Genomic DNA, 57,671 nt, shown 5'->3' on the forward strand with positions numbered 1-57,671 from the left:
AAGCTGCCAAAGGACATAGAGGCGCCAATTTTGATTGTGCAGCATATGCCGGCAGGATTTACGGCATCACTTGCTACGAGGTTAGACCATTTATCACAAATTGCGATTAAAGAAGCACAAGATGGAGATATCGCTAAAAATGGAGTGGCTTACATAGCTCCTGGTGGAATGAATATGTCACTTCATGAACAAGGGGCGTCTTTAGTGATCAGGCTGTCCCTAGAAGATACTGACAGCCGGCACAAACCTTCTGTTAACTATTTATTTGAATCTATCAGCAACATAAAAGGTTACGAGAAAATTGCTGTCATTATGACAGGGATGGGTAGCGACGGCACAGAAGGTGTCAAAAAAATGGTCGCAAGCGGTCATACAAAAGTCATTGCAGAAAAAGAAGAATCATGTGTTGTTTTCGGAATGCCTAAATCAGTCATTAAAGCAGGCCTTGCACATGAAACAAGGCATGTGGATGACATCGCACATGCAATTATAAGCTCCATGAAAAAAGAGAGGGCGTGAACACGTTGGATGTAAACCAATACTTAGATATCTTTTTAGATGAAAGCAGAGAACACTTACAAGCTTGTAATGAAAAACTTCTCGAATTAGAAAAGAACCCAACCGACTTGCAGCTAGTGAATGATATTTTCAGAGCGGCCCATACATTGAAAGGCATGAGTGCAACGATGGGCTATGCTGATATGGCTCAGCTGACGCATCACTTAGAAAACATGTTTGATGCCATCCGGAATGAACAAATGATTGTCACTCCTGAGTCAATGGATACGATGTTTGAAGCACTCGACCACCTTGAAGCAATGGTTCAATCGATTGCAGAAGGCGGGGACGGGAAACGTGATGTCACAGAGATTAGTAAAAAGCTAGACGTGACAGGAAGCCATGCGGAGGCAGCTTCTAGCGTTGAGACAGCTGATGCATCAGCTCCTGCCGCTAACGACTTAGACTATAATGAATTTGAACGAACAGTTCTTGATGAAGCGAGAGAACAAGGCTTTAAATGCTATGAGCTGACCGTGACATTAAGCGACGCATGCTTATTAAAAGCAGTTCGTGTCTATATGATTTTTGAAAGACTCAATGAAGCAGGCGAGGTCGTCAAAACGGTTCCGAATGCAGAACTTTTAGAATCAGAAGATTTCGAATCTGAATTCAGTATTTCTTATCTATCTAAACAGCCGATGGACGAAGTGAAGAAAATCGTGACGGCGATCTCAGAGGTTGAACATGTTGAGATCTCTGAAGTCCCCGCATTTGAAGAAACTGCCTCGGCTGAAAAACTAGAAGCAAAACCTGAACAGAAAAAAGAAAAAGTATCCGTGCCTGCTGCTAAAGCGCCAGCAAACGAAGCGCCAAAAGCAAATGGCAATAACGGTGCAGCTGCCGGCGGTACGAAAACAATTCGTGTCAACATCGATCGTCTAGATTCTCTTATGAATCTGTTTGAAGAACTTGTTATTGATAGAGGACGTTTAGAACAGATTGCAAAAGAGCTTGAAAACAACGAACTCACTGATACGGTCGAAAGAATGACACGTATATCAGGCGACCTGCAATCGATCATCCTGAACATGAGAATGGTACCTGTAGAAACTGTGTTTAACAGGTTCCCGCGTATGATTCGTCAATTGACGAAAGAGCTTAATAAGAAAATTGAACTCATCATTGAAGGCGCTGAGACAGAGCTTGATCGAACAGTGATCGACGAGATTGGAGATCCGCTCTTACACTTACTCAGAAACAGTCTAGATCACGGGATTGAATCGCCAGAAGAACGTGTGAAAAAAGGCAAGCCAGAAAAAGGAACCGTTCTATTAAAGGCTTATCATAGTGGAAACCACGTCTTCATTGAAGTAGAAGATGACGGTGGCGGGATTAACCGTAAAAAGGTGCTTGAAAAAGCACTAGAGCGCGGGGTTATTACAGAAAGAGAAGCGGAAACCATTGAAGATCATCAAATTGATTCATTGATCTTTGCAGCAGGATTCTCTACAGCTGATACGATTTCTGACATCTCAGGCCGCGGTGTAGGTCTTGACGTTGTGAAAAACAAGCTGGAATCATTAGGCGGTTCTGTGAGCATCAACTCCACAGAAGGCCAGGGCTCATTGTTCTCTATCCAGCTCCCGCTTACATTGTCAATTATTTCCGTTCTTCTTGTGAAACTGGAAGAGGAAACATTTGCGATTCCGATTTCTTCTATTATTGAAACGGCTGTGATTAAGAAAAGCGACATCCTTCAAACGCATGATCGTGAAGTGATTGATTTCCGCGGATTTATCGTACCGGTCGTGTACCTGAAGAAACAATTCCACGTACCAAATGCGAATGAATTAGAGGAAGAACTGCACATCATCGTTGTTCGTAAAGGGGACAAGCTGACAGCATTTGTGGTCGATTCATTTATTGGTCAGCAAGAGGTTGTATTGAAATCACTAGGAGATTACCTGCCAAACGTGTTTGCAATATCGGGCGCAACAATCCTAGGTGACGGTCAGGTTGCACTCATCGTTGACTGTAATGCACTGATCAAGTAAAAAACAATAGAGGAGCGGTCTGAAATGAGTACAGATATCAAAACTGGCGAAAAGATGATTGTGTTTATCGTAAACAAAAAAGAATACGCCATTTCAGTATCAGAAGTAAAGTCCATTGAAAAATGGCAGCAGCCGACAAGAATTCCTGGCGTTGCCCCTTATATATGCGGCGTCATTAATCTGCGCGGTGTGGTGACACCTGTCATCGACCTTAGAGTTAGACTTGGATCAACTGACAACGAGATTACAGATGAAACTAGAATGATTATTGTACAATTTGGTGACATTGAAGTCGGCTGGGTTGTTGATGAAGCAAATGATGTCATTACAGTCCATAAGGAAGAAGTAGAATCTTCTCCTGATTCAGCTGAAAAAGAAGGACAAGCATGGGTGATAGGTATCATTAAGCATGATCAGCGTCTATTTAATATCATTCATGCTGGTGCTGTCCTCGACAATAGCGTTCAAGATGCGCCTGTTCATTAAGGGGGATGTGAAATGAACATTTTCAGTGAAATGAAAGATGCACAGTTAGATGTATTAAGAGAGGTAGGGAATATCGGAGCAGGCCACGCAGCGTCTGCTCTTGCCAACCTATTAGATCGCAAAATAGATATGGCTGTTCCTTTTGTCAAGGTTCTCTCGTTTGAAGATTTAATGGATTTCTTTGGCGGTGCAGATCTTCCAGTTGCAAGCATTTTCCTGCGAATGGAAGGGGATTTATCCGGTTCCATCTTTTTCATTATGCCGTTTGAGCAAGCAGAGCAATTTGTAAGAGAGCTTGTACAGGACCCAGCGTTTGATATTGATACCATTCATGAACACGTGCTAGGGACGTCAGCATTGCATGAGCTAGGAAATATTTTAGCAGGCTCTTATTTATCAGCCCTTGCCGATCTAACAAAATTGAAGCTTTACCCAAGTGTTCCAGATGTCACTCTCGATATGTTCGGTGCTGTCATTAGTGAAGGGTTAATGCAGTTCAGTCCTCTCGGTGATCAGGCAATTGTGATTGATACATCCATTTTTGATGATCAAAATAAGCAAGAGCTGAAAGGAAATATGTTTCTATTACCAGACTTTGAATCGTTTGACAAACTGTTCAAAGCATTAGGTAACCTATAATGAACGTGCAGATTCCGGCAGTTGTAAAGGTTGGTATAGCGGATGTTCAGCTTGTAAAAACACCGGACCGCATTCGGACATCCGGTCTTGGTTCTTGCGTAGGGCTTGTCCTGTTTGATCAAGAGAAAAAGCTGGCAGGTCTTGTCCATGTCATGCTTCCAGACTCATCCCTTGCAAAAGGGGCGGTGGAGAACTTGGCTAAATATGCAGATACAGGTGTCAAGCATACAATTGATCTGCTCCTAAAAGAAGGAGCACGCAAACATGCGCTAAAGGCGAAACTTGCTGGTGGCGCGGAAATGTTTAAGTTTAAGTCAACCAATGATCTGATGAGAATTGGACCTAGAAACGTATCAGCTGTTAAAGAACATCTGTCTCTTCATCATATCCCGATCATCAGTGAGGACACGGGCGGGAATAATGGACGTACGATTGAATTCGATCCGCTTACGACAGAGCTTGAGATCCGCACTGTGAAGCATGGCATTATGAAGATATAACTAAGGAAGTATAGGGGGAGAAAGATGCAATCCTTAAATTACGAAGATCAGGCGCTATGGGCTAGATGGAAAGAGTGGAAGGACCCAGCTGCTGGAGATGATCTTATGCGCCGCTATATGCCGCTCGTCACATATCATGTTGGAAGAATTTCCATCGGTCTCCCGAAGTCAGTGCATAAAGAAGACTTGATCAGTCTAGGGATGCTCGGTTTATATGATGCCCTTGAAAAATTTGACCCCGGAAGAGATCTGAAGTTTGATACATATGCATCCTTCAGAATCCGCGGGGCCATCATCGACGGTCTTCGTAAAGAGGACTGGCTACCTCGTACATCAAGAGAAAAAACAAAAAAAGTAGAAGCGACTATTGAAAAACTTGAACAGCGTTATTTGCGAAATGTGACGGCGACAGAGGTTGCCGAGGAACTCGGCATGAGTGAACAGGATGTTGTCACAACGATGAATGAAGGTTTCTTTGCGAATTTGCTCTCAATCGACGAGAAGCTGCATGATCAAGAAGACGGAGAAAACATCCAAGTCATGATTCGCGACGAAAAGTCTGTGACACCTGAGGAGAAAATGCTGAAAGATGAATTAATTGAACAGCTTGCTGAAAAGATTACAGAGCTTTCGGAAAAAGAAAAGCTTGTGATCAGTCTTTTCTATAAAGAAGAACTGACATTAACGGAAATCGGTCAAGTGCTCAATTTATCCACCTCGCGCATTTCACAAATTCATTCGAAGGCATTGTTCAAGCTTAAGCATCTGCTTGATAAAGCCATTCAATCTTAAAGAGTTAGTGAGTGAAAAAATATGTTATGGCTGATTAGCTTTATGCTTCATGCTGCACTTATTTATTTTGTGATTATTTTATACACGAGAATGAATTCGCTGAAGGCAACTGAACAAAAGCAACGAGAGCTTTTAGAAGAAACGGAAAATACCCTGGCTGCATTTTTGATGGAAGTCAAAGAAGAGAATGACAAACTATCAAAAGCTGCAGCCGCTTCCCCTGATTTTTTTGCTGAAGAGCTGAAATCGGATATTCAGACACCAAAGCAACCACAACCACCAACTGAATCCCAGCAATCGGTAGAAAGTGAAGATCCAGTACCAGAGCACCTGTCGGCTCTCCTTAGCGAGGTTGAGGTGCAGGAAGAGAAGGTAAACGAACCCGTTCCAAATCTTGAAACAGAAGCTCCTGAGCCTTCTGAAAATGAAATAGAAGAAACATTCCAAGATCAAGTGAAGGCCTTATATGATCAAGGGCGGTCACTAGAAGAAATAGCGAAAGAATTGAAAACTGGTAAGACAGAAATCGAGCTTTTATTAAAATTTAGCGGAAAGCTGTAAAGGATTCTTGATTGTCAGTCCATCATGTGTTATATTATTTCTTGGTGTTAAATACACACGCTTGATGATTCATATGAAGGTGCTGCGTGGCGCAGTTTTATGTGAACATGACTTAAGCGGAGGAAAAAAAACCATTATATTAGGAGGCAACAAAATGTCAGTTATTTCTATGAAGCAATTGCTAGAAGCTGGTGTTCACTTCGGTCACCAAACTCGCCGTTGGAACCCAAAAATGAAGCGTTACATCTTTACAGAGCGTAACGGTATCTACATCATCGATCTTCAAAAAACAGTGAAAAAAGTAGAGGAAGCTTACAACTTCACGAAAAACCTTGCTGCTGATGGAGGAAAAATCCTTTTCGTTGGTACGAAAAAACAAGCGCAAGATTCAGTGAAAGAAGAAGCAATCCGTTCTGGTATGTTCTATGTAAACCAACGCTGGCTTGGTGGAACGTTAACAAACTTTGAAACAATCCAAAAACGTATCAAGCGTTTGAAAGATATTGAAAAAATGCAAGAAAACGGTACTTTCGAAGTTCTTCCTAAGAAAGAAGTCGTTCAACTGAAAAAAGAATTAGAGCGTCTTGAAAAATTCTTAGGCGGAATCAAAGACATGAAGAGTCTTCCGGATGCACTTTTCATTATCGATCCTCGTAAAGAGCGTATTGCAGTTGCAGAAGCTCGCAAACTGAATATCCCAATCATCGGTATCGTTGACACAAACTGTGACCCAGACGAAATTGATGTTGTGATCCCTGCAAACGATGATGCAATCCGTGCTGTAAAACTTCTAACTGCTAAAATGGCAGATGCGATTCTTGAGTCTAAACAAGGCGAAGAAGAAGCTGTTGTAGAAGAAACGACAGAATCTGAAACAACAACTGCGTAACCTATTCAAAAGGTGATAAGAGGGAAATGCCTTTTATCACCTTTTTTTCACCTAGTAATCCGTGTTTTAACATAGAAGGAGGAAATGTAAAATGGCAATTACTGCTCAATTAGTAAAAGAACTGCGTCAAAAAACGGGTGCAGGTATGATGGACTGTAAAAAAGCGTTAACAGAAACTGATGGTGACATCGACAAAGCAATCGATCTTCTAAGAGAAAAAGGAATCGCAAAAGCTGCGAAAAAAGCAGACCGTATTGCGGCAGAAGGATTAACTCTTATCAAAACTGACGGCAACACAGGCGTGATCCTAGAAGTGAACTCTGAGACTGATTTCGTTGCGAAAAACGAAGGATTCCAAACACTTCTTAACGAACTTGCTGATCATTTACTTGCTGCTAAACCTGCAACAATTGAAGAAGCTCTTGCTTCTAAAATGGAAAACGGTTCAACAGTTGAAGAGCATATCACATCTGCAATTGCGAAAATCGGAGAGAAAATCACTCTACGTCGTTTCTCTGTCATCACGAAAGAAGATAACGCAGCATTCGGTTCTTACTTGCACATGGGCGGACGCATCGGTGTATTAGCGGTTCTTAACGGAACAACTGATGAAGAGCTTGCAAGAGACATTGCAATGCACGTTGCTGCTGTAAATCCTAAATATATTTCTCGTGACCAAGTGTCAGAAGAAGAAGCAAACCGTGAGCGTGAAGTATTAACGCAGCAAGCACTTCAAGAAGGAAAGCCTGAAAACATCGTAGCTAAAATGGTAGAAGGCCGTCTAAACAAATTCTTCGAAGAAATTTGCTTACTTGACCAAGCGTTCGTTAAAAACCCAGATGAAAAAGTGAAACAAGTTGTAGGTGCGAAAAACGCAACTGTTCAAACTTATGTTCGCTATGAAGTGGGCGAAGGTATCGAAAAGCGTCAAGACAACTTTGCTGAAGAAGTTATGAGCCAAGTGAAAAAATAATGTTTGAAAAGCTCTCTGGGGCTTTTTTAGGGAGCACAAGTACTGTGTTCCCTATTTTTTAGAGGATATTGATTTACAAAAGGCAGTTTCTTACGCATAATAAGAGACGGTATAGTTTACACTTGGAGGTTATCATGAGCAAACCGAAATATAATCGCATTGTACTGAAGCTAAGTGGCGAAGCACTAGCAGGTGATGCTGGAAATGGAATTAACCCAACTGTCATTCAATCAATTGCAAAGCAAGTAAAAGAAATTGCAGAACTTGATGTTGAAGTTGCAGTCGTTGTAGGCGGAGGAAACCTTTGGCGCGGTAAGACAGGCAGTGACTTAGGAATGGACCGGGCAACAGCAGACTACATGGGCATGCTTGCAACAGTGATGAATTCACTGGCGTTACAGGACAGCCTAGAAACGCTTGGCATTCAGTCTAGAGTACAAACCTCTATCGAAATGAGACAGGTTGCAGAGCCATACATAAGAAGAAAAGCGATCCGTCATCTTGAGAAGAAACGTGTCGTGATTTTTGCTGCAGGTACTGGTAACCCTTATTTCTCTACAGATACAACTGCAGCACTTCGTGCAGCAGAAATTGAAGCAGATGTCATTTTAATGGCGAAAAATAATGTAGATGGTGTCTACAGTGCTGATCCTCGTACAGATGCGGATGCAGTAAAATATGATAAGCTTTCATATCTTGATGTACTAAAAGAAGGGCTTGCTGTAATGGATTCTACTGCGTCCTCATTATGTATGGACAATGACATTCCATTAATCGTATTCTCCATTATGGAAGAAGGAAATATTAAACGTGCCGTAAATGGCGAATCAATCGGAACGATCGTGAGGGGGAAATAACGTGTCAAAAGAAGTGTTGAACCAAACAAAAGAAAAAATGGAAAAAGCCGTTCAAGCATACGGACGTGAACTAGCAACTGTTCGCGCTGGTAGAGCAAATGCTTCACTACTAGATAAAGTGACAGTTGATTATTACGGTGCACAAACACCACTCAACCAAATTGCGTCAATTACAGTGCCAGAAGCACGTATGCTTATTATCACACCTTACGATAAAACAGCGATCGGTGATATCGAAAAAGCGATCCAAAAGTCTGATCTTGGCATCACGCCAACAAGTGACGGAAATGTGATCCGCATTGCGATCCCTGCGCTAACAGAAGAAAGACGTAAAGAGCTTGTGAAAGTTGTGAAAAAATACTCAGAAGAAGCAAAAGTAGCTGTTCGTAACGTTCGTCGTGATGCAAACGATGATTTGAAAAAGCTTGAGAAAAATGGGGAGATCACTGAAGATGAATTAAGATCATCTACAGAGGATGTTCAAAAATTGACAGATGAATATGTCGCTAAAATTGATGACGTGACGAAAGATAAAGAAAAAGAAATCATGGAAGTTTAAGAAAAAACTATGTACAATAGATAATAGTGAAAAGACCCTCTTCATGTTTACAGGGGGTTTTTTTGTTAATACTGTTGATGACTATATTATTAGCGGGAACGCAACCTTTTTGGGTGATGGAGGAATCTCATGCTCAATATACTCAAAAATTGGAAGAATCAGCAAACAGCAGCTTCCAACTTAGAAAGCCTGACAAAAGAAGACATATTAAATGGAGAAATTCCTGAACATATCGCCATTATCATGGATGGGAACGGAAGATGGGCGAAAAAACGCGCTCTTCCACGGGTAGCAGGACATCATGAAGGAATGAAAGTCGTCAAGCGCATGACAAAGCTTGCAAATGAGCTGAATGTCAAAGTGCTGACTTTGTATGCTTTCTCTACGGAAAATTGGAAACGTCCAAAACTAGAAGTAGACTTTTTAATGAAGCTTCCTGAAGAATTTTTAAACATCTATCTGCCTGAACTCATCGAGGAAAATGTTCGTGTGCGCTTAACAGGTGATCCAGACGGCCTCCCGCAGCATACAAAAAGAGCGGTAGAGAACGCAGTGAAGAATACGGCGAATAATGACGGACTCGTTTTAAACTTTGCGCTCAATTATGGAGGGCGAACAGAAATCGTCTCAGCATGCAGACAAATTTCTGAAAAAGTCAAAGAAGGTAAGCTTAGAGCAGAAGACATCACAGAAGAGATGTTTTCAGCTTATTTAATGACAGAATCTCTTCAAGATCCGGATTTGCTTATTCGCACGAGTGGAGAAATTAGATTAAGCAACTTTATGCTTTGGCAAATTGCGTACAGCGAGTTTGTCTTTACGGATGTGCTTTGGCCTGACTTTTCTGATGAGCACCTTATAAGTGCTATCGGAGAGTACCAGCGCCGCGGCCGGAGGTTCGGTGGAATTTAGAGGGTGGTGCAGATGAAACAAAGAATTTTGACGGGTGTTTTGGCAGCTGCAGTCTTTTTGCTTGCAGTTATATATGGACAGATGCCATTTACCCTGCTGATTTATTTAATGGGAAGTGTCGCTCTCTTTGAGCTTTTAAGAATGAAAAAGATCTCGATTTTCAGCTTTCCTGGTATTGTCAGCTTAATATTGCTTTGGCTTTTAATGGGCGGAGAGAACAGTTTCTTCCTGAACGCAGACGAATTAAAATTGCAAATTACTTTATTTGCTGTCTTAATCCTTTTAACTTATACAGTGTTGAGCAAAAACTCTTTCACATTCGATGAGGTTGCTTTTGTCGTATTGGCGACAATATATATTGGCGTCAGTTTCTATTATTTTATCCAAATTAGAGGCCTATATGGGATGACCGGGATATTCTTTGCAGCAGTGATTATTTGGTCCACTGACTCAGGTGCCTATTTTGTTGGGAAATCTATGGGGAAACGAAAGCTCTGGCCAGAGATCAGCCCAAACAAAACAGTAGAAGGATTTATCGGCGGAATCGTCACAGCGGTCGTGTTGTCACTTGTGTTTCAGGCGGTTACAGGATTTTTGCCATCATATCTGCTTGTTATGTTTATTACCCTTTTGCTAAGTATTTTTGGACAGCTTGGCGACCTTGTGGAATCTGCTTTAAAGCGTCATTATCACGTGAAGGATTCAGGGACAATACTCCCTGGCCATGGCGGGATTTTGGACAGGTTTGACAGCTTTTTATTCGTTCTGCCGTTTTTATATTTACTGCTGGACACGTTTGTCAGCTAACCTCATAGAAACTTATTGAACGAGAGAAGGAGTGGCAATTTGAAATATATTTCGCTATTAGGCGCAACAGGATCAATTGGAGAACAAACGTTAGATGTGATCAGGCAGCACCAAGACAAATTTAAGCTGAAAGCCATGACGTTTGGCAGAAATGTAGACAAGGCAATTCCCATTATTGAGCGTTTTCAGCCTGAATTCGTCGGGTGTTTAGACGAAGAGACCTATCGCACGCTAAAAAGTCATTCATTTGCATACGATGTCAAGATGGCAGCAGGTGATGAAGCCAACACCCAGGCAGCGACCTATGAGGCAGTGGACGTTGTGGTCAATGCACTTGTAGGAAGTGTTGGGCTTGTTCCAACATTAAAGGCCATTGAACAAAAAAAGACGATTGCACTCGCAAATAAGGAAACACTTGTGACAGCTGGTCATATAGTAAAAGAGTACGCCAAAAAGTTTGATGTACCTTTACTTCCTGTCGATAGTGAGCACTCCGCTATTTTCCAATGCCTGCAAGGTGAACAAGCTAAAAACATTGAACGCTTAATCGTGACAGCTTCAGGTGGTAGTTTCCGAGATAAAAAACGAACTGAACTTGAAGGTGTTACGGTTGAAGAAGCGCTGAATCATCCGAACTGGTCAATGGGAGCAAAAATTACAATCGATTCAGCGACCATGATGAATAAAGGGCTCGAGGTGATCGAGGCGCATTGGTTGTTTGACATACCATATGATCAAATTGATGTGCTGTTACATAAAGAGAGCATTGTCCATTCGATGGTGGAATTTCACGACAAAAGCGTCATGGCTCAATTAGGTACACCTGACATGAGAGTGCCCATTCAATATGCACTCACTTATCCTGACAGGGCGCCATTAAAAGAAGCGAAATCATTGAACCTTTGGGAGATTGGACAACTAAATTTCCAAAAAACGGATTTTGACAGGTATCGCTGCTTACATTTTGCTTATGAATCAGGTAAAATAGGAGGGACAATGCCTGCTGTGCTAAATGCAGCAAATGAAATTGCAGTGGATGCATTTCTAAAAGGCAAAGTGACGTTCCTGCAAATTGAAGAATTGATTGAAAAGGCACTAATTAGACATCATGTGATTTCAAAGCCTAGTTTGCAAGATATCCATGAAGTGGACAAAGATACACGAAACTTTGTTCAATCAATCCTCACATAAGGTGGTATGTTCGTGAATACAGTGATTGCGTTTATTATTATTTTTGGAACGCTCGTTTTTTTCCACGAGCTTGGCCATTTAATTATGGCGCAGCGCGCGGGTATTTTATGCCGCGAGTTCGCAATTGGTTTTGGGCCAAAGGTTTTCTCCTTTAAACGAAAAGAAACGGTTTATACCATTAGACTTCTACCAATCGGTGGATTTGTCAAAATGGCGGGAGAGGACCCTGAAGTCATTGAAATTAAACCAGGTCATACAGTGGGGCTCTTATTCAATGAGCAAAATGAAGTAGAAAAAATCATTTTAAATGATAAAGAGAAATATCCTGATGCACTTGTCATCGAGGTCGAGCAGATTGATTTAGATCATGCCATGAGAATCTCAGGATATGAAGCTGGAAATGAAGATATTCTGACTGGCTACAATGTGAGTCAAACAAGCTTCTATATCGCAGATGGTGAAGAAATTCAAATCGCACCATACAATCGTCAATTTGGCTCAAAAACGGTATGGCAGCGTATTAAAGCCATCGCAGCTGGACCGATTATGAACTTTATCCTGGCATATGTGATTTTAGTCGCTTTAGGTTTTATTCAAGGTGTAACCGTAGATGATCCTGTGCTCGGTAAGCTCACGAAAGATGGCCGAGCGGCGCAAGCTGGTCTCATGCAGGGGGATGAAATCGTTTCGATTAACGGGGATAAAATGAATTCTTGGACAGACGTGGTTCAAACGGTTCAAAAAAACCCTGAGAAAAAAATGAATGTCGTCATTGACCGAGACGGCAAAGAAAGCACTGTGCAGGTTGTACCAGAAGCTGTGAAAGCAGACGGGAAAAACATTGGCCGTTTTGGATCATACCCGCCAACGGAAAATGGATTTCTAAAAGTCATTTCATCTTCAGGAACGACTGTGATATCAACGGCAGGTCTTATCTTAACGAACTTGCAAAAAATTGTCACAGGACAATTTTCACTAGATATGCTGGCAGGTCCTGTCGGGATCTACGACATGACAGGAGAAGTAGCCAAACAAGGTGTGTTAACATTAATGCAGTTTGCAGCGTTCCTCAGCATCAACTTAGGAATCGTGAATTTATTACCGATTCCTGCATTAGACGGAGGACGTTTACTTTTCTTATTTGTTGAAGCCATTCGCGGTAAACCAATTAATCGTGAGAAAGAAGCACTTGTTGTCTTCATCGGTGTTGCTTTCCTCATGCTGCTAATGCTAGTGGTTACGTGGAACGACATCCAGCGATTATTTTTATAAAAACCAATGTCTCTTGTTTCTCATCATGGGAAACAAGAGTTTTTGTGAGAAGTCCTATTTCATAAATGAGGTGTAACGACATGAGACAATCCCTGACTTTCATTCCAACTCTTCGAGAGGTGCCGGCAGATGCTGAGGCAAAAAGTCATCAGTTATTAGTAAGAGCTGGATTCATTAGACAAAATACAAGTGGAATCTATCACTACCTGCCGCTGGCTCATAAAGTCATCCAGCATATTCAATCCATTGTTCGGAAGGAAATGGAAAAGGCAGGAGCAGCTGAGCTGTTAATGCCAGTGCTGCAGCAAGCAGAAATGTGGCAAGAGTCAGGAAGATGGTATACATACGGTCCAGAACTCATGCGTATGAAAGATCGTCATGGCCGCGAGTTCGCGCTTGGCCCAACGCACGAAGAAGTGATCACATCACTAGTACGCAGTGAAGTGAAATCGTATAAGAAGCTTCCTTTGACACTTTATCAAATTCAATCAAAATTCCGCGATGAACAAAGACCTCGCTTTGGGTTACTGCGCGGACGTGAATTTATTATGAAGGATGCTTACTCATTCCATTCTTCACCAGAAAGCCTTGATGAGACATACAACAAAATGTTTACGGCTTACTCTAATGTGTTCTCCAAAGTGGGTCTTAATTTTAGACCAGTCATTGCAGATTCTGGTGCAATGGGAGGAAAAGATACGCATGAGTTCATGGCGCTGTCAGAAGTAGGAGAAGATACAATCGCTTATTCTGATACTTCTTCTTATGCAGCGAACATTGAAATGGCTGAGGCTGTGTATCACGGAGAAGAAGCAAATCCTGCGGACTTTAAAGAACTTGAAAAAGTACACACGCCGCAAGTAAAAACGATTCAAGACGTTGCTGCATTCTTAGAAGTAGCTCCATCGGCATGTATCAAGTCTGTTTTGTTTAAAGCAGATGATGCGTATGTTCTTGTCCTCACAAGAGGTGATCACGAAGTAAATGATGTGAAAGTAAAGAACTTGGTAGGAGCACAGCTTGTAGAGCTTGCTTCACGCGAAGAAGTGCTAAAAGTCATTGGAACAGAGCCGGGATTTGTTGGACCTGTAAAGCTAGAAGCAGAAGTAGCTATTTATGCAGACCTCGCTGTAAAAGGAATGACAAATGCAGTTGCAGGTGCAAACGAATCTGATTATCACTATGTCAATGTCAACCCTGCACGTGATGTGTCAGTGAAAGAGTTTACAGATCTTCGCTTGATTCAAGAAGGAGACGCCTCTCCAGATGGAGAAGGCACGATCCAGTTTGCAAAAGGAATTGAAGTAGGACAAGTCTTTAAGCTGGGCACACGTTATTCTGAGGCCATGGATGCAACGTACCTCGATGAAAATGGACGCGCGCAGCCAATGATCATGGGTTGCTATGGCATCGGTATCTCTAGAACCCTTTCAGCTATTGTTGAACAGCATCATGATGATAAAGGCATTATCTGGCCGGAAACAGTTGCGCCATATGACCTTCATCTCCTTGCATTAAACATGAAAAATGATGCACAAAAAGAACTGGCTGAAACGTTATACGAGCGCTTAGAAGATGAGGGCTTTGACGTACTTTTTGATGACCGTCAAGAGCGTGCAGGTGTGAAATTTGCAGACAGTGACTTAATTGGCCTGCCAGTTCGCATTAGCTGCGGGAAACGTTCAGAAGAAGGTATTGTAGAAGTGAAGTTTAGAAAATCAGGTGAATCACATGAAGTATCTGTTGATGAACTGATTTCATTTATACGCCAAGCATAAAACGAACAAAAAAATGAAGGTACCTCCTGTAGAAAAGAGGTACCTTTCTGATTTACAAAAGGAGGGTCCTGTCTTGGATGAACAATTACCGATCACCCGGCGGCAATTTCATATATTACTCAATCAGATTCAAATGACAGATGATGACCTCAGTCGTTACTTTGAAGAAGGTGAAATCGTCAAATTGACGGTGCATAAGGCGACGAAAACGTGGCATTTCCTTTTTAAATTTAAGGCACTTCTGCCTTACAAGGTATATGCAATGTTTCTGAGCAGGCTGACAAATGCATTTTCTCATATTGCACAAGTCACTTGTACGATTGAAGTCAATGATCCGCACATATCTGAGGAGCTTGTGCAATCGTATTGGTCACATTGTGTGGAAGAGCTTCAAGGAATTTCTCCCCCAATCATCAGCTTGCTTCAGCAGCAAAAACCGGCGCTGTCTGGGCATAAAATCATCATCAAAACGAAAAGCGAAACAGAGGCTTTGGCGATCAAAAAGAAGTACAGCCCAATGCTCCAGGCTGCATTGAAACAAGTTGGTTTTCCTGAGCTGCAATTTGATACAGAAATTTTCGTATCAGATCAAGAGATTCAGAAGTTCAGAGAACAAAAGCTCGCTGAAGATCAAGAAAGAGCCATGCAAGCCCTCACTGAGATGGAGAAGAAAGAAAGTGAGGATCAGGAGGAAGTGCCATCAGGCCCTCTGATGATTGGATATCAAATCAAAGACAATGAAGAAATTCGTACGCTAGATAGTATTATGGACGAGGAAAGAAGAATCACCGTCCAAGGCTACGTGTTTGATGCAGAAACGCGCGAGCTGAAAAGCGGCAGAACGCTTTGTATCTTTAAGATCACGGATTATACAAACAGTATTTTGATCAAAATGTTTGCGAGAGAAAAAGAAGATGCCCAGCTCATGAAATCCTTGAAAAAAGGCATGTGGGTGAAAGCAAGAGGAAGCATTCAAAACGATACGTTTGTCAGAGATCTTGTCATGATCGCCAATGATGTCAATGAAATGAAACCTCAGCTCAAAGAAGATACAGCACCTAAGGGTGAAAAGCGTGTTGAGCTTCATTTGCATTCCCCAATGAGTCAAATGGATGCTGTCACTGGCATCGGCAGGCTTGTTGAACAAGCAAAGAAATGGGGGCATGAAGCGATTGCTCTTACAGATCATGCCGTTGTGCAATCCTTTCCAGATGCATATGCAGCAAGTAAAAAGCATGGCATCAAAATGATGTACGGTGTGGAAATCAACTTAGTCGATGATGGGGTGCCGATTGCATATAACCCAGAGCACCGCTTGTTAGAGGATGCGACGTTTGTCGTATTTGACGTAGAGACAACCGGGCTTTCTGCTGTTTATGATACGATCATTGAGCTTGCAGCAGTGAAAATAAAAGACGGGGAAATCATTGACCGCTTTGAGGCATTTGCAAATCCTCATCACCCGTTATCAGCGACGACCATTGAGTTAACCGGTATTACCGATGATATGGTCAGAGATGCACCAGATGTCGTTGATGTTGTTCGGGATTTCAAAGAGTGGATTGGACAAGACATCCTTGTTGCGCACAATGCGAGCTTTGATATGGGCTTTTTAAATGCAGCGTATAAACGTCTGTTAAAAACAGATAAAGCATCAAATCCTGTCATTGATACACTTGAACTCGGTCGATTCCTTTACCCGGAATTTAAAAATCACCGGCTGAACACACTTTGTAAAAAGTTTGATATTGAACTCACGCAGCATCACCGCGCCATTTATGATGCAGAAGCGACAGGCTACTTGATGCTGAAGATGCTAAAAGATGCGGCTGAAAAAGAGATTGCCTACCATGACCAACTGAATGAAAACATGGGTCAGTCCAATGCTTACCAGCGCTCACGTCCTTACCATGCGACAGTGATTGCGAAAAATGAGACGGGACTCAAGAATTTATTCAAGCTTGTTTCACTTTCTCATATTCATTATTTCTACCGTGTGCCTCGCATTCCGCGTTCACAGCTTGAGAAATATCGAGAAGGTTTGATTGTTGGGTCGGCTTGTGATAAGGGTGAGGTTTTTGAAGGAATGATGCAAAAGTCACCTGATGAGGTGGAAGACATTGCAGCATTTTATGACTATTTAGAGGTTCATCCGCCAGAAGTGTATCAGCACCTGCTACAGCTAGAGCTTGTTCGAGATGAACGTGCATTAAAAGAAATTATCACAAATATTGTGAAGCTTGGTGAAAAGCTGAATAAACCTGTCGTGGCGACTGGGAATGTGCACTACCTGCATCCTGAAGACAAAATTTATCGTAAAATCTTAATTTCATCACAGGGTGGTGCAAATCCGCTTAACCGTCATGAACTGCCAAAAGTTCATTTTAGAACGACAGATGAAATGCTAGAAGCGTTCTCTTTCCTAGGAGAGGAGAAAGCAAAAGAGATCGTCGTGACGAATACGATAAAAGTATCTGAGATGGTCGAAAGCATTAAACCAATCAAAGAGGATCTTTATACACCAAAAATTGAAGGTGCAGATGAAGAAATACGGGAAATGAGCTATCAAATGGCACGCAGCATCTACGGAGATGAATTACCGAAAATCGTAGAAGACCGTATTGAGAAGGAATTAAAAAGTATTATTGGTCATGGCTTCGCCGTCATTTATTTAATCTCTCATAAGCTCGTTAAGAAATCACTAGATGATGGATATCTTGTTGGTTCAAGGGGATCTGTCGGATCATCCCTTGTTGCGACATTAACAGAGATTACAGAAGTGAACCCACTTGCACCGCATTATGTATGCCCAAGCTGTAAGCACTCTGAGTTCTTTAATGACGGATCTGTTGGTTCAGGTTTTGACCTTCCTGATAAAGACTGTCCAGAATGTGGTGCGCCGTATAAAAAAGACGGACATGATATTCCGTTTGAAACGTTCTTAGGTTTTAAAGGAGATAAAGTCCCTGATATCGACTTGAACTTCTCAGGGGAATATCAGCCGCACGCACATAACTATACAAAAGAGCTGTTCGGTGAAGAATATGTATACCGTGCAGGCACAATCGGTACCGTTGCAGAAAAAACGGCATATGGATACGTGAAAGGCTATGCAGGAGATCATAATCTTCATATGAGAGGCGCAGAAATCGACCGGCTCGTGCAAGGATGTACAGGGGTAAAACGGACAACGGGCCAGCATCCAGGTGGTATTATCGTTGTGCCGGATTATATGGACATTTACGATTTCACCCCAATTCAATATCCAGCTGATGCGACAGGAGCCGATTGGAAAACGACGCATTTTGATTTCCATTCGATCCATGATAACTTGCTGAAGCTGGATATACTTGGGCACGATGATCCAACGGTCATTCGTATGCTTCAGGACTTAAGCGGAATCGATCCTAAAACCATTCCGACAGATGACCCTGAAGTCATGAAAATCTTCCAAGGGACGGAGCCTCTTGGTGTAACAGAAGAGCAAATTGGCTGTAAAACAGGAACACTCGGAATCCCAGAGTTTGGGACAAGATTTGTTCGGCAAATGCTTGAGGACACGAAACCAACAACCTTCTCAGAGCTCGTTCAGATCTCTGGTCTATCACACGGTACAGATGTATGGCTCGGAAACGCGCAAGAGCTCATACACAATAAAACGTGTGAACTAAGCGAAGTGATTGGCTGCCGTGACGATATTATGGTCTATCTCATCTATCAAGGCTTAGAACCATCACTTGCCTTTAAAATCATGGAATCTGTTCGTAAAGGGAAGGGACTTCCTCCTGAATGGGAAGAGGAAATGAAGAATAATCATGTACCGAACTGGTATATTGATTCTTGTAAAAAGATCAAATACATGTTCCCTAAAGCCCACGCGGCTGCTTATGTATTAATGGCTGTTCGGATAGCTTACTTCAAGGTGCATCATGCACTTCTGTATTACGCGGCATACTTTACCGTTCGTGCGGATGACTTTGATATCGAAACCATGACAAAAGGATCGAATGCGATTCGAGCTGTCATGGACGATATTAACTCAAAAGGTCTAGATGCATCACCGAAAGAGAAAAACCTATTAACTGTACTAGAGCTTGCACTTGAAATGTGCGAAAGAGGCTACCATTTCAAAAAAGTCGACCTATACCGCTCAAGTGCAACAGAATTTATCATAGATGGAGATGGATTAATTCCGCCATTCAACTCGATCCCTGGGCTCGGAACAAACGTTGCGCTCAATATTGTACGCGCACGTCAAGATGGTGAATTCCTATCAAAAGAAGATCTACAAAAACGCGGGAAAGTCTCTAAGACTATTCTTGAATATTTGGATCGTCAAGGCTGCTTAGAAGCACTGCCTGATCAAAACCAGCTTTCTTTGTTTTAATGTGATAAATGAAGAGCGCCCTCAAAGGGGCGTTCTTTTTATTATAGACAATCATTTTATTATGTTAACTAAAAACATTTTTCACCAATTGGAATTATTTTCTTAATCGTTCATATATCTTGATTTAACGTGATGTTTTAAGAGAAGCGATTGTGTGTCATTCTTTCTACCCAAATAGAGCAAAAAAGAGAATTTTGCCGTCTGAAATGTTCTCATCTGACATATGATCATTCTGGGTACAGTCACAAGGAGAATCAGAGAAAACCTTCGATGAGCGTAAAGCTGATTGCTGTTTACTATGCTTATTTTTGAAACATGTTTGATTCTTTTCAAAACTGTACAGATCACGCACCAAATAAAAAGGAGGTGGTTCGTCTATTGATCAATGTTTCACGTTGCACGAAAAAGAAGGGGTGAACAATAGGGAAATGTCATCTTATAACTATGTAGAGGTTCTTCAAAAATCAATTTTGTTCTACGAGGCGCAGAGGTCTGGAAGGCTCCCTAATAACAACCGTCTCAACTGGCGGGGTGATTCTGGACTAGAGGATGGGAAGGATGTGGGCCATGACTTAACAGGCGGCTGGTATGACGCAGGTGATCATGTGAAATTTGGACTTCCGATGGCTTACTCTGCAGCCGTGCTTGCATGGACAGTATATGAATACCGAGAAGCTTATGAAGAGGCAGACTTGCTTGATGATATGTTAGCTCAAATCAAGTGGGCAACCGATTATTTTTTGAAAGCACATACAGGTCCGAACGAATTTTGGGCGCAAGTAGGTGATGGGAACGCTGATCATGGCTGGTGGGGACCAGCAGAAGTGATGCCAATGAGCCGGCCAGCTTTTAAAATTGATGAACATTGTCCAGGGACAGAAGTAGCCGCACAAACTGCGGCAGCTTTAGCAGCAGGTTCTATCATTTTTAAAGAGACAGATGCGTCATATGCAGCAAAGCTTCTCACACATGCAAAACAGCTTTATGCATTTGCTGATCAATATCGCGGAGAGTATACAGATTGTGTCACCAATGCTCAGCCGTTTTACAACTCATGGAGCGGCTATATTGACGAGCTCATTTGGGGAGGAATATGGCTGTACTTGGCGACAAATGAACAGTCATATTTAGATCAAGCGTTAAAGGCGGTAGAAGAATGGCCGAAAGATTGGGATTATACGTTTACCATGTCGTGGGACAATACTTTTTTTGCTTCACAAATCTTACTCGCAAGAATCACGAAGGAGAAAAGATTTATAGAATCGACAGAGCGTAATCTCGATTACTGGACCACAGGTCTTGTTCAAAATGGAAAAGTAGAAAGAATCACTTATACGCCTGGCGGTTTGGCGTGGCTGGATCAATGGGGGTCACTTCGTTATACAGCAAATGCAGCATTTTTAGCCTTTGTATACGCTGATTGGGTTTCTGATCAAGAAAAAAAGAATCGATACCAAACGTTTGCTATCAAGCAAACACACTATATGCTAGGTGATAATCCGCTAAATAGAAGCTATGTCGTTGGGTTTGGTCAAAACCCGCCGATGCATCCACATCACCGAACTGCACATGGCTCATGGTCTAACCAACTGACAAATCCTCCATATCATCGGCACACTCTTTATGGAGCGCTTGTTGGGGGCCCTAATGCACAAGATCAATATGTCGATGACATCTCTGATTATGTATCAAACGAGGTAGCGACTGACTATAATGCCGCCTTTACTGGAAATATAGCCAAACTGGTGCAGCTGTTTGGTAAGGGACAATCCAAGCTACCAAATTTTCCGCCTAAAGAAAAGGTGGAGGATGAGTTTTTTGTAGAGGCAGCTGTGATGAATAACGATACAACATCTACTCAGGTAAAAGCGATTTTATACAATCGATCAGGCTGGCCGGCAAGAAGCAGTCAAACACTTTCTTTTAGATATTACGTCAATCTTAGCGAGGTTTTTACAAAGGGATTCACTGAAAAAGATATTCAAGTGACGTCAGCCTACAATGAAGGCGCTTCCCTATCTCCGTTAACGGTATATGACGCATCATCCCATGTATATTTTACAGAAATCGATTTTACTGGCGTAGCTATTTTTCCTGGAGGAGAATCACTGCATAAGAAGGAAATACAATTTCGATTATCTGCGCCAAATGGTGCGAATATATGGGATGCCTCAAATGATTATTCCTTTCAAGGGTTAACATCCAGTATGCAAAAAACAGCGAGGATTCCTGTCTTTGACAATGGTGCTTTAGTATTTGGCACGCTTCCAGACAAATAAAAATCAACTATATCAATTTAAAGGGTGAGGGACATGACAAACAAAGAACGGTTTTTAACGCTTTATCATCAGTTGAAAAATGATGCGAATGGATATTTTTCACCAGAGGGTATTCCGTATCACTCAATTGAGACGCTCATTTGTGAGGCACCTGATTATGGGCATATGACGACTTCAGAGGCATATAGCTACTGGCTATGGCTTGAAGTTTTATATGGACATTACACCGGAGATTGGAGCAAGCTAGAAGCTGCTTGGGACAATATGGAGAAATTCATCATCCCAGTAAAGGAAGACGGAAATGACGAACAGCCACATATGAGCTCTTACAATCCGTCAAGTCCAGCGACATATGCTTCAGAAAAGCCATATCCAGATCAATATCCAAGCCAGCTGAGCGGCGCTCGTCCTGCTGGTCAAGATCCGCTTGATAGCGAACTGAAATCAACGTATGGGACAAATGAAACGTATTTAATGCACTGGCTCCTTGATGTAGACAACTGGTATGGGTATGGGAATTTACTCAATCCATCACATACAGCCGCATATGTAAACACATTTCAGCGTGGTCCGCAGGAATCAGTATGGGAGGCCATCCCTCATCCATCACAAGATGATAAAACATTGGGAAAGCCGAATGAAGGTTTCATGAGCTTGTTCACAAAAGAAAATCAAGCGCCAGCTGCCCAGTGGCGCTATACAAATGCGACGGACGCTGATGCGCGTGCTGTCCAGGCGATGTATTGGGCAAAGGAACTTGGCTATAATCAGCCAACCTACCTTGATAAAGCAAAAAAAATGGGTGATTTTCTCCGTTACGGTATGTACGATAAATATTTTCAAACAATTGGAAGTGGAAAGCAGGGCAATCCGTCTCCTGGGAATGGAAAGAGTGCCTGTCATCACTTAATGGCATGGTATACCTCTTGGGGCGGGGGACTTGGAGATTATGCAAATTGGTCATGGCGTATTGGTGCGAGCCATTGTCACCAAGGGTATCAAAACCCCGTCGCTGCTTATGCTTTATCCTCAGATAAAGGAGGCTTAAAGCCAACGTCAGCTACTGGTGCAAGCGATTGGGAGAAAACGTTAAAGAGACAGCTTGAATTTTACGTATGGCTTCAATCAAAAGAGGGAGCGATTGCAGGAGGCGCAACCAACAGCTGGAATGGAGACTATAGTGCTTATCCTGCAGGAAGAAGCACATTTTACGATATGGCATATGAAGATGCGCCTGTTTACCATGATCCTCCGTCTAATAACTGGTTTGGGATGCAGGCATGGCCGATCGAGCGCGTAGCAGAGCTTTATTACATTTTTGCGAAAGATGGAGACAAAACATCTGAAAATTTCCAAATGGCCAAATCTGTCATGACAAAATGGATCAACTATTCATTAGATTACATTTTTATTGGCACACGTCCTGTGACGGACCAAGAAGGGTATTTTTTAGATGGTCAAGGACAAAGAATTCTAGGGGGAACGGATGTTGCTGTTGCGACAACGAGTGCACCTGGAGAGTTTTGGCTTCCTGGAAATATAGCTTGGAGCGGACAGCCTGATACTTGGAATGGGTTCCAGTCTGCAACAGGAAATCCAAACTTAACAGCTGTAACAAAAGATCCAACTCAAGATACTGGCGTCCTAGGGAGTCTGGTCAAAGCCTTAACATTCTTTGCGGCTGCCACAAAGAAAGAGACAGGAAGCTATACAGCCCTTGGCATAAGAGCAAAAGATATAGCTGCACAGCTCCTTGATGTTGCATGGAATTACAATGATGGCATTGGAATTGTCACAGAGGAAGAAAGAGAAGACTACTATCGCTTCTTTAAAAAAGAAGTATATTTCCCAAATGGGTGGAACGGAACATTTGGTCAAGGGAATCAAATCCCTGGTGCCAACACCACCCCGTCTGATCCACAGCGGGGAGGTAATGGAGTCTATACGAGTTTTGCAGATCTTCGTCCGAAAATAAAACAAGATCCAGCATGGTCTGCACTTGAGAGTAAGTATCAAGCATCGTTTAATGAAGCAACAGGCAAATGGGAAGATGGAGCGCCTGTTTTCACTTATCACCGCTTCTGGTCGCAAGTTGATATGGCTACTGCCTATGCTGAATATCATCGTCTCATCAACTAGTAGGTCAAAATCAAGCTGCCGGCTTCTATTGGCCGGCAGTCTGAATAGGAAATAATAAATCCAGTGAAAGTAAGGGTGATTACAACATGGTCAAAGAAAGAAGCTTTATTCATCATTCATTAAACAGGGGTGAAAATGGGCAAAAAAATCAAATATGGAAAAAAGAGGCGAATGATCGAATCTCAGAGCATAGACAAAGAGAGCTTGTTATAAACGTCACAAATGGTGAAAAAAAGCCAGTAGCAGGTATAGAGGTTGAAGTGAAACAAATTAGGCATGAATTCGCATTTGGTTCAGCAATGAATGACCAAGTGCTATTTAATCAACAATATGCTGATTTTTTCGTGAAGCATTTTAATTGGGCTGTTTTTGAAAATGAGGCAAAGTGGTATGCGAATGAGCCAGAAAGAGGGAAAATCACCTACGAAAAAGCAGATGCAATGCTGAACTTTGCAGATAGACATCAACTTCCAGTGAGAGGGCATGCTTTGTTTTGGGAAGTAGAGGATGCGAATCCAAGCTGGCTGAGGTCACTGCCGAATCATGAGGTGTATGATGCCATGAAAAGGCGGCTTGAGCATGCGGGCAATCATTTTAAGGGAAGATTCCGTCATTGGGATGTAAACAATGAAATGATGCATGGTTCATTTTTTAAAGACCGCTTTGGGAAAAATATTTGGAAGTGGATGTATGAAGAAACGAAAAAAATTGACCCTCAAGCGCTGCTGTTTGTGAATGATTATAATGTGATCTCATATGGCGAGCATCATGCTTATAAAGCGCATATCAATGAACTTCGTCAGTTAGGGGCGCCAGTTGAGGCAATTGGTGTGCAAGGACACTTTGAAGATCGGGTGGATCCAGTCATTGTAAAAGAAAGACTCGATGTACTAGCTGAGCTTGGTCTCCCCATTTGGGTCACAGAGTACGACTCTGTTCACCCAGATCCTAATAGAAGAGCGGATAACTTAGAGGCTTTATATCGCGTTGCTTTCAGTCATCCGGCGGTAAAAGGTGTGCTGATGTGGGGATTTTGGGCAGGTGCCCACTGGCGAGGTGAGCACGCAGCCATCGTTAATTATGATTGGTCTTTAAATGAAGCAGGAAAACGTTATGAAAAGCTTCTAAAGGAGTGGACGACACAAAGAGTTGAAAAAACAGATGCTAGCGGGAAAGTGACATGTCCAGCGTTTCACGGAACATATGAGGTTCGAATTGGCCAAAAAAGTAAGATGTTAAAGCAGCAGACGATTGAACTTGATTCAAATGAACAAACACCGCTTCAACTAGATTTCATCGTTCCTGCAGAATGATAATTGTGAGGAGAATTTGAATGAAAAAATGGGCTCAAATGGTGCCTTGTTTCATATTCGTGATAGCTGTATGGGCAGGTTGGTTCTCTCTTACCGTAAAGGCCGCTTCTTTTGTGCAAACGTCTGGTACACAATTTTTGTTGAACAATCAACCATTTTACTTTGCTGGCACAAACAACTATTATTTTCATTACAAATCAAAAAAGATGGTAGATGCTGTTTTTGACGATATGAAAGCAATGAATCTAAAGGTCATTCGTATTTGGGGATTTCACGATGGAGCTCCTCAAGAGAACTCAGTTTTGCAATCTAGTCCAGGGGTTTATGAAGAATCGGGTTTTCGAAAATTAGATTATGCGATTCATAAAGCAGGGCAAGAAGGCATAAAGCTAGTCATCCCACTAGTCAACAATTGGGATGATTTTGGCGGAATGAATCAATACGTTAAGTGGTTTCAGGCAGGCTCACACGATGCCTTTTATACTGATTCTCATATCAAAAATGCTTACAAAAATTATGTGCGCTATGTATTAGAGAGAACCAATACGTATACAGGTGTTCAATATAAAGACGATCCTGTTATTATGACATGGGAGCTTGCCAATGAGCCGCGTGTGCAGTCCGATCCTACAGGTAATATACTAGTAAACTGGGCAAATGAAATGAGTACATGGATCAAATCGATGGACCGGCATCATCTTGTCGCAGTAGGAGACGAAGGGTTCTTTCGCATAACTGGTCATGACGATTGGCTGTACGGGGGCGGAGAAGGCGTGGATTGGGACCGTTTGACCGCTCTGCCCAATATCGATTATGGAACCTATCATCTATACCCAGATCACTGGAACAAGTCAGCCGCTTGGGGAGTGAAATGGATTGAAGACCATATCACCCGCGGGGAGGCGATAGGAAAACCTGTCGTGTTAGAAGAGTTTGGCTATCAAAATCAATCGGCGCGCCCAGAGGTCTACTGAAGCTGGCTGTTAGCGATTGAGCGGCTCGGAGGGGCTGGTAGTCAATTTTGGATTTTAACAAGCACTCAAGACGATGATTCGCTCTATCCTGATTATGACGGTTTCCGAATCATAAAGGAGAGCAGGGAAGCATCACTCATCAGTGAACATGCAAAAAGAATGAATGAAAAGAACTGATGACGAATGCCCGTTTATAAGGAACTTCATTTGCATAAAAAAATTGGATATGGTATAGTTTTTATGGAAATGCTAACGATTACCGAGACAAGAGTGGGGAAACCCGCTCTTTTGTATTGAACAGGCAATTTTTGTCTCGACATTATTCATCCGTTTTCTGCTCCCCCTGCTCACATAAAGCAGGGTTTTTATGCAGAATGATTGATAAGAGCGTTTATCGAAAGCACAAGGAGGAAGAGAATGAGCAAAAAAGTAGTGGATGTCGTAAGCGAAATGGTGCAGCCAATTTTAGATGGCTTACAGCTTGAACTCGTTGATGTTGAATTTGTCAAAGAGGGTCAAAACTGGTTCCTTCGCGTGTTTATTGACTCTGATAAAGGCGTCGATATCGAAGAGTGTGCCAAAGTGAGCGAAGCCTTGAGCGAAAAGCTTGATGAGGCAGATCCGATTAGCCAAAACTACTTTCTTGAAGTGTCCTCTCCTGGAGCGGAGCGCCCATTAAAGAAAAAAGCTGATTTTGAAAAAGCACTTGGAAAAAATGTTTTCATGAAAACATATGAACCAATTGATGGTGAAAAAGCGTTTGAAGGTGAGCTTACAAGCTTTGATGGTGAGATTGCAACAGTGACAGTGAAGATCAAGACAAGAAAGAAAGAGATCAATATCCCATATGAAAAAATAGCGAACGCAAGATTAGCAGTTTCGTTCAATTAACCTTTCCATTGATATAAGGGGGAACCATAAAAATGAGTAGTGAGTTGTTAGATGCCCTGACTGTTCTTGAGAAAGAGAAGGGTATTAGTAAAGAAATTATTATTGAAGCGATAGAAGCTGCACTCATTTCTGCATATAAGCGTAATTTTAATCAAGCGCAAAATGTTCGTGTTGATTTAAACCGCGAAACGGGAACAATTCGCGTATTTGCAAGAAAAGATGTTGTAGATGAAGTGTATGATTCTCGCCTTGAAATCTCTGTAGGTGATGCAGTCAGCATCAACCCGAATTACGTGGTAGGTGACGTGGTTGAGATTGAAGTCACTCCAAAAGATTTCGGACGCATTGCAGCTCAGACAGCGAAACAAGTTGTAACGCAGCGAGTGAGAGAAGCAGAGCGAGGTGTGATCTACACTGAGTTCATCGATCGCGAGGAAGACATTATGACGGGAATCGTTCAGCGGATTGACAGTAAATTCATTTACGTGTCACTTGGCAAAATCGAAGCCCTTCTTCCGGTCAACGAACAAATGCCAAATGAGGAATACAAACCACATGACCGCATTAAAGTGTTCATTACAAAGGTAGAAAAAACAACAAAAGGACCACAAATTTATGTCTCTAGAACACATCCAGGTCTTTTAAAGCGTTTATTTGAAATTGAAGTCCCAGAAATTTATGATGGTACTGTAGAGCTTAAATCGGTTGCTAGAGAAGCTGGGGACCGTTCTAAAATATCTGTTCGTACAGATGACCCTGATGTTGATCCAGTTGGTTCTTGTGTTGGGCCAAAAGGTCAGCGTGTACAAGCAATTGTCAACGAGCTAAAAGGCGAAAAAATTGACATTGTCCATTGGTCTAATGATCCGGTTGAATTTGTTGCCAATGCGTTGAGCCCATCAAAAGTGCTTGATGTCATTGTTAATGAAGAAGATAAGGCGACAACAGTGATTGTCCCTGATTATCAGCTGTCATTAGCCATTGGTAAAAGAGGTCAAAATGCGCGCCTTGCAGCGAAGCTGACTAGCTGGAAAATTGACATTAAAAGCGAAACAGATGCAAGGGAACTCGGTATTTTCCCAAGAACTGAAGACTCTGAATCTCTTTTCTTAGAGGCTGAACCAGTAGCTGAGGAATCTGACGAATAAGAGGTGATATAAAAGGTGAAAAGCCGAAAGAAAATCCCGCTTAGAAAATGCGTCGTGACGGGAGAAATGAAACCAAAGAAAGAGCTAATCCGTGTGGTTCGTTCTAAAGAAGGTGAAGTGTCTGTTGACGCAACCGGAAAAATGAACGGGCGCGGAGCTTACCTTTCTCTCGATAAAGAAACCATTCTTGCGGCAAAGAACAAACGCAGTTTACAGCAGCAATTTCAGACACAGATTGACGAACACATATTTGAAGAATTACTAGAACTAGCTGAAAAGGTGAAAAAACCAAATGACTGAATCTAAGTGGTATCCTTTGCTTGGTCTAGCAAATCGAGCTCGTAAAGTCGTGTCAGGAGAAGATCTGGTGATCAAAGAAATTAGACATGCGCGTGCTAAGCTGGTTCTTCTTGCAGCAGATGCCTCACCGAACACAGAGAAAAAGGTATCTGACAAATGCAAATTTTATAATGTTCCGGTTAGAAAAATTGAAGACCGTTCCGTTCTCGGACGTTCTATTGGGAAAGAAGCTCGCGTAGTTGTCGCTGTCACTGACCAAGGCTTCGCTAAGAAGCTCATAAGCTTGCTCGATTAATTTATTTGGGGGTGAACGAATGGCTAAAGTGAGAGTATATGAATATGCAAAAGCCATAGATGTTTCAAGTAAAGATATTATAGCAGCGCTTAAGGATATGAACGTGGAAGTGAACAACCACATGGCGACGCTTGAAGACGACACTGTGAAAAAGCTAGACGCTATATATAAAAAAGCCAAAGCAAAAGAGACAGCTAACGAGAAACCCGCAGAACAAAAAAAACAATCATCTAACAAAATCAATGATAGAAAGAAGAATGACGTGCAGAATAATCAATTTAATAAAAACAAAAAAAACAACAACCAAAACAAAAACAAAAACAAACGCGGTGGCAACAAGTCACAGCATCAGCAAGCTAGACCTGTGAAGCCTAAAAAAGAGCTTCCTGAAAAAATTGAATTTACAAATTCAATGACAGTTGGCCAGCTTGCCGAAGAGCTTGGAAAAGAATCAGCTGAAATCATCAAAAAGCTCATGATGCTTGGTGTGATGGCAACCATTAACCAAGAGCTTGATAAAGATACAGTTGAATTAATCGCTTCTGAATATGGTGTTCCAGTAGAGGAAGTCATCATTTTAGAAGAAACTGAACTTGAAAAGTATGAAGTTGAAGATAAAGAAGAAGATATGCAAGTACGCCCTCCAGTTGTGACGATCATGGGACACGTTGACCACGGGAAAACAACCCTTCTTGACAGTATTCGTAAAACGAAAGTCGTTGAAGGCGAAGCTGGTGGAATCACGCAGCATATCGGTGCATACCAAATTGAAGAAAACGGCAAGAAAATCACGTTCCTTGATACACCTGGACACGCAGCATTCACAACGATGCGTGCACGTGGTGCCGAGGTAACTGATACAACAATCCTAGTCGTTGCAGCAGATGATGGCGTGATGCCGCAAACAATTGAAGCCATTAACCATGCGAAAGCGGCAGAGGTGCCAATCATTGTCGCTGTCAATAAAATTGACAAACCAACAGCTAACCCTGACCGTGTGATGCAAGAATTAACTGAACATGGTCTTGTACCAGAAGCTTGGGGCGGCGAAACGATTTTCGTTCCTCTATCTGCGAAAACAGGTGAAGGCATCGATGAATTAATCGAAATGATCCTTCTTGTCAGCGAAGTAGGAGAACTGAAAGCCAACCCACATCGTGCGGCTAAAGGAACTGTCATTGAGGCTGAGCTTGATAAAGGAAGAGGGTCTGTTGCAACCCTTCTAGTTCAAACTGGTACACTTCAAGTAGGTGACCCAATCGTTGTTGGAAATACATTTGGCCGTGTACGTGCAATGGTCAATGACATCGGACGCCGCGTGAAAACAGCAGGACCATCTACACCTGTTGAAATCACTGGTTTAAATGATGTACCAAATGCGGGCGATCAGTTCCTCGTATTCAAAGACGAAAAAACAGCTCGTCAAGTGGGTGAGGCGCGTGCTTCAAAACAGCTTGATGAACAGCGTTCAGACAAAGCAAAATTATCTCTAGATGACCTGTTTGAGCAAATCAAACAAGGCGAAGTGAAAGATATCAACCTGATCGTGAAAGCAGACGTACAAGGTTCTGCTGAAGCACTGACGGCAGCTCTTCAAAAAATTGAAGTAGAAGGCGTAAAAGTGAAAATCATCCATACGGGTGTTGGAGCGATTACAGAATCTGATATCATTTTAGCAAGTGCTTCTAATGCGATCGTGATCGGATTTAACGTACGTCCTGATGGAAATGCGAAGAGCACAGCTGAAACAGAAAACGTAGATATCCGCTTGCACCGCATTATCTATAAAGTCATCGATGAAATTGAAGCTGCGATGAAAGGAATGCTTGACCCTGAATATGAAGAAAAAGTCATTGGTCAAGTTGAAGTTCGTCAAACGTTCAAAGTATCTAAAATCGGTACAATTGCTGGCGGCTATGTCACTGAAGGAACGATTACAAGAGATAGTGGTATCCGATTAATCCGTGATGGCGTCGTTATTTTTGAAGGCGAAGTCGACGTATTAAAACGATTCAAAGATGACGTGAAAGAAGTTTCACAAGGCTATGAATGTGGTATTACCATTAAGAAATACAATGATATCCGTGAAGGTGATGTTCTGGAATCATTCGTTATGCAAGAAATCGAAAGAAAATGATCGGTTATACCGAATGTGAGTGCATCATTTATGATGCATCCTCACTGAAGGAAAAACGTGCGGTTCTTCAGCGTATATTGACAAGAACGCGCCATAAATTCAATGTGACCATTGCTGAAATGGATTATCAGGATACATGGCAGCGTACATCAATTGGAATCGCCGTGATTTCCTCATCTCGGGTTCAAGTGGAAAAGGAACTTCAGCGAGTATTAAGCTTTATTGATTCTTTTCCTGAAATTGAACGGACGATCACGAAAACTGAGTGGTTTTAATTAGAGGTGATAAGATCATGAGTATGAGAGCAACCCGTGTGGGTGAGCAAATGAAAAAAGAATTGGGCGATATCCTTGGCAGAAAGCTGAAAGATCCAAGAATCGGCTTTTTGACTGTAACCGATGTCGAAGTATCCGGTGATTTACAAATTGCCAAAGTCTACATTTCTGTTCTTGGAGACGAGAAAAAAAGAGAGGAAACCTTAAAAGGCCTAGCAAAGGCGAAAGGGTATATCCGCTCTGAAATTGGCAATCGAATTAGACTTCGCAAAACGCCAGAACTACACTTTGAATTTGATGAATCCGTTGATTACGGTAACCGAATTGAAAGCCTGATTGCTGAACTAAACACAAAAGATCACGAATAAGATGTTGAAATAAGGATAGGCGATGATCGTCTGTCCTTTTTCATCGTTTATGAAAGGAGAGAACGCGCAGATGATAAATGGTGTTCTTTTATTACATAAAGAAAGAGGAATGACCTCTCACGACTGTGTGTTCAAAGTGAGAAAGATATTGCACACAAAAAAAGTCGGACATACAGGAACACTCGACCCAGAAGTATCAGGTGTTCTGCCCATTTGTATTGGAAGAGCGACGAAAATCGTTGAGTACCTAACAGATAAATCGAAAACGTATGATGCAGAAATCACGATTGGCTTTTCTACGACGACAGAAGACCAAACAGGTGAAGTGGTTGAAGAAAAAAAGGTGCAAAAGCCGATTGCAGAAGAAGAAATTGATGCTGCGCTGAAACAGTTTGAAGGAACCATTGAACAAGTTCCTCCAATGTTTTCTGCTGTGAAAATTGGCGGGAAAAAGCTCTATGAATATGCGAGAGAAGGAATTGAAATCGAGCGGCCAAGCCGTGAAATTACCATCCACCGCATCGAGCGGACTACACCTGTCACATTTGAAGATGGAAACGTGTCATTCAGATTCACTGTTCTGTGCTCAAAAGGTACGTATGTCAGAACCTTAGCGGTTGATATCGGAAAAAAACTAGGGTTTCCGGCTCATATGTCACACCTCATTCGCACTGGGTCAGGCGACTTTACACTAGATGAATGTATCACCCTTGATGAGCTTCGTGATATGAGTGAGGAAGGAACGATAGGTGAGCACCTTGTGCCGATCGAGCGCGCGCTCAATCATTTGCCGAAATGGGAGATAAATGATACATTAGCAAGTAAAGTGGAAAACGGTGCAGTCCTGCCAATGCCTGATGAATTCGCTCATTTTGCAGAGGAGGATCGTGTCGCTGTTTTTGCTCCTTCAGGTCATTGTATGGCGATTTATATGAAGCATCCGACCAAACAGAACCTGATGAAGCCGGCGAAGATCTTATCTCAGGACAAGCAATCTTAAAGAAAAGGTGACCATCTCGTGAAGACTATACATATTTCACACCCACATACATTGAATCAAAAGGATCAAGCCCCGTCTGTGATGGCTTTAGGGTATTTTGACGGTGTTCACCTCGGACATCAGAAGGTGATTGACGCAGCGAAAAGCATTGCGGAAAAAGAAGGATTGGCGTTAGCTGTCATGACCTTTCATCCGCATCCATCACATGTTCTGCAAAAAGCACGTGAACCAAAAGATTTAATTACTCCGCTTGAGGATAAAATTGATTTCATTGAAAAGCTAGGCGCTGACTATTTATACATTGTGCAATTCAGCGAAAGCTTTGCAGCGCTGTCCCCTCAGGAGTTTGTAGATCAATATTTGGACGAACTGAATGTGAAGCACGCAGTAGCTGGTTTTGATTTTACGTTTGGCCGGTTTGGTGCAGGCACAATGGAAACGTTCGATGAATACGGGAAAGGGCGTATATCGGCAACCATCGTGCCTAAGTTGTCCAATCAAGACCGGAAAGTCAGCTCTACCCTCATCCGCTCCGCATTAAAAAATGGGGACGTTGAGTATGTGAGTGAGCTTTTAGGAAAACCTTATCAGCTGCGCGGCATTGTCATCCATGGAGACAAACGCGGACGAACGATCGGCTTTCCAACAGCCAATGTCGGTTTATCTGCTGAATACATTATTCCGCCAACCGGCGTATATGCAGTGAGAGCAGAAGTGAAAGGCAAAGTGTATGACGGCGTTTGTAACGTTGGCTACAAACCAACATTCTATGAAAAGCGTCCCGATCAGCCTGCCATTGAAGTGAATCTCTTTGATTTTAACGAAGAAATTTATGGTGAGCCGATTAAATTACAATGGTACAAGCGTATCCGCAGTGAACAAAAATTTAACGGAATCCAGGAATTAACGGCTCAAATTAGTCTGGATAAAGAAGAAGCGATTCAGTTTTTTCAAGATCAGCTCAACCAAACAAAAAAATCATAGAAAAACGGCCCTACCATTTGCAAATTCAGCATATTTTTAGTATGATAATTCCTGTAGCTTTAAAACCACTTACTTGGCAGGCCGACTTCACCGACGGTTGCGAGGTAGATGGGGCTAACATGATTTGGAGGTGAAACAGGATGGCTATTACTCAAGAGCGTAAAACTCAATTAATTAATGAGTTCAAAACACACGAATCTGATACTGGATCTCCAGAAGTTCAGATCGCTGTCCTAACAGAATCAATTAACAACTTGAACGAGCATTTACGTACTCATAAGAAAGATCACCACTCACGTCGCGGTCTTTTGAAAATGGTCGGTAGACGTCGTAATCTTCTTACGTATCTACGTAATAAAGACGTAACTCGTTACCGTGAGTTAATTAACAAACTAGGCTTACGTCGATAATCGTAAAAAGCGGGAGGATTCCCGCTTTTTTATCGTATAATCACTAATATTTTATGGTTAAAATGTTGAAAGAATGGCAAAACCCTTCTACATACAGCTTTCACATTGATATGTGAAAATCATTTTGTTCATAATAAGAAATAACCTAAAACTTTACGACAAGAGAGGAGTTTATCTCAGAATGGGACAAGAGAAACATGTCTTCACCATAGACTGGGCTGGACGTCAACTGACAGTTGAAACTGGCCAGCTTGCAAAGCAAGCAAACGGGGCGGTCCTCGTACGCTACGGGGATACGGCTGTGCTTAGCTCAGCCACCGCTTCTAAAGAACCTAAACCACTTGATTTTTTCCCGCTCACTGTGAACTACGAAGAAAGATTATATGCAGTAGGTAAAATTCCTGGTGGCTTCATTAAAAGAGAAGGACGCCCAAGTGAAAAGGCAATCCTTGCGAGCCGCTTAATTGACAGACCAATTCGTCCACTATTTGCAGATGGATTTAGAAACGAAGTACAGGTCATTAGTATTGTCATGAGTGTGGATCAAAATTGTTCATCTGAAATGGCTGCAATGTTTGGCTCATCTTTAGCATTATGTGTGTCTGACATTCCATTTGAAGGACCAATCGCTGGCGTTACAGTAGGACGAGTTGATGGAAAACTGATCATCAACCCAAATGTTGATCAGCTTGAACAAAGCGACATCAACCTTGTTGTGGCTGGAACAAAAGATGCGATCAACATGGTAGAGGCTGGTGCAGATGAAGTGCCAGAAGAAACGATGCTTGAAGCCATTATGTACGGTCATCAAGAGATCAAGCGCTTAATCGAATTCCAAGAAGAAATTGTCAAGGCAGTCGGTAAAGAAAAAATCGATATTCCTTTATATGAAGTGGATCAAACGTTAGCAGACGAAGTAAAAGAACTTGCTGAAGCTGATCTGCTGAAAGCGATTCAAGTACATGAGAAGCATGCTCGTGAAGATGCGATCAGTGCTTTGAAAAAAGCTGTGGTTGAGAAATTTGAAGAAGAAGAGCGTGACGAAGCGACGATCAAACAAGCGAAGGATGTACTAAATAAGCTTGTCAAAAACGAAGTTCGCCGCCTGATCACTGAAGAGAAAGTACGTCCAGATGGACGCGGTGTAGATCAAATCCGACCACTTGCTTCAGAAGTAGGACTTCTGCCAAGAACGCACGGTTCAGGATTATTTACGAGAGGGCAAACACAGGCGCTCAGCATTTGTACATTAGGTGCACTTGGCGATGTACAGATCCTTGATGGTCTAGGTGTTGAAGAATCTAAACGCTTCATGCACCATTACAACTTCCCGCAATTCAGTGTTGGTGAGACTGGCCCAATGCGTGGCCCAGGTCGCCGTGAGATCGGACATGGTGCGCTAGGTGAACGTGCATTAGAACCAGTGATCCCATCCGAAAAAGATTTCCCTTATACGGTTCGCCTCGTTTCAGAGGTATTAGAATCAAACGGATCTACATCACAAGCAAGTATTTGCGCAAGCACACTTGCTATGATGGATGCAGGTGTTCCAATTAAAGCCCCAGTTGCTGGGATTGCCATGGGACTTGTTAAATCTGGTGATTACTACACAGTGCTGACAGACATTCAAGGAATGGAAGATGCACTTGGAGATATGGACTTTAAAGTAGCAGGTACATCAAAAGGTGTAACAGCGCTTCAAATGGACATTAAAATCGATGGTCTATCAAAGGACATCCTAGAAGAAGCTCTTCAACAAGCGAAAAAAGGAAGAATGGAAATTTTAGATAGCATGCTATCAACGATTCCAGCTTCTAGAGAAGAATTGTCACGTTATGCACCAAAAATCCTAACGATGACGATCAATCCTGATAAAATTCGCGATGTCATTGGACCAAGCGGTAAACAAATCAATAAAATCATTGAAGATACCGGTGTGAAAATCGATATCGAACAAGACGGTACAATCTTTATCTCTTCTACAGAAGAAGACATGAACCAAAAAGCGAAGAAAATCATTGAAGATCTTGTCAGAGAAGTTGAAGTGGGGCAACTTTACTTAGGTAAAGTAAAACGCATTGAAAAATTCGGTGCTTTCCTTGAAATCTTCAGCGGAAAAGATGGACTTGTTCATATTTCTGAGCTTGCGCTTGAGCGTGTTGGCAAAGTAGAAGATGTCGTGAAGATTGGCGACGAATTACTCGTCAAAGTCACTGAAATCGATAAACAAGGCCGAGTGAACCTTTCTCGCAAAGCTGTTTTACGTGAAGAAAAGGAAAAAGAAGAAGAGCAGTCTTAAGTGAGAACAAATAAAATGTGTTAGAAGCCAGGTATTCGTGCCAGGCTTCTTTCTTTTCTTGCAGGTAACAATAGTTCTAGCTTGTTTCTCCCCATCATAATTTGTGGTAAAGGGGAGGGACAACCATTGAAAAAAACGGTACCAATCATTGTGTTTGTATTTTTACTGCTCATGTCATATCAAACGATGAAGCAGCCGGCTGCTGTCACATATATTGAATCAATGAAAGAGCATGCTGAGGTTGCATCTGTTTCGAAAGATATTTTGTATCAAGAGATTGAATCGAAGTCTTCTGACTATGAAGTAAAGGCGCAAAATGCTAAGATTGATAAAGTGTGGAAAAAGATGCCTGGTTTAAATGGACAGACTGTTGATATCGATGCTTCTTTTGAAAAAATGAAGAAACTTGGGACATTCGATGAAAAACTGCTTGTTTTCAATGAAACAAAACCATCTATTCATTTACATGAACTTGGTGCTGAGCCTATTTATAAGGGGCATCCAGATAAAAAAATGAATGCATTCCTCATCAATGTGGCTTGGGGTGACGAGCATTTAACAAAGATGTTGAATACGCTAGAAAAGCATCAGGTGAAGGCGACCTTTTTCTTAGAAGGCAAATGGGTGAAAAAGAGCACAAACCTTGCCAAAAAAATTGTGGCAGATGGTCATGAAATTGGAAATCATTCATACAATCACCCGGATATGCGCACACTGACAAGAGAACGAGCATTAGAGCAGATTACCAAAACAAATCGTCAAATTGAAGAATCCCTTGGGAAAAAACCGAAGTGGTTTGCCCCTCCAAGCGGAAGCTTTAAAGAAGAAACAGTGAAGCTTGCCGCAGAAGAAGGAATGGAAACCATCATGTGGACGGTAGACACCATTGACTGGCAAAAACCGTCACCAGACATTTTACAAAAACGGGTGCTTGGGAAAATTCACAATGGGGCGATGATATTAATGCATCCAACAGATGCAACGGCGAAAAGTCTTGACGCACTTATCACTCAAATCAAGGAAAGAGGATATGAATTAGGAACGGTTTCTGACCTCCTAAGTGAAAAAAGACATCCGTGATGCGATCTGTTTGTTGAATAGGAGGAGCAAAACTTGGTCAAAACGTATACATGCCAAAACGGAGTAAGAATTGTACTTGAAAACAATCCCACTGTGAGATCTGTCGCAATTGGCGTCTGGATTGGAACAGGTTCTAGACATGAGACACCAGAAATTAACGGGATCTCACACTTTTTAGAGCATATGTTCTTTAAAGGAACAAAGACGAGATCTGCACGTGATATCGCAGAATCTTTTGACCGCATTGGTGGTCAAGTGAATGCCTTTACGTCAAAAGAATATACTTGCTATTATGCAAAGGTGCTTGATTCACATGCTAGTTACGCTCTCGATGTATTAAGTGACATGTTCTTTCACTCCGCTTTTGATGAAGATGAGCTGAAAAAAGAAAAAAATGTTGTTTATGAAGAAATTAAAATGTATGAGGATACACCTGATGACATCGTTCATGACTTGTTAAGCAAAGCCATTTACGGTGAGCATTCATTAGGGTACCCGATTTTAGGAACAGAGGAAACACTCTCTACCTTTAATGGTGATTCCCTTAGAGCATATATGGATGAATTCTACACGCCGGATCGCGTCGTTATCTCAGTTGCAGGGAATGTAGATGACACCTTCATTCGCGAGGTTGAAAAATTGTTCGGCTCTTATGAAGGGAAAGGGAAAAAGCAGCCTGTAGAAGCTCCGCAATTTCATTATGATAAGCTCACTCGCAAAAAGGAAACTGAACAGGCACATCTATGCATGGGCTTTAATGGTCTTCCTGCTGGAGATAAAGGCATCTATGACTTAATCGTCTTAAATAATGTTCTTGGCGGAAGCATGAGCAGCCGTTTGTTCCAAGATGTAAGAGAAGACAAAGGACTTGCTTATTCCGTATTCAGCTATCACAGTTCATTTGCAGATAACGGCATGCTGACGATCTATGGCGGGACTGGAGCGAAGCAATTAAACCTGCTCTCTGAAACCATTTTACAAACATTAGACGTCTTAAAACGTGAGGGAATCACGCAGAAAGAACTTGAAAATTCTAAGGAACAAATGAAAGGCAACCTCATGCTCAGTCTTGAAAGCACAAACAGCAAGATGAGCCGAAATGGTAAAAATGAATTGCTCCTTGGCAAACATCGTACGCTCGATGAAATTATTGATGAAATCAATCACGTCACATTAGAAGGCGTGAATAACCTATCTAAACGAATCTTTACAGAAGATTATGCGCTCTCGCTTATTAGTCCGACAGGTGATCAGCCATCATAATGTAAACAACACGGCAGGCTTCTCATGAGGTCTGCCGTTTATTGTATATGAAGAAAAAAGGGGTCCTGCTTTGATGAAAAATGAACAACTGAAACAGCTCTCCCCGCTTCTTAAACAAGCTATCTCTTTCCAGCCGATGACATCTGGATTTTCGGGAGACCGCATATTTTTGGTCACAACGTCATCTAGCGAAAAGCTGGTGCTCAAGCTATCAGACATCCAAAATTATCCCCGCTTAAGAGAAAAAACGTCAGTTCTGCGTAAGTTGAAAGAACGAGGAATTCTCTGTTCTGAAGTCATTGAGATCGGAATGAGTGCTGAACAGAGCTGTTCCTATCGTATCCTCCCTTTTATCGAAGGAGAAAATGCCAGAGCATCCATCCATCTGCTCACAAACAAAGAGCAGTATGAAATCGGTAGACGGGCAGGCAGAGAGCTGAGTCTCATGCATACATATCCTGCGCCTTCGTTTGAAGTGCCATGGGAAGAGCGAGTGATGGCTAAACATGAACGGTATGTACATGCCTATCGATCAAGTGGAGTGACCTTTAACCATGCTCAGTTCGTATTGGATTTTATCAAGTCGCATGCTGATGTGGTCAAAGGGAGACCTAACCGGTTCCAGCATGATGATTTTCATTTAGGGAATATCATCATAGAAGGCAATCAATATGCCGGCGTAATTGATTTTGATCATTCCGACTGGGGAGACCCCATTCATGACTTTTATAAATTGTCCTTATTTAGTCGAGAGAACAGCATTCCATTTTCGGTTGGACAATTGGATCACTATTTGAGTACGCAGGCCACAAACGACGATTTCTGGCTTCTTTTTTCCATCTACACAGCAATGAGTTTCTTTTCTTCTATTGTTTGGACGCTGACCTTTGACCCGGCACATGTAAAAGACATGGTTGACCGAGTGGATAGAATGCTGACAGACCATGAGCGTTTTAATCAACTTAAGCCGACTTGGTATACCAATTGGCATCAGTCATGACATGTAAAGAGCGGGACGGTCTATTTCACCTTCCTCCTGCATATATAATATGGAAGGGAAGTGATGCGGTTTTGAGGCTAAGTGAGCTGTCAGGAAAAGAGATCGTCGATATCAAAAGAGCGGAGCGGCTTGGCGTGCTGGGACAAACCGACCTTGAAATAAATGAACAGGACGGTCAGATTACAGCACTCATCATACCTTCCGTCAAGTGGTTTGGCTTTCGAAAACAAGGAAATGACATCCGCGTTCCGTGGAATCACATTCAAAAAATAGGATCAGATATGATCATTCTCGATGTGCCTGAAGAACTTAAGCCGCACGGGGAAAAAGAGCACCCATCATAAAAGGGTGCTCTCAGCGTGTAGACAAACCCTCGCATTCTTTGTCAGTCCTGCGTGCCGGTGCTCACGAATCTCAAATTCGCTCCGCTCCAGTACTCGTCCTTCCTAGACTTCAAAGGTTTTCTATCACGCTGAAAAGAAGACAAAGGGCTAAAATTAAGATCATTTTAGCCCTTTGTCAACAATTTGAAAGAGCACCCATCATAAAAGGGTGCTCTTTTTCTTTTCTCTTCCCGATTTGTTCACAGGCTGAATCCTCTCCTCATATGCTGAAAGGGAGATTCAGAAAATGTTACAGACTTTTTTAAATAAAGAAGGTGAACGGTCAGTATGTTGAGCGGTTTAACGGTTGCGGTGATCGGGGGAGATGCAAGGCAGCTTGAAATCATTCGCAAGCTGTCACAGCAGCATGCCAAAGTGTTTTTGGTCGGATTTGACCAGCTGGATCATGGGTTTATCGGTGCTGAAAAGCTTAAAATGTCAGAACTTCCATTTGAACAGGTAGACAGTATGATTCTGCCGGTATCAGGTGCAACAGATGAAGGCGTCGTTGCCACAGTTTTCTCAAATGAGCAGGTCGTGCTGGAAGCAGAATATTTAGAAAGAACTCCAGCACATTGTACCTTGTACTCAGGTATTTCTAATACGTACTTAGACAATCTGGCAAAGCAGGTGAACCGGAAGCTTGTGAAGCTGTTTGAGCGCAATGATATTGCCATATATAACTCTATTCCAACAGTTGAAGGGATTATCATGATGGCCATTCAGCAAACGGACTATACGATTCATGGATCACATGTCGCTGTCCTCGGGCTTGGGAGAACAGGGCTCACAATTGCCCGCACATTTCGGGCACTAGGTGCGGATGTGAAAGTAGGTGCTGCAGATACAGCCCATTTAGCTCGAGCCTTTGAAATGGGACTTGATCCGTTTTCAATGGATCGTTTAAAAGAAGAAGTAACAGATGTTGATATCATCATCAATACGATTCCGAGCTTAGTATTAGATTCATCTGTTATCGTCAGTATGACACCGAAGACACTTATTTTGGATATCGCCTCCCGCCCAGGCGGAACAGATTTTGACTTTGCGCAAAAGCACGGAGTGAAGGCGCTTCTTGCACCAGGTCTTCCAGGGATTGTAGCACCAAAGACCGCAGGGCAAATCATTGCAAAAGTGCTTTCCGGGCTCTTATGTGAACTTGCGGAGGAAAAAAGGGGGATGGAATCATGACAACATTAAAAGGGAAAAGAATCGGCTTTGGTTTAACAGGTTCCCACTGTACGTATGAAGCCGTTTTTCCGCAAATTGAAGCACTTGTGAAAGAAGGGGCAGAGGTGCGTCCTGTGGTGTCGTATACGGTGCAAAGCACGAATACAAGATTTGGAGAAGGAGCCGACTGGATTGAGCGGATTGAGAAACTGACGGGATTTCAAGCGATTGACTCTATCGTAAAAGCAGAGCCGCTCGGACCTAAGCTTCCACTCGATTGTATGGTCATTGCGCCTTTAACAGGAAACTCCATGGCGAAATTCGCAAATGCCATGACAGACAGTCCTGTTTTAATGGCTGCAAAAGCAACCATTCGAAATCATCGTCCCGTCGTTCTAGGCATCTCGACAAACGATGCATTAGGCTTAAATGGTACAAATCTCATGAGGCTGATGTCGACAAAGAACATTTTCTTTATTCCATTTGGCCAAGATGATCCATTCAAAAAACCGACATCTATGGTAGCGAATATGGACCTTCTTTCTCAAACAGTAGAAGAGGCGCTTCAGCATAGACAAATTCAGCCGATTTTAATTGGACCAAACGATTAATAGATTCACTAGAAAATCATGAAAGATTCAAAAAAGATGCTTCAAGCCTTGCTTTTCTATGGTAAAATAAAATGTAAAAAGTCATAGGATGGCCATCCGAAAGAAAAGAATCATGGATGGGTCGGAAGGAGTTTTACTGATGGGAAGAGGATTGCATGTAGCTGTAGTTGGAGCGACTGGAGCTGTCGGTCAACAAATGTTAAAAACACTAGCTGACAGAGATTTTGAAATGGATACACTTACTCTACTATCCTCAAAACGTTCTGCTGGAACAAAAGTGACATTCAGAGGTCAAGAGTATACCGTTCAAGAAGCAACACCTGAAAGCTTTGAAGGGGTCAACATTGCACTATTCAGTGCTGGAGGAAATGTTTCCAAGGCGCTAGCTCCTGAAGCAGTCAAACGAGGTGCGATTGTTGTAGACAACACAAGTGCTTTTCGTATGGACGAAAATATCCCTCTTGTCGTACCAGAGGTAAACGAAAAAGATTTGCATGACCATCAAGGGATCATTGCAAACCCTAACTGTTCAACTATTCAAATGGTGGCGGCATTAGAACCGCTTCGTCAGGCGTATGGAATGAAAAAAGTCATTGTGTCCACATACCAGGCAGTATCAGGTGCAGGACATGAAGCAATTGACGAACTATACAGCCAGACGCAAGCCATTTTAAATAAAGAAGATGTAACACCAGAAGTCATGCCTTATCAAATTGCATTTAATGCGATTCCGCAAATTGATAAATTCCAAGACAATGGCTATACATTTGAAGAAATGAAAATGATCAACGAAACGAAAAAAATTATGCATATGCCAGAGCTAGAAGTAGCGGCAACATGTGTGAGACTTCCAATTGAAACGGGTCATTCAGAATCTGTTTACGTTGAACTAGAATCAAATGACGCAACGGTGGATGACATCAAGTCAATTCTAAAAGATGCACCAGGTATTACATTGCAGGATGATCCATCTCAGCAAATTTATCCAATGCCTGCAGATGCTGTTGGAAAAAATGACGTATTTGTCGGCCGCATTCGGAAAGATTTGGACCGTCCAAACGGGTTCCATTTGTGGATTGTATCTGATAACCTGCTGAAAGGCGCTGCATGGAACTCAGTTCAAATTGCAGAAAGCTTAAAAGCATTAAAATTAGTTTAACATTCAATGGATGATGAGGACGAACAGAAGAGAGTTAGGCATCTTTCGCCTGCTCTCTTCTGTTACGTCAGAATGAACTTGGAGTGAAAACAGTGAAAATAATTGTCCAAAAATTTGGCGGTACATCTGTCAAAGATGATCAAGGTAGAAAAAGGGCACTTGCACATATCTTATCTGCGAAAGAGAAAGGCTATAAATCGGTTGTAGTCGTTTCTGCAATGGGACGAAAAGGCGATCCTTATGCGACAGATACGCTGCTTGGATTGCTTTATGGCAGCGTGCAGCACATGACAAACAGAGAAAAAGACCTGCTCGTTTCTTGCGGAGAAAATATTTCAGCTGTTGTGTTTTCAAGTATGCTGAATGAAAACGGGCTAAAGGCTGTAGCGATGACAGGTGCACAGGCAGGCTTTGTGACAGATCAAGAGCATACGAATGCGAAAATTATTGACATGAAGTGTGAACGTCTTGAAGCGGCACTTTCTGAGCATGATGTTGTCGTTGTCGCTGGGTTCCAGGGAGCTGCGAAAAATGGAGACGTGACAACGATTGGACGAGGCGGCAGTGATACGTCAGCAGCTGCTTTAGGCGCTGCACTGCAGGCAGACTTTATCGATATCTTTACAGATGTAGAAGGGGTTATGACAGCAGATCCCCGCATCGTAAAAAATGCAAAACCACTGAGAGTCGTGACATATACTGAAATTTGCAACCTCGCATATCAAGGGGCGAAAGTTATTCACCCGAGGGCTGTTGAAATTGCCATGCAAGCAAAAGTACCAATGAGGGTCCGCTCAACATACTCTGATGATGAGGGCACACTTGTGACGTCACACTACTCAGATAAAATGAGTCATGATGTGTATGACCGCCTCATTACGGGTATTGCACATGTCAATGATGTGACGCAAATCAAAGTCCCGGCGAAAGAAGGGCAGTACAGCGTACAAACAGAGGTCTTCAAAGCAATGGCAAACGCACAAATCAGTGTCGATTTCTTCAACATTACACCGAGTGAAATTGTGTATACAGTGACAGGTGGAATGACTGAAAAGGCAACGTCGATCCTAAAAGACCTCGGCTATACACCGATTGTGACAACAAATTGCGCGAAGGTATCAGCTGTTGGAGCAGGCATCATGGGTGTACCAGGTGTCACATCTAAAATTGTATCGGCATTATCTGAGCAAAATATTCCGATTTTACAATCAGCTGACAGTCATACGACCATTTGGGTGTTAGTGCACGAAGAAAACATGAGAGCGGCTGTCAATGCTCTGCATGAAGTGTTTGAACTTTCAAGATAAATGTGATTGAATCATGATGAGGTGAAAAAAATGAATTTCGGAAATATCGCAACAGCTATGATTACACCTTTTGATAAAAAGGGCAACATTGATTTCCAAAAGCTATCAATTCTCATTGATTATTTGTTAAAAAACGGCAGTGACTCTTTAGTCGTTGCAGGTACAACAGGCGAATCGCCAACTTTATCGACTGAAGAAAAGGTCGCTCTTTTTCAGCAATCGGTGAAATTAGCAAATGGTCGTTGTAAAATCATTGCAGGAACAGGCAGTAATAACACAAATGCGTCTATTAAACTAACGAAAAAAGCAGAAGAAGCGGGCGTTGATGCAGTGATGCTTGTCGTACCTTACTACAACAAGCCATCACAGGAAGGCATGTATGCACACTTTCAAGCAATTGCCGAGTCTACATCTCTTCCTGTCATGCTTTACAATGTACCAGGAAGAACGGTTGCTTCATTAGCACCAGAAACAACGATTAAGCTTGCGCAAATTCCAAACATTGTCGCGATTAAAGAAGCAAGCGGCGATCTAGATGCCATGACAAAAATCATTGCAGAGACGCCAGAAGACTTCGACGTATATTCAGGTGACGACAGCTTAACACTTCCTGCTGTAGCTGTTGGTGCAAAAGGAGTCGTCTCTGTGGCGTCTCATATCGTAGGACTTGATATGCAGCAAATGCTTAAAAGCTATGCTTCAGGTCAAACAGCCAATGCAGCATTGATCCATCAAAAGCTGCTTCCAATCATGAAACAGCTTTTCTCAGCGCCAAATCCAACGCCTGTCAAAACAGCCCTTCAGCTGAAAGGACTAGATGTCGGATCTGTTCGTCTCCCGCTTTTGCCTTTGTCAGAAGAAGAGAGACTGGATTTGAGCGGCGTATTAAATAGCTGATCAAAACAAATAATTTCGTAAGCGGTCATTCTCAGATGCCCCTGAGTATGACCGTTTTTTATACATAAATACTTTCTTAAAATGTGACTTCATCTTGTTTTCTAAAATTAGATTCAGTTATAATAGCATTAAGCGATGATGGACGGGCTTGAGACTAGGAGGATAAGAATTTTGAAAAAGAAAAATACAGAGAACGTAAGAATTATTGCACTGGGAGGCGTTGGAGAAATCGGGAAAAACTTATATGTCATTGAAATTGATTCAGACATATATGTTGTAGATGCAGGTTTAATGCATCCAGAAAACGAAATGCTAGGCATTGACGTGGTTATTCCTGATATCTCTTATTTAACTGAACGAGCTGATCGGGTGAAAGCAATTTTTCTTACCCACGGACATGATGAGGCAATCGGAGGCGTATTCCATGCCTTGAGTAAATTGTCTATACCAGTCTATGGAACGAAGCTGACCCTTGCGTTACTTCGAGAAAAATTAAAGCAATATGGCTACAATCAAAAAGCTGATTTGCGCGAGGTACATGCGAAATCGGTCATTACATTTGAAACAACAAAAGTATCATTCTTTAGAACGAATCATAGTATTCCTGATTCGGTCGGGATCAGTTTCAAAACCTCTCTTGGTTCAATCGTATGCACAGGTGATTTTAAATTTGATCAAACCCCAGCGCTTAACCAAGCCTGTGACATCGGAGAGATTGCGAAAATCGGAAACAATGGCGTTTTAGCACTTCTTTCAGATAGTGTGAATGCTGAAAAACCAGGCTATACACCGTCTGAGGCGATCGTCCAAGATGAAATCTCAAATGCGATGTACAATGCTGAGAATCGTGTGATAGTCGCTGTATCTTCATCAAATATTAACCGTGTACAGCAGATCATTAATGCAACCATTCAAAATGGCCGTAAGCTTGCAGTAGCAGGAAAGAATATGATGACAACTCTTCAGCTGGCAATCAAGCTTGGTTATGTCACAGCAGACGAAGAATTATTTGTGCCAGTTCAAGAAGTGAAGAAAATGGCGAAAAACGATGTGGTCATTCTGACGGCTGGAAGCCATGGAGAGCCTCTTGCTGCTTTAACAAAAATGGCCAAACAAAATCACAAACAGCTTCATATTGAAAAAGGTGATACCGTTGTGATTGCGTCTACACCTCTTCCTGGACAAGAACTCACGTATTCAAAAACAGTTGATTTCCTCACAAGAAGCGGAGCACAGGTGATTTTTGCTCAAAAGCGTGTACATGTATCTGGACATGGCTGTCAAGAAGAGTTAAAACTGATGCTGAACTTACTAAAGCCAAAGTATTTAATTCCAGTGAATGGCGAATATCGTATGCAAAAAGCACATTCTCGTATTGCTGAAGAAGTGGGAATGAAACGCAGTGACATTTTCTTGATTGATAAAGGGGATGTTGTTGAATTCAGAGGACAGAACGTAAAGATCGGTGAAAAAGTTCACCAAGGTAACATTTTGATTGATGGTCTTGGCGTTGGAGATATCGGTAACATTGTTTTACGCGATAGACGCCTACTGTCTCAAGATGGGATCTTAATTGTGGTCATTACGCTCGATAAACAAAAGAAACAATTAATTTCTGGACCTGAAATCATCACAAGAGGATTTGTTTATGTAAGAGAATCCGAAGAGCTGATTGTGAAAGCAACAGAGATGGTAAAAGGAATTGTCAAAGAGCAAACGGAAAACTCTATTGTTGAATGGTCAACACTGAAACAATCCATGCGCGATGTATTAAATCAATTCCTATATGAAAAAACAAAACGTAAGCCGATGATCATTCCAATTATTATGGAAGTGTGATGAGAAAGCCCAAGGAGCCCAAGCTCTTTGGGCTTTTTTAATGTGGCGCTAGGAATGCGGATGGAATACGACCTTCTTGTTCATAATAGGAGGAGAGTTTTTAGGAAAGGATGGAGACAAATGGACGAAAAGAATGAACAGCAGCCTGAGCGAAAGCCAGAAGAAAAAGATAGCATTATGAGCAAAATACAGCAGCTTGGTGAAACAGCAGTACCGCAGTTGCCACAGGATACAAATATACATTGCCTCACCATTATTGGACAAATTGAAGGTCACATGCAGCTTCCTCCACAAAATAAAACAACCAAATACGAACATGTCATTCCGCAAATCGTAGCAGTTGAACAAAACCCAAAAATCGAAGGGCTTTTAATCATCTTAAACACAGTGGGCGGCGATGTAGAAGCGGGTCTAGCCATTGCAGAAATGCTGGCGTCACTATCGAAACCGACTGTATCGATTGTGCTCGGCGGCGGCCACTCAATTGGTGTCCCAATCGCTGTATCGTGTGACTATTCCTATATTGCAGAAACAGCCACTATGACCATTCATCCTGTGCGTTTAACCGGTCTTGTGATTGGTGTCCCGCAAACCTTTGAATACTTAGATAAAATGCAGGAAAGAGTCATTAATTTTGTCACAAGCCACTCAGACATTACAGAAGAGAAGTTTAAAGAGCTGATGTTCTCAAAAGGCAATTTGACAAGAGACATTGGAACAAATGTTGTTGGTCATGAGGCAGCAGAATACGGACTCATGAATGAAGTAGGCGGCGTCGGACAAGCGATTAAAAAGTTGAACGAACTCATTGGAGACAGGGCAGCTCAAAATGAGGGGCTGATTCAATGATTTTATATACCCCTATGCCCTATGAAGCCATTTACGCTGAAGACCAAGGAGACCGCAAACTGCAGCAGGTGAACATTCAAGGCGTGCCAGTGATGGTTGAAATGAAAGAAGATGAAGCAGAAATTGTTCAAGTGATGAGCACCAATCCAATGGACTTTTTGAATCAAGAGCTTGCACCAGGCAAGCGATTGAAGTTACATTTAGGCACCAATCAAACCGACTCATATGAATGATTCTATGCTATAATAAAGGGAAAACTTACAACAAGATGCAGCCAAAACCAGGCTGCTTTCTTTCTGATCTTTCGGTAGGTTATATTTTCTTTCGTAGTAAGGTGATGAGTATGGCTAAAAAGAGGAAACGTAAAACGAGAAAAAAACAAAATAAACAGCTAAAACTGAAATATGAATTAAATGGGTTAGTCTGTATTGCCATAGCGATCATTGCCATTTTACAGCTAGGTGTTGTTGGACAAACCTTTGTACATCTATTCCGATTCTTTGCAGGTGAATGGTTTATTCTCTGCCTTATCGGATTATTTCTTTTTGGTGTGACGATCTTTTGGAAAAAACAAATCCCAGATATGTTGACAAGAAGAAAAGCAGGTCTATACTGCATCATTGCGAGTATCTTGCTTTTGTCACATGTGAAGCTTTTTCAGCACCTGTCATCTGCAGGAGTCATAGGCTCTCAAAGTGTGATCAGAAATACGTTTGAGCTTTTCTTAATGGACATGAAAGGTGAGACTGGGTCGCCTGATTTAGGAGGCGGCATGATCGGTGCCGTATTATTTGCTGCTTCGTATTTCTTATTTGCACAAGCAGGCTCTCAAATCATGGCGATTGTTCTCATGCTGATTGGAATTGTTCTGATCACAAATCGATCACTGCAAGAAATGGTCAAAAAAGTGACACTCCCTGTATCACAATTTATGGTGAAGCAGTGGAAGGCGTTTGTTCAAGATATGAAGGGGATCAGGCAGGCGAAAAAGAGCGCACCTTCTCAGAAAACAGGTGAAAAGAAAAAGCGTTCACGCATTCAAGAAGATGACGAAGATGATCATATCTTGATCGAGGAGGAAACACCGGTTTCTGACAATAGTCAGCCCATTATCTCAAGCTTTGCAGACAGGGATGACATTCTCACCCCGCCGGTTCAAAAAGAGCAGGTAATAAAAGACTCAGAACCGCTTCAAGAGTCCGTGCAAAGTGCACCATCTCAAGATACGGCTGATGAACCAAAAGAAGCTCCGCCTATGACGTTTACTGAACTGGAAAACAAAGATTACGAATTGCCGTCTCTTGATATTTTGGCAGAGCCGCAGCATTCAGGCCAGCAAACAGATAAGAAAAATATTTACGAAAATGCAAGAAAGCTTGAAAAAACGTTTCAAAGCTTTGGTGTAAAGGCGAAAGTCACTCAGGTTCATTTAGGGCCGGCTGTGACCAAATATGAAGTATACCCAGATGTCGGCGTCAAGGTAAGTAAGATTGTGAACTTAAGTGATGATTTAGCCCTTGCCCTAGCAGCAAAAGACATTCGGATTGAAGCGCCGATTCCTGGAAAATCAGCCATCGGGATAGAAGTTCCTAATGCAGAAATTGCCATGGTTTCTTTAAAAGAGGTCTTAGAATCGAAGCAAAATGACCGTCCAAATGCAAAACTGCTTATTGGACTTGGCCGAAATATTTCAGGTGAAGCCGTGCTCGCTGAAATGAACAAAATGCCGCATTTGCTTGTAGCAGGCTCGACCGGAAGCGGAAAAAGTGTATGTATCAATGGCATTATCACAAGTATTCTCATGAGAGCGAAACCTCATGAAGTGAAGATGATGATGATTGACCCTAAAATGGTTGAATTAAATGTTTATAATGGCATCCCGCATCTTTTGGCTCCAGTTGTAACGGATCCGAAGAAAGCCTCACAGGCCCTCAAAAAAGTAGTCAGTGAAATGGAGCGCCGCTATGAATTGTTTTCTCATACAGGGACAAGGAATATTGAAGGATACAATGATTACATTAAACGAATGAATCAATCAGAAGAGGCAAAGCAGCCAGAACTTCCTTATATTGTCGTCATTGTAGACGAGCTTGCAGATTTAATGATGGTTGCTTCCTCTGATGTGGAAGATTCCATTACAAGACTTTCTCAAATGGCACGTGCTGCGGGGATTCATTTAATTATCGCCACACAAAGACCTTCTGTTGATGTCATTACAGGTGTCATTAAAGCCAATATCCCATCCCGTATCGCCTTTAGTGTATCCTCCCAAACAGATTCAAGGACGATCCTTGATATGGGAGGCGCAGAAAAACTGCTCGGCAGAGGGGATATGCTGTTTTTACCTGTTGGAGCAAATAAGCCGGTCCGTGTGCAAGGCGCATTTTTATCAGATGAAGAAGTGGAACATGTCGTTGATCATGTCATCACACAGCAAAAAGCGCAATATCAAGAAGAAATGATTCCAAGTGAAGAAACGCAGGAGCAGCTTGCGGCTGTGGATGACAATTTATATGATGAAGCAGTTGAACTGATCATCGGCATGCAGACAGCTTCTGTCTCTATGCTTCAAAGAAGATTCCGCATCGGTTATACACGAGCGGCACGTCTGATTGACGCAATGGAAGAGCGAGGGGTTGTAGGCCCATATGAAGGAAGTAAACCGAGAGAAGTTCTGCTCTCAAAAGAACAATATGACGAGCTCTCTTCATAAATCGAAGAGAGCTTTCCTAAAACAAAGTCAACGGTATAATGATTATGTTAACTGGATGTCAGACTATTTATTTATTTACAAAAACATGATATAGTTATGTTCATCTTATCTCGGAATAGAGATTTCTCATCTTATCATTTGCATTGATTAGACGGAGGGAAAACATGTCGACCAAAACAGACAATCGCCATTTATATTTGAAAGTGATTGACCGTATTAAAGAAGATATTCAAACAGGCGTATATGCGGAAAAAGAAAAGCTGCCTTCAGAGTTTGAGCTCTCAAAGCTTTTAGGCGTGAGCAGAGCGACACTGCGTGAAGCCCTTCGTATATTAGAAGAAGAGAAGTATTTAATTAGAAGGCATGGTGTGGGAACTTTTGTCAATTCAAGGCCGCTCTTTTCAACAGGTATTGAACAGCTGACAAGTGTCACGAAAATGATTGAGCAGGTCAATATGACGCCAGGTACCATCTTTTTATCCTCGCAAGAAGGGGATCCGACAGAGAATGATGTCATTCGTTTTCAGTGTGATGAATCTGATGAGATTTTTTCAATGGAACGGGTTCGAACGGCAGATGGACAGCCAGTCGTCTATTGTTTAGATAAGATTCCGGTCAAGCATCTCCCTGCTTCTTTTACTCATGAAGAAGAGTCACTTTTTGAGCTGTTTGGAAGAGAACCACACAGCGAGATTAAATATGCAGTTGCTGACATCGAACCGATTGGCTATCACGATCAGGTCTCACCGATACTAGAATGTGATCCTGAAACGGCGTTACTATTACTGAAACAAATGCACTATGATCAGGATGATCAGCCGGTCTTATACTCACTCAATTACTTTCGAGCGGATAAATTCAGCTTTCATGTCATACGTAAACGATTTTAACAAAGCAGTCGCTTCCATAGGCGGTTGCTTTTTGTTTGTCCATACATAAAACCCATAAAACTTGCCACACTAATACGTAACAGTATATAGAATTGGGTGAATGATGTTGGGCGAGAAAACAGTCAGTAAAAAGAATATTATTGCATTATCATCAGTGCCTCTAATCATGACGCTTGGGAATTCGATGTTAATACCAGTATTGCCTGAGATAGAAAAGAAACTCTCGATCACTTCCTTTCAAGTTTCACTCATTATTACGGTATACTCCGTTGTGGCGATCTTATGTATTCCAATTGCCGGTTATTTATCTGACCGGATTGGGCGGAAAAAGGTGCTCCTGCCGTGCCTCTTAATTGCAGGACTTGGGGGAGCTGTGGCAGCTGTTGCCTCAACCATCATGAAAGAACCCTACATGTGGATTCTGTTTGGCAGAGTCCTTCAAGGTGTTGGCTCAGCTGGAGCGGCACCTGTCGTCATGCCGTTTATAGGAGATTTGTTTCATGATGATGAAGAGGTCAGTGCGGGGCTTGGAGCCATTGAAACCTCTAATACAGCTGGAAAGGTACTAAGTCCTATTATTGGAGCACTTCTTGCTTTATGGTTTTGGTTTGTGCCGTTTTGGTTCATTCCGTTCTTTTCGATCATAAGCTTTCTCATGGTACTGTTTATGGTCGAGACTGCGAAGAAAGAGGAGGACCCGCCTACATTTAAAGAATTTTTAAAATCAACAAAGACCATTTTCAAGCATGAGGGACGCTGGCTTTATGCCATTTTTGCTATTGGCGGTTTTATTATGTTTCTTCTATTTGGTGTGCTCTTTTACTTATCCGATAACCTAGAGGCGGCGTATCAAATAAAGGGGGTCAAAAAAGGGCTGCTGCTTAGTATCCCGCTCCTTTTTTTATCGATAAGTTCCTACATTGCTGGGAAAACGATCGGAAAAGAAAAGAGGAAAATGAGAATCTTTCTAATCGTAGGCATGGCCCTTTTATCAATTTCCTATCTTTTTTTATGGTGGAATCACAGTTTTTACGTCTTATTTATCTGTTTAAGCATTGGCGGAGTGGGGATTGGTATTGTTCTTCCTGCACTAGATGCGCTGATTACAGAAGGAATTGAAAAAGAGCAGTGCGGGACCATTACGTCATTTTATAGCAGTATGCGGTTTATCGGTGTCGCTTTAGGACCTCCGATTTACGCCTATCTCATGGATAAAGGAGACTCAATCGTTTTTATTCTCTCGACCATTTGCAGTCTCATTTCATTATTTTTGGTGCTCTTTTTCATCCAGCCAGATGAAAAGGATGAAAGTGAACAATTGAAAACGGTTTAAACGTAGAAAAAAGATGCTATTTTGCCATCTTTTTTCTTTTTTATAAATTGACATGTAAAATTTTGATAGTTAAACTAATGTATAGTAATATCTTTTAAATTATCCCAAATAGGAGGTGTGAAAAACATTCATTTTCTGTCTTTCTTTAGGCAGAAATTGAGCTCGTGGCTGATGATGGATATGTGTTTCTTCAACACGAAAGGACAATTGAATAGGTCATCCTGCCATAGCACGTTGAAGGAGACGAAGTCAGCACTTCAGACACGCTCAAATACAGCAAATTGATTGATGAACTAGAAGGAGCTTGAAGCAGCTATGTTGCAAATTATTAAAGCAAGATGGATTGTATTAATGGTGTGGATGATAACAGCTGTTATTCTGTTTATTACTGCGCCCGATTTAGAGGAATTAACAAGAGAAAAAGGGCAATTAAAGGTTCCGGAGGGGACACCAACAGCTGAGGCACTTCACTTATTGGATAAGCTATCAGATCATAACGGGAAAAAAGATACTGGTGTGATTGTATTCTCCGAACAACATCTGTTCCCTGCGAAAGAGCAGGAATTAAAAAAGGCTTTAGCTGCACTCATGACACATGCCCCAGAACTCCACATTGACGGAATTACTTCATACTTTCATGTAGATCCGGACATTCAAAAACAACTTTTATCAAAGGATAAAAGTACACTTCTTGTTCCATTCAAATTCGACCACTACGAAACAAAAGCTGTGAAGATTAAAGAACAAATTGAGGAAGTTTTAAAGCCCTACGACGTCTCATATGAAATGACGGGTCAAAAATTTGTGGATTCAGATGTCATTAAAAGCTCTCAACAAGGTCTGAAGAAAACTGAACTTATTACGATGATTTTTATTTTCTTTATTTTAATAATTGTATTCAGATCAATATTGGCACCTGTTGTTCCGCTCATTACGATCGGCATTTCTTACGCCGTCAGTCGGTGTATTGTGGCTTTTCTAGTAGAATATACGCAATTTCCTCTATCTAATTTTACTCAGATTTTTATGGTAGCCATTATGTTCGGTATAGGAACGGATTACTGTATATTGCTTTTAAGCCGTTTTAAAGAGGAGATTGGTCAGGGACGTGATGTCAAAGAGTCGATTATCATCACGTATCAATGTGCAGGGAAAACGGTATTTTTCAGTGGCTTAGCCGTGTTAGTCGGCTTCTCAAGTATTGGTTTTGCTAAATTCCAATTGTATCAATCAGCCGTCAGTGTTGCCGTAGGGGTTGGCATCCTGCTAATTGCCCTTGTCACGATTGTTCCTTTTTTTATGACCGTCTTTGGAAAATCCCTTTTCTGGCCATCTAAAAGAGAAAATATCCGGCATCCCCAAAGTAAGTTGTGGGAATGGGCTGGGCGCTTTTCATTCAAAAGGCCGCTGATTAGCTTAGGTTTAGTCGCACTTATCACTGTACCTCCTATCCTGATGTATGACGGCACCCTTTCTTATAACAGTTTAAATGAGATTGGGACAAAGTATGAGTCAGTGTCTGCATTTAATACGATATCAGAGCAATTTGGCTTTGGTGAAGCGCTGCCGCTGAATGTGCTAGTCGAAAGTGACAATAAGCTAGATAATCAAGAAAATATTGTCTTGATTGAAAAACTGACCCGTAAATTAAATGACATTGAGGAAGTAAAAGCAGTTCGCAGTGTCACTCGTCCTGTTGGAGACGGGTTAAGTCAGCTGTACGTCACCTCTCAAGCGAAAGAGCTGGGAGGAGAACTTGGGAAAGGTCATGAAGGAATCGGGAAAATTTCTGATGGCTTGACCGAAACAAACCTAGCCCTTCTCAAACAAAAACCAAAAATTGAAGAATCTGCTAAAGGTATTGACCAGCTGATTGATGGTACAAAAGCCATCAAAAACGGTATCGGAGAAGTAAAGAAATCCCTGATTTCTTTAGAAGATGGGGTCAGGCGCAGTAAAGATGGCGTAGGCACCATTCGAAGTAAAATCAAAGAAGCGAAAAAAGAATTAGAACAAGAATATCGCAGCAGTGAAGCCATGATTCAAGAGCTTGAACGAGTGGTGAGTACGCTGGAACGTCATGCGAAATCGAATCAGCAGCTGATGACAACCATTAAGAAAGTAAAACAATCCTATGAGAATCTATCATTTGAAGCACTTGAAAATCGGCTTCCAGAAGTAAAAGATATGGATGAATACAAGGAAATCAAAAAAGTATTCAAAGACACGAAAGGAATGCTTGATCAAGCTGGAGATCAAATGAGTTTATATGAAGATGAAGCATCTGCCTTTAAACAAAAGATCAAGAAAGCAGATCAAGTGATTCAAACCTTATCAAGCAAGCAAAAACAAGTAAAGCGTCAAGTACAAGCGCTAATGACAGGGCTGGATGAAATTTATGATGGTCTTGATCAAACAAATGAAGGGCAAAAACAATTAATCAAAGAATTGCCTAAAATCGAAGATGGCGCAGATCAGCTGACAGGTGGCCAAAAAGCCATCAAAAAAGGCTTTAACCAGCTATCATCAAAACTGACATTATTAACAGATGGTTTAGATGAAAGTATTTCAGGGCTTGAGCAAGTCAAAAGCGGCTTCACCGAGGCTGACAGCTACTTAAAGCAGCTTCAGCAAGCGCCAGATGAAGAAGTAACGGGCTGGTTTATCCCGAAAGAAGTATTAAAACGCCAAGAGTTTAAGAGAATATTCGATACGTATATGTCTCCAGATCGTAAATTAACGACCTTTGAAGTCATTTTAAACGTGAATCCATACAGTAATGAAGCGATGAAAGGTGTAGCCAAAATCGAGGACACCCTTGATCAATATTTACCTGTAAGTGGACTGAAAAATGCCAATTACGGTGTATCCGGTATCTCAAGCTTAAATGTTGACTTAAAAGAAACGTCTGACGGTGACTTTATCAGAACGGTGATTTTCATGTTAATTGGCATCTTCTTTATTTTAATTTTATTATTACGGTCAATCGTCATGCCGATATACTTAACACTTTCACTTATTTTAACGTATTTTACATCCATCGGTTTAACAGAATGGATCTTTAAAACATTCTTTGGCTACGACGGTGTGAGCTGGGCTGTTCCATTTTTCAGCTTTGTCATTCTTGTCACACTCGGCATTGATTATTCGATCTTCCTCATGGATCGTTTTAATGAATGGAAGGGAGAGCATGTTCAAGCATCAATGATCTCAGCGATGAGAAATATGGGCTCAGTCATTATTTCAGCAGTTACCATTTTAGCGGGGACCTTTGCCGCTATGCTGCCATCGGGTGTATTATCACTTGTTGAAATTGCAACGGTCGTACTCATTGGACTATTATTATATGCTTTTGTTGTTCTACCGCTCTTTATACCGGTCATGGTTCGTATTTTCGGTAAATGGAATTGGTGGCCTTTTAGAATGAAATAACGACCGGCGTCTCTGCTAATAGCAGAGGCGTTTTTATTTCCTATCCTTTCCTTTGATTGATATAATGACTATTAAATGGCTGTTTCACGTATATATCAGCTATGTTCTAATACATAATAAATAGGATGAACAAAGGAGGTTTCTCATGACGTACTTACAAGAGAAGACATTTGGTACACCCGGTCTTCATACTCATATTGTCAAAACAGAAAAATTTAAAACAGTGACGATCCTTTTTAAAATGCTTGCGCCTCTATCAAAAGATGACGTCACCATGCGATCCCTTTTCCCGCATGTGCTGTTAAGAGGAACAGAAAAAATGCCGAAAACAGGAGAATTGCGCGCTTATTTTGATGAGCTCTATGGTGCAACAGTTTCGGCTGACATGGCGAAAAAAGGAGAGAATCACATCATTACATTCCGCCTCGAAATGGCGAATGAAAAATATTTAAAAGATCAAACACCTTTACTAGAAAAAGGGATTACATTGCTGTCTGACCTATTATTTCACCCGCACGTTGAAAATGGGATGTTTAGTCATTTATATGTAGAGCAAGAAAAACGTACATTAAAACAGCGAATCCAGGCAGTGTATGATGACAAAATGCGTTATTCGAACTTAAGACTTGTGCAGGAAATGTGTAAAGGTGAACCATATGCACTGCACGTCAATGGTGAAATGGAAGATATCGAGAATATTACAGCAAATACGCTCTTTGAAGCTTATGAGCATGCGCTTCAATCAAATCAGCTTGATCTCTATGTTGTGGGAGATGTTGACGAACAAGACATCAATCGAATGGTCTCGCAATACTTCAAAACAAGTGAGAGAGAGCCGGTCAAACAAAACGCCGAATCATCAAGGTCAAAAACAGAACCAAACGAAGTCATTGATGAAGAGGACGTAAAACAAGGAAAGCTGAATATTGGCTTTCGCACGCATACAACGATTGCAGATGAAGATTATCCCGCGCTGCATTTGTTTAATGGCATATTCGGCGGCTTCTCGCATTCCAAGCTATTTATCAATGTTCGCGAAAAAGCAAGTCTTGCGTACTACGCTGTGTCTAGACTTGAGAGCTTTAAAGGCTTGATGATGGTCATGTCAGGTATTGAAGTCGGCAACTACCAGCAGGCAGTAGACATCATTAAAGAACAATTTGATGCGATGCAAAAAGGCGATTTTTCAGATGAAGCGATTGATCAAACAAAGGCTGTCGTCAAAAATCAGCTGCTGGAAACAATTGATACGTCTTATGGGACAGCGGAATATCTGTATCAGCATGCAGTCGTGCCAACAGGTGAGACCCTTGATTCCTTTTTAGAAGCATTAGACCGAGTGACCAAAGAGGACATCATTAAAGTAGGGCAGAAAATCGAATGGGATACGACCTATTTTCTTAAAGGAACGGAGGGTGCTTCATGATGGTGAAAACAATTCAATTCGATCAGCTGCAAGAGACGGTGTATCATGAAAAAATGGACAGCGGACTAGACGTCTATGTGCTGCCGAAGCAAGGGTTTAATAAAACATATGCGACCTTCACAACAAAGTATGGCTCTGTCGATAACGAATTTGTGCCGCTTGGCAAAGAAGACATGATCCGTGTGCCTGACGGAATTGCCCATTTCTTAGAGCATAAACTGTTTGAAAAAGAAGATGGGGATGTGTTTCATACATTTAGTAAACAAGGAGCAGCCGCAAACGCTTTTACAACGTTTACGAGAACGGCCTATTTATTTTCAAGTACCGCAAATGTCGAACAAAACCTTGA

Annotated in this window: 49 protein-coding genes and 1 pseudogene (2 of these 50 only partly in view); all 50 read left to right on the plus strand. The window is 41.8% G+C overall.

Annotation, left to right across the window (positions count from 1 at the left end):
* Nucleotides 1-519 carry the 3' portion of a protein-glutamate methylesterase/protein-glutamine glutaminase gene (locus ACSLGF_RS00885; protein ID WP_456001522.1) on the plus strand. It extends 555 nt beyond the left edge of the window, so only the last 519 of its 1,074 coding nucleotides appear in the window; its start codon lies beyond the left edge, outside the window; its stop codon occupies nt 517-519.
* A 5-nt stretch (nt 520-524) separates the two neighbouring features.
* Nucleotides 525-2,555 (plus strand): chemotaxis protein CheW, encoded by a 2,031-nt coding sequence (locus ACSLGF_RS00890; RefSeq protein ID WP_456001524.1) that lies wholly within the window; start codon nt 525-527, stop codon nt 2,553-2,555.
* Between the two features lie 24 nt (nt 2,556-2,579).
* Nucleotides 2,580-3,041 carry a chemotaxis protein CheW gene (locus tag ACSLGF_RS00895; RefSeq protein WP_456001526.1) on the plus strand — a complete coding sequence of 154 codons (462 nt, stop codon included), beginning with the start codon at nt 2,580-2,582 and terminating at the stop codon, nt 3,039-3,041.
* A gap of 12 nt (nt 3,042-3,053) precedes the next feature.
* On the plus strand, nt 3,054-3,680 hold the full coding sequence (locus ACSLGF_RS00900; protein ID WP_456001528.1) for a chemotaxis protein CheC: 627 nt from the start codon (nt 3,054-3,056) through the stop codon (nt 3,678-3,680).
* Nucleotides 3,680-4,180, plus strand: coding sequence for a chemotaxis protein CheD (locus ACSLGF_RS00905; protein WP_099725846.1), 501 nt, complete (start codon nt 3,680-3,682; stop codon nt 4,178-4,180). The genes ACSLGF_RS00900 and ACSLGF_RS00905 overlap by 1 nt, the downstream gene beginning before the upstream one ends.
* A 24-nt stretch (nt 4,181-4,204) precedes the next feature.
* Nucleotides 4,205-4,972, plus strand: a complete 768-nt coding sequence (locus tag ACSLGF_RS00910) for a FliA/WhiG family RNA polymerase sigma factor (protein WP_456001530.1) — start codon at nt 4,205-4,207, stop codon at nt 4,970-4,972.
* A gap of 21 nt (nt 4,973-4,993) precedes the next feature.
* Nucleotides 4,994-5,533 (plus strand): Swarming motility protein SwrB, encoded by a 540-nt coding sequence (locus tag ACSLGF_RS00915; RefSeq protein WP_456001532.1) that lies wholly within the window; start codon nt 4,994-4,996, stop codon nt 5,531-5,533.
* Nucleotides 5,534-5,687: 154 nt separating this feature from the next.
* Nucleotides 5,688-6,422, plus strand: coding sequence for a 30S ribosomal protein S2 (gene rpsB / locus ACSLGF_RS00920; protein WP_353855734.1), 735 nt, complete (start codon nt 5,688-5,690; stop codon nt 6,420-6,422).
* Nucleotides 6,423-6,513: 91 nt separating this feature from the next.
* Nucleotides 6,514-7,395 carry a translation elongation factor Ts gene (gene tsf / locus ACSLGF_RS00925; RefSeq protein WP_456001534.1) on the plus strand — a complete coding sequence of 294 codons (882 nt, stop codon included), beginning with the start codon at nt 6,514-6,516 and terminating at the stop codon, nt 7,393-7,395.
* Nucleotides 7,396-7,529: 134 nt separating this feature from the next.
* Entirely contained in the window at nt 7,530-8,252 is a 723-nt protein-coding gene (pyrH, locus tag ACSLGF_RS00930; RefSeq protein WP_008344767.1) for a UMP kinase, read from the plus strand.
* Nucleotide 8,253: 1 nt separating this feature from the next.
* Nucleotides 8,254-8,811, plus strand: coding sequence for a ribosome recycling factor (gene frr / locus ACSLGF_RS00935; RefSeq protein WP_024424150.1), 558 nt, complete (start codon nt 8,254-8,256; stop codon nt 8,809-8,811).
* Between the two features lie 129 nt (nt 8,812-8,940).
* Entirely contained in the window at nt 8,941-9,723 is a 783-nt protein-coding gene (locus tag ACSLGF_RS00940; protein WP_456001536.1) for an isoprenyl transferase, read from the plus strand.
* Between the two features lie 12 nt (nt 9,724-9,735).
* The gene (locus tag ACSLGF_RS00945; RefSeq protein WP_456001538.1) at nt 9,736-10,530 is read left to right on the plus strand and encodes a phosphatidate cytidylyltransferase; all 795 of its coding nucleotides are present in this window, start codon (nt 9,736-9,738) and stop codon (nt 10,528-10,530) included.
* A 39-nt stretch (nt 10,531-10,569) separates the two neighbouring features.
* The gene (dxr, locus tag ACSLGF_RS00950) at nt 10,570-11,721 is read left to right on the plus strand and encodes a 1-deoxy-D-xylulose-5-phosphate reductoisomerase (protein ID WP_456001540.1); all 1,152 of its coding nucleotides are present in this window, start codon (nt 10,570-10,572) and stop codon (nt 11,719-11,721) included.
* Nucleotides 11,722-11,727: 6 nt separating this feature from the next.
* Nucleotides 11,728-12,993, plus strand: a complete 1,266-nt coding sequence (rseP, locus tag ACSLGF_RS00955) for an RIP metalloprotease RseP (protein WP_456001542.1) — start codon at nt 11,728-11,730, stop codon at nt 12,991-12,993.
* An 80-nt stretch (nt 12,994-13,073) separates the two neighbouring features.
* Entirely contained in the window at nt 13,074-14,771 is a 1,698-nt protein-coding gene (locus ACSLGF_RS00960; protein ID WP_456001544.1) for a proline--tRNA ligase, read from the plus strand.
* 73 nt (nt 14,772-14,844) lie between these two features.
* A complete protein-coding gene (locus tag ACSLGF_RS00965; protein ID WP_456001546.1) occupies nt 14,845-19,158 on the plus strand; it encodes a PolC-type DNA polymerase III in 4,314 nt (1,437 codons plus the stop codon).
* A 428-nt stretch (nt 19,159-19,586) separates the two neighbouring features.
* The gene (locus tag ACSLGF_RS00970; protein WP_456001548.1) at nt 19,587-21,437 is read left to right on the plus strand and encodes a glycoside hydrolase family 9 protein; all 1,851 of its coding nucleotides are present in this window, start codon (nt 19,587-19,589) and stop codon (nt 21,435-21,437) included.
* A gap of 33 nt (nt 21,438-21,470) precedes the next feature.
* On the plus strand, nt 21,471-23,576 hold the full coding sequence (locus tag ACSLGF_RS00975) for a glycoside hydrolase family 48 protein (RefSeq protein WP_456001550.1): 2,106 nt from the start codon (nt 21,471-21,473) through the stop codon (nt 23,574-23,576).
* A gap of 86 nt (nt 23,577-23,662) precedes the next feature.
* The gene (locus ACSLGF_RS00980) at nt 23,663-24,889 is read left to right on the plus strand and encodes an endo-1,4-beta-xylanase (RefSeq protein ID WP_456001552.1); all 1,227 of its coding nucleotides are present in this window, start codon (nt 23,663-23,665) and stop codon (nt 24,887-24,889) included.
* 20 nt (nt 24,890-24,909) lie between these two features.
* A pseudogene (locus ACSLGF_RS00985) lies at nt 24,910-26,040 on the plus strand (glycoside hydrolase 5 family protein).
* Between the two features lie 240 nt (nt 26,041-26,280).
* Nucleotides 26,281-26,754 (plus strand): ribosome maturation factor RimP, encoded by a 474-nt coding sequence (gene rimP, locus ACSLGF_RS00990; protein ID WP_003211398.1) that lies wholly within the window; start codon nt 26,281-26,283, stop codon nt 26,752-26,754.
* Between the two features lie 32 nt (nt 26,755-26,786).
* Nucleotides 26,787-27,902, plus strand: a complete 1,116-nt coding sequence (nusA, locus tag ACSLGF_RS00995; RefSeq protein ID WP_456001554.1) for a transcription termination factor NusA — start codon at nt 26,787-26,789, stop codon at nt 27,900-27,902.
* A 15-nt stretch (nt 27,903-27,917) separates the two neighbouring features.
* The gene (gene rnpM, locus ACSLGF_RS01000) at nt 27,918-28,202 is read left to right on the plus strand and encodes an RNase P modulator RnpM (RefSeq protein ID WP_008344742.1); all 285 of its coding nucleotides are present in this window, start codon (nt 27,918-27,920) and stop codon (nt 28,200-28,202) included.
* Nucleotides 28,195-28,497 carry a YlxQ family RNA-binding protein gene (locus ACSLGF_RS01005; RefSeq protein WP_456001556.1) on the plus strand — a complete coding sequence of 101 codons (303 nt, stop codon included), beginning with the start codon at nt 28,195-28,197 and terminating at the stop codon, nt 28,495-28,497. The genes rnpM and ACSLGF_RS01005 overlap by 8 nt, the downstream gene beginning before the upstream one ends.
* Nucleotides 28,498-28,516: 19 nt before the next feature.
* Nucleotides 28,517-30,634 carry a translation initiation factor IF-2 gene (gene infB / locus ACSLGF_RS01010; RefSeq protein ID WP_456001558.1) on the plus strand — a complete coding sequence of 706 codons (2,118 nt, stop codon included), beginning with the start codon at nt 28,517-28,519 and terminating at the stop codon, nt 30,632-30,634.
* Nucleotides 30,631-30,909: a DUF503 domain-containing protein gene (locus ACSLGF_RS01015; protein ID WP_058013967.1), complete on the plus strand. Its 279-nt coding sequence runs from the start codon at nt 30,631-30,633 to the stop codon at nt 30,907-30,909. Before infB ends, ACSLGF_RS01015 begins: the two co-directional genes overlap by 4 nt.
* A 17-nt stretch (nt 30,910-30,926) precedes the next feature.
* Nucleotides 30,927-31,277 (plus strand): 30S ribosome-binding factor RbfA, encoded by a 351-nt coding sequence (rbfA, locus tag ACSLGF_RS01020; RefSeq protein WP_007499525.1) that lies wholly within the window; start codon nt 30,927-30,929, stop codon nt 31,275-31,277.
* Between the two features lie 70 nt (nt 31,278-31,347).
* Nucleotides 31,348-32,277 (plus strand): tRNA pseudouridine(55) synthase TruB, encoded by a 930-nt coding sequence (truB, locus tag ACSLGF_RS01025; protein ID WP_456001560.1) that lies wholly within the window; start codon nt 31,348-31,350, stop codon nt 32,275-32,277.
* A gap of 18 nt (nt 32,278-32,295) precedes the next feature.
* Nucleotides 32,296-33,261 carry a bifunctional riboflavin kinase/FAD synthetase gene (gene ribF / locus ACSLGF_RS01030; RefSeq protein ID WP_456001562.1) on the plus strand — a complete coding sequence of 322 codons (966 nt, stop codon included), beginning with the start codon at nt 32,296-32,298 and terminating at the stop codon, nt 33,259-33,261.
* Nucleotides 33,262-33,401: 140 nt separating this feature from the next.
* Nucleotides 33,402-33,671, plus strand: a complete 270-nt coding sequence (gene rpsO / locus ACSLGF_RS01035; RefSeq protein ID WP_008354438.1) for a 30S ribosomal protein S15 — start codon at nt 33,402-33,404, stop codon at nt 33,669-33,671.
* A gap of 181 nt (nt 33,672-33,852) precedes the next feature.
* Nucleotides 33,853-35,970, plus strand: a complete 2,118-nt coding sequence (gene pnp / locus ACSLGF_RS01040) for a polyribonucleotide nucleotidyltransferase (protein WP_456001564.1) — start codon at nt 33,853-33,855, stop codon at nt 35,968-35,970.
* Nucleotides 35,971-36,141: 171 nt separating this feature from the next.
* Nucleotides 36,142-37,050, plus strand: a complete 909-nt coding sequence (locus ACSLGF_RS01045; RefSeq protein ID WP_456001788.1) for a polysaccharide deacetylase family protein — start codon at nt 36,142-36,144, stop codon at nt 37,048-37,050.
* A gap of 33 nt (nt 37,051-37,083) precedes the next feature.
* Entirely contained in the window at nt 37,084-38,313 is a 1,230-nt protein-coding gene (locus tag ACSLGF_RS01050) for a M16 family metallopeptidase (RefSeq protein WP_456001566.1), read from the plus strand.
* A gap of 73 nt (nt 38,314-38,386) precedes the next feature.
* A complete protein-coding gene (locus ACSLGF_RS01055; protein ID WP_456001568.1) occupies nt 38,387-39,313 on the plus strand; it encodes an aminoglycoside phosphotransferase family protein in 927 nt (308 codons plus the stop codon).
* Between the two features lie 71 nt (nt 39,314-39,384).
* A complete protein-coding gene (locus tag ACSLGF_RS01060; RefSeq protein ID WP_456001570.1) occupies nt 39,385-39,657 on the plus strand; it encodes a YlmC/YmxH family sporulation protein in 273 nt (90 codons plus the stop codon).
* A gap of 327 nt (nt 39,658-39,984) precedes the next feature.
* Nucleotides 39,985-40,887, plus strand: a complete 903-nt coding sequence (dpaA, locus tag ACSLGF_RS01065) for a dipicolinic acid synthetase subunit A (protein WP_456001572.1) — start codon at nt 39,985-39,987, stop codon at nt 40,885-40,887.
* Nucleotides 40,884-41,477, plus strand: coding sequence for a dipicolinate synthase subunit B (gene dpaB / locus ACSLGF_RS01070; protein ID WP_456001574.1), 594 nt, complete (start codon nt 40,884-40,886; stop codon nt 41,475-41,477). The genes dpaA and dpaB overlap by 4 nt, the downstream gene beginning before the upstream one ends.
* A 139-nt stretch (nt 41,478-41,616) precedes the next feature.
* Nucleotides 41,617-42,636, plus strand: a complete 1,020-nt coding sequence (asd, locus tag ACSLGF_RS01075) for an aspartate-semialdehyde dehydrogenase (protein ID WP_256499580.1) — start codon at nt 41,617-41,619, stop codon at nt 42,634-42,636.
* A gap of 92 nt (nt 42,637-42,728) precedes the next feature.
* Complete coding sequence (dapG, locus tag ACSLGF_RS01080) at nt 42,729-43,943, plus strand: aspartate kinase (protein WP_456001576.1); 1,215 nt, start codon at nt 42,729-42,731, stop codon at nt 43,941-43,943.
* A gap of 30 nt (nt 43,944-43,973) precedes the next feature.
* Complete coding sequence (gene dapA, locus ACSLGF_RS01085) at nt 43,974-44,840, plus strand: 4-hydroxy-tetrahydrodipicolinate synthase (RefSeq protein ID WP_456001578.1); 867 nt, start codon at nt 43,974-43,976, stop codon at nt 44,838-44,840.
* A gap of 171 nt (nt 44,841-45,011) precedes the next feature.
* Nucleotides 45,012-46,679: a ribonuclease J2 gene (gene rnjB, locus ACSLGF_RS01090; RefSeq protein WP_456001580.1), complete on the plus strand. Its 1,668-nt coding sequence runs from the start codon at nt 45,012-45,014 to the stop codon at nt 46,677-46,679.
* Nucleotides 46,680-46,799: 120 nt separating this feature from the next.
* Nucleotides 46,800-47,528, plus strand: coding sequence for a ClpP family protease (locus tag ACSLGF_RS01095; protein ID WP_456001582.1), 729 nt, complete (start codon nt 46,800-46,802; stop codon nt 47,526-47,528).
* Entirely contained in the window at nt 47,525-47,761 is a 237-nt protein-coding gene (locus ACSLGF_RS01100; protein WP_034317598.1) for a YlzJ-like family protein, read from the plus strand. Before ACSLGF_RS01095 ends, ACSLGF_RS01100 begins: the two co-directional genes overlap by 4 nt.
* Before the next feature lie 110 nt (nt 47,762-47,871).
* Nucleotides 47,872-50,241, plus strand: a complete 2,370-nt coding sequence (locus ACSLGF_RS01105) for a DNA translocase FtsK (RefSeq protein WP_456001584.1) — start codon at nt 47,872-47,874, stop codon at nt 50,239-50,241.
* Nucleotides 50,242-50,405: 164 nt separating this feature from the next.
* Nucleotides 50,406-51,131 (plus strand): GntR family transcriptional regulator, encoded by a 726-nt coding sequence (locus ACSLGF_RS01110; protein WP_456001586.1) that lies wholly within the window; start codon nt 50,406-50,408, stop codon nt 51,129-51,131.
* A 103-nt stretch (nt 51,132-51,234) separates the two neighbouring features.
* The gene (locus ACSLGF_RS01115) at nt 51,235-52,464 is read left to right on the plus strand and encodes an MFS transporter (RefSeq protein WP_456001588.1); all 1,230 of its coding nucleotides are present in this window, start codon (nt 51,235-51,237) and stop codon (nt 52,462-52,464) included.
* A 315-nt stretch (nt 52,465-52,779) separates the two neighbouring features.
* Complete coding sequence (locus tag ACSLGF_RS01120; RefSeq protein WP_456001590.1) at nt 52,780-55,896, plus strand: MMPL family transporter; 3,117 nt, start codon at nt 52,780-52,782, stop codon at nt 55,894-55,896.
* 145 nt (nt 55,897-56,041) lie between these two features.
* Nucleotides 56,042-57,322: an EF-P 5-aminopentanol modification-associated protein YfmF gene (yfmF, locus tag ACSLGF_RS01125; RefSeq protein ID WP_456001592.1), complete on the plus strand. Its 1,281-nt coding sequence runs from the start codon at nt 56,042-56,044 to the stop codon at nt 57,320-57,322.
* On the plus strand, nt 57,322-57,671 hold the 5' end (the start) of the coding sequence (yfmH, locus tag ACSLGF_RS01130) for an EF-P 5-aminopentanol modification-associated protein YfmH (RefSeq protein WP_456001791.1). The gene runs 940 nt beyond the window's last position; the window shows 350 of its 1,290 coding nt (coding positions 1-350); the start codon lies at nt 57,322-57,324; its stop codon lies off the right edge, out of view. Before yfmF ends, yfmH begins: the two co-directional genes overlap by 1 nt.

Source organism: Bacillus sp. A015 (assembly GCF_053851875.1).

Coding starts and splice junctions, on each gene's coding strand:
- ACSLGF_RS00895 (WP_456001526.1), top strand. CDS start 2,580: ATGAGTACAGATATCAAAACTGGCGAAAAGATGATTGTGTTTATCGTA.
- ACSLGF_RS00900 (WP_456001528.1), top strand. CDS start 3,054: ATGAACATTTTCAGTGAAATGAAAGATGCACAGTTAGATGTATTAAGA.
- ACSLGF_RS00905 (WP_099725846.1), top strand. CDS start 3,680: ATGAACGTGCAGATTCCGGCAGTTGTAAAGGTTGGTATAGCGGATGTT.
- ACSLGF_RS00910 (WP_456001530.1), top strand. CDS start 4,205: ATGCAATCCTTAAATTACGAAGATCAGGCGCTATGGGCTAGATGGAAA.
- ACSLGF_RS00915 (WP_456001532.1), top strand. CDS start 4,994: ATGTTATGGCTGATTAGCTTTATGCTTCATGCTGCACTTATTTATTTT.
- rpsB (WP_353855734.1), top strand. CDS start 5,688: ATGTCAGTTATTTCTATGAAGCAATTGCTAGAAGCTGGTGTTCACTTC.
- tsf (WP_456001534.1), top strand. CDS start 6,514: ATGGCAATTACTGCTCAATTAGTAAAAGAACTGCGTCAAAAAACGGGT.
- pyrH (WP_008344767.1), top strand. CDS start 7,530: ATGAGCAAACCGAAATATAATCGCATTGTACTGAAGCTAAGTGGCGAA.
- ACSLGF_RS00940 (WP_456001536.1), top strand. CDS start 8,941: ATGCTCAATATACTCAAAAATTGGAAGAATCAGCAAACAGCAGCTTCC.
- ACSLGF_RS00945 (WP_456001538.1), top strand. CDS start 9,736: ATGAAACAAAGAATTTTGACGGGTGTTTTGGCAGCTGCAGTCTTTTTG.
- rseP (WP_456001542.1), top strand. CDS start 11,728: ATGTTCGTGAATACAGTGATTGCGTTTATTATTATTTTTGGAACGCTC.
- ACSLGF_RS00960 (WP_456001544.1), top strand. CDS start 13,074: ATGAGACAATCCCTGACTTTCATTCCAACTCTTCGAGAGGTGCCGGCA.
- ACSLGF_RS00970 (WP_456001548.1), top strand. CDS start 19,587: ATGTCATCTTATAACTATGTAGAGGTTCTTCAAAAATCAATTTTGTTC.
- ACSLGF_RS00975 (WP_456001550.1), top strand. CDS start 21,471: ATGACAAACAAAGAACGGTTTTTAACGCTTTATCATCAGTTGAAAAAT.
- ACSLGF_RS00980 (WP_456001552.1), top strand. CDS start 23,663: ATGGTCAAAGAAAGAAGCTTTATTCATCATTCATTAAACAGGGGTGAA.
- rimP (WP_003211398.1), top strand. CDS start 26,281: ATGAGCAAAAAAGTAGTGGATGTCGTAAGCGAAATGGTGCAGCCAATT.
- nusA (WP_456001554.1), top strand. CDS start 26,787: ATGAGTAGTGAGTTGTTAGATGCCCTGACTGTTCTTGAGAAAGAGAAG.
- ACSLGF_RS01005 (WP_456001556.1), top strand. CDS start 28,195: ATGACTGAATCTAAGTGGTATCCTTTGCTTGGTCTAGCAAATCGAGCT.
- infB (WP_456001558.1), top strand. CDS start 28,517: ATGGCTAAAGTGAGAGTATATGAATATGCAAAAGCCATAGATGTTTCA.
- ACSLGF_RS01015 (WP_058013967.1), top strand. CDS start 30,631: ATGATCGGTTATACCGAATGTGAGTGCATCATTTATGATGCATCCTCA.
- rbfA (WP_007499525.1), top strand. CDS start 30,927: ATGAGTATGAGAGCAACCCGTGTGGGTGAGCAAATGAAAAAAGAATTG.
- truB (WP_456001560.1), top strand. CDS start 31,348: ATGATAAATGGTGTTCTTTTATTACATAAAGAAAGAGGAATGACCTCT.
- rpsO (WP_008354438.1), top strand. CDS start 33,402: ATGGCTATTACTCAAGAGCGTAAAACTCAATTAATTAATGAGTTCAAA.
- pnp (WP_456001564.1), top strand. CDS start 33,853: ATGGGACAAGAGAAACATGTCTTCACCATAGACTGGGCTGGACGTCAA.
- ACSLGF_RS01045 (WP_456001788.1), top strand. CDS start 36,142: ATGTCATATCAAACGATGAAGCAGCCGGCTGCTGTCACATATATTGAA.
- ACSLGF_RS01055 (WP_456001568.1), top strand. CDS start 38,387: ATGAAAAATGAACAACTGAAACAGCTCTCCCCGCTTCTTAAACAAGCT.
- dpaA (WP_456001572.1), top strand. CDS start 39,985: ATGTTGAGCGGTTTAACGGTTGCGGTGATCGGGGGAGATGCAAGGCAG.
- dpaB (WP_456001574.1), top strand. CDS start 40,884: ATGACAACATTAAAAGGGAAAAGAATCGGCTTTGGTTTAACAGGTTCC.
- asd (WP_256499580.1), top strand. CDS start 41,617: ATGGGAAGAGGATTGCATGTAGCTGTAGTTGGAGCGACTGGAGCTGTC.
- dapA (WP_456001578.1), top strand. CDS start 43,974: ATGAATTTCGGAAATATCGCAACAGCTATGATTACACCTTTTGATAAA.
- ACSLGF_RS01095 (WP_456001582.1), top strand. CDS start 46,800: ATGGACGAAAAGAATGAACAGCAGCCTGAGCGAAAGCCAGAAGAAAAA.
- ACSLGF_RS01100 (WP_034317598.1), top strand. CDS start 47,525: ATGATTTTATATACCCCTATGCCCTATGAAGCCATTTACGCTGAAGAC.
- ACSLGF_RS01105 (WP_456001584.1), top strand. CDS start 47,872: ATGGCTAAAAAGAGGAAACGTAAAACGAGAAAAAAACAAAATAAACAG.
- ACSLGF_RS01110 (WP_456001586.1), top strand. CDS start 50,406: ATGTCGACCAAAACAGACAATCGCCATTTATATTTGAAAGTGATTGAC.
- ACSLGF_RS01115 (WP_456001588.1), top strand. CDS start 51,235: ATGTTGGGCGAGAAAACAGTCAGTAAAAAGAATATTATTGCATTATCA.
- ACSLGF_RS01120 (WP_456001590.1), top strand. CDS start 52,780: ATGTTGCAAATTATTAAAGCAAGATGGATTGTATTAATGGTGTGGATG.
- yfmF (WP_456001592.1), top strand. CDS start 56,042: ATGACGTACTTACAAGAGAAGACATTTGGTACACCCGGTCTTCATACT.